The sequence below is a fragment of the Streptomyces sp. NPDC045968 genome (assembly GCF_056430475.1).
On record NZ_JBWKLF010000008.1, the window covers coordinates 54,686 to 110,747 of the forward strand.

Below are 56,062 nucleotides of genomic sequence, written 5' to 3' on the forward strand. Positions count from 1 at the left end.
TCGGTGCCGTCCACCGTCAGCATGGAACGGCCCGGGTTGGCCAGGCCGATCAGCGGCCAGTCCATGGGTATCTCGCCGCGCTGCCAGGCGCCCCAGACGTTGATGTCCTTCACGACGCGGCTGTCGGTCAGCAGCTGCCGCGCCTCCGCGTGGCGGGTGACCGCGTAGCAGTGCACCCCGCCCGGCAGCTCGACCTCGGCCAGCGGACCGGCCGCCCGCAGCGCGGCGCTCTCCGCGTCGAGGTCGGTGACGAAGGGGTCGAGGACGATCCGGGTCATGACTGGCCTCCGAGGGCGGGCGTGGGAGTGAAGCGGACCGGCAGGTCCGTGAGACCGCGCAGCCAGGGGGACGGGCGCCGCGTCAGCCGCTCCTCCGCCACCGCGAGGTCGATGTCCGGCAGCCGGTCGAGCAGGACCTCGATGCCGGTACGCGCGATGACCTCGGCGGTCTCCTGCGCGGGGAACGGACAGCGGTGCTCGCCGTGACCGAACGAGAGGAACGCGTTGTTGCCACCGGTGAGCGCCGAACCGTCGGTGCGCACCTGCGGGTCGCCGTTGGCCGCGGCGATCCCCAGGAGCAGCAGGTCGCCGGCCTTGATGTGCCGGCCGCCGAGGCGGGTCTCGCGGGCGGCCCAGCGCCCCGCGACGTTCTGGGTGGGGGTGTCCTCCCAGAGCACTTCGTTCATCGCCTCGCCGACGCTGTGCCTGCCGCCCGAGAGGGAGGCGGCGAACCGGTCGTCGGTGAGCATGAGCCGCAGCGAGTTGCCCATCCAGTCGGCGGTCGGCTGGTGGCCCGCGGCCATCATGACCATCAGGTCCTGGACGACCTCCTCGTCCGAGAAGCCGTCCGTGTTGGCGAGCATCCGCGTCACCACGTCCTTGCCGGGCTCGGCGTGCTTGTCGGCCAGCAGCTGCACCATGGACGAGGCGAGGTGCTGCTGCCCGGCGAGCGCCCGCTCCCGGCCGTCGATCATGTCGTTGATCGAGCCGACGAGCGCCGCACCGGTCTCGTCGGAGAAGCCGTAGATCTTCGCCAGGACGCGGACGGGGAGCAGCATCGCGTACTCGGCGATGATGTCCGTACGGCCGATGGAGCAGAACCGGTCGATGAGACCGTCGGCGAACTCCTCCGCGTACCGCTTGAGGGCGAAGGGGTCCACGTCCTCCAGCGCCTCGCTGATCATCGCCGCGCGCCTGCTGTGCCGTTCGCCGACGGTGTAGAGGATCGACGGCTGCCTGCGGCCGATCATCGGCAGCAGGGGCCAGTCGTCCGGGATGCGGTCCCACTGGTTCCACAGCTCGGAGTCCCGGCTGAACAGCACGGGGTCGCTGGTGACCTGGTGCAGCTCCCGGTAGCCGAGGATCAGCCAGGCGGGTACGTCGCCGTCGAGCACGACCGGGGCGACGGCGCCGTGGTCGCGGCGCATGTCCCGGTACAGCTGCACGGGGTCATTCTGGAACCGCGGGCCGGACAGCGGTACGGAGCCGTGGGACACGGGGCACTGGTTCACGAGGTGGGCTCCGGGGTCCTGGAGGCCAGGGCCGCTTCCCGGGTACGGGCGGCAGCCAGCTGCTGGAGGTGTTCGACCAGGGTGATCAGCACGTACTTGCTGGAGGACCGGTCCCGGGCGTCGCACTCGACGAGCGGTACGTCCGCCGAGAGGTCGAGCGCCTCCCGTATCTGCTGCTCGCTGTGGAGCGGACCGCCGAAGTCGTTGCACGCGACGATGAACGGCGTCCCGTGGTGCTCCAGCCGGTCGATCGCGTACCAGGAGTCGGCGAGCCGCCGGGTGTCGACCAGGACGACGGCACCGAGGGTGCCGGAGAACAGCCGGTCCCACAGGAACCAGAAGCGCTCCTGTCCCGGCGCGCCGAAGAGATACAGCACCGAGCGCGCGTCGAGCGTGATCCGGCCGAAGTCGAAGGCGACCGTGGTGGACGTCTTGGACTGCACGCCGTCGAGGTGGTCGACGGCCTCGCCCGCGCGGGTCATGGTCTCTTCCGTGTTGAGCGGACGGATCTCGCTCACGGAACGGACCATGGTGGTCTTGCCGACCCCGAAGCCGCCGACGACGACGATCTTCAGTCCGTTGTCGGCCGTCGCCTGCAGGGCGGCACGGTCAGAGGTTGCGGAGTCCAACGAGCACCTGTTCCAGGATGTCGGGGTCGGGGAGCCGGTCCGCGACACGGGCAGTACGGGGGTGCCGGGCGCTGATCCGGCCGGTGTCGAGCAGATCGCACAGCATGATGCGCACGATGCTGACGGGCAGGTCCAGGGTCGCGGCGATCTCGACGACCGCGGCGGGCCGCTCGCACATCCGCAGGATCGCGACGTGCTCCGACTGCATGCCGGGGGAGGGCTCGCATTCGGAGACGACGAGCGTCACCAGGTCGAAGGCGGCCGAGTCGGACCGGCTGCGGCCACCGGTGAGGGTGTACAGCCGGTCCGGGTCGTCGTCGCGGCCCGGGCGGCGACGGGGCGCCGCCGTCATACGTCCGCGGTTTCCGCGGCCGCCGCGTGGGCCGCCTCTTCGGCGGGGGTACGCGGCGGGGCGACGAGGTGCTCGCCCAGCTGCTCGACGAGCTCGCTCATGTTGTGGCCGACGAGGCCGACGTCGGAGTCCTCCGAGGCGACGACGGCGAGATGGGCACCCGCGCCCGCCTCGACGATGAACAGCACTCCGCCGTAGAACTCGGCCATCGCGGACCGTACGCCGCCGGTGCCGTCACCGAACTCGATGGAGGCGCCGTGCGAGAGGCTCTGGATACCGGCGGAGATCGCGGCCAGCTGGTCGGCCTGGTCGACGGAGAGCTCCGGGGTGCGGCACAGCTTGAGGCCGTCCCGGGACAGGACGAGGGCGTGCCGGGCGCCGGGCGTGCGGTCGAGCAGCCCCTCCAGCAGCCAGTTGAGCTTCTCGTCGGTCGTCGCGGTCATCGGGTGTTGCCTTCCGGGAGCGGGGAGTTGGCTCGTACCGCCTTGCTGAAGGTGCTGAAGCGGGCTGCCTGGACCTTCGGGTCGGTGGTACGGGGCCGGGAGGTGTCGGCGTCGTCGGAGGTGACGCCGCCGGTACGGGATTCGGCGGCGGCGAGGGTGCGTCCGCGGCGGCGCCTGGGGAGGCCGCTCTCGCCGAACTGGGGGAGGGAGCCGGTGGTTTCCGACGCCGAGCCGTGCTCTTCCTGCGGCTGCTTCCGCGGTTCTTCCCGCGGCTGGTCCCGCGGCTCTTCCCGTGGCTCGGAACCGGCGGCGGGCTCCTGCGCGGCGTCCGCCCCGGGGGCGGGCGCGGGGAGCTCCGGGGCGGCGGCGGGGGCCACGGCACGGGAGATGAGCTCCTGCGGCAGCATCATCAGCGCGCCCGTGCCGCCGCGCGCGGACGGCCGGAAGGAGACGGTGAGGCCGTGCTTACGGGCCAGCCGGCCGACGACGGCGAGACCGAGCCGGGTGCCGGAGATGGCGGTGAGGTCCTGGCTCTCGGACGACACGGCACGCTCGGCGCGGCGCAACTGCACCGCGCTCATCACCAGGCCGCTGTCCTCGACGGTGATGACGATGCCCGCCGGCACTTCCTCGACGTACACATGCACTTCGGCGGTGGGCGGCGAGAAGTTCGTCGCGTTGTCGAGCAGTTCGGCGAGCGCGTGCATGATGCCCTCGGCGGCGTGCCCGGCGATCGCGACGTCACAGGTGGAGTGCAGACGTACACGCTGGTAGCTGCCGATACGGCCCATCGCGCCGCGCAGGATCGACTCCATGACGATGGGCTTCGCCCAGCGTCGGCCCGAGCGGGCGCCGGTCAGTACGGCGATGGAGTCGGCCAGCCGGCCCGCCTGGGCGGTGCGGTGGTCCAGATGCAGGAGATCACCGAGTACGTCCTCGGCGGTGTGCCGGTGCTCCATCTCGCGGAGGTCGGCCAGCATGCTCGTGGCCAGGGCCTGCATCCGGCCCGCGGCGTTGGCGCACGCGGCCACGGCCGCGGAGCGCTCGGTCTCGCTGCGGGTGGCACGGGCGGTCAGCTGCTCCACCTCGGCGCCGAGGCGGGCGCACTCCGCGGCGGCCTCGGACGTGACCCGGGCCGTCTCCGCGGTGGCCTGGGCGTTGACCCGGGCGGTCTCGGTGGCGGCGGCGGCCCTGATCCGGGCGGTCTCGGCGGTGAACCGCTGCGCCTCGGCCGCGGACGACGAGACGAGCCGTGAGGTCTCGGCGGTGAACCGCTGGGCGTCGGCGGCCCGCATCGCGCGCAGGCCGCGTGCGGTGAGCAGGGAGTGGACGGCGAGGGTGACGGCGGCGCAGAGCAGCACGGCGGCGGAGCCCGCTCCCCAGGTCACCGGGGTCCGTACCGACGCGGGGGCGGCGGCGACCGCCCACAGACACAGGGAACCGGTCACGGCTGCGGAGACCAGCAGGGCGAGTGCGGTCGGCCGAAATATGGGGCGCAATCGGAGTCCTTGGGAGCGGACGGTACGGGTCTGGGCAATCGGGACACTTTGGTGCATGAAGGTCGGAACGTCACAACTGGAGCTGACAATTCCTGATCAAGTCTCGGCAACTATAGGAGAATTGACGACTTGTTTGGGGATTCCCTGTGGTCATTTCTGATTGATCCTTCAGTAAGGCCGCCCATGAGCCGGGAGCATGCGGACCAAGTGCCCCTGGCTGCCGGGAAACCGGATGTGAGGATCTTCTTCCGGCTCCGAATCCCCGGGGAGGCCGGGCCGATAGGCTGAGCGACCCGATCGAGGAAGCAGGGAACCGTGGACGCGCAAGGCCGTGGTCGGGGCGAGGCTGTCGACCCCGCTGACCAGTGGGTGCTCAACCCGGACACCGGCGATTACGAACTGCGACTGACCCCGTCCGCAGAGCAATCGCCGGCCCCCTCGGCCCCCGGCCGCTCGGAGCGCCGCCGGTCCGGCAGCGGCGAGCGGGCCACGGTGCCCGGCCAGCGCGGGCGGTCCGCCCCGCCCTCGTCCCGGCAGGCCCGCGGACGCTCCTCCCGGCAGTCCGCCGAACAGCAGACCGGACGGCGCAGGCCCAAGCAGAAGAAGGCCGCCAAGAAGAAGGCGCTCGTCTGGACCGGCGGGGTCATGGCGTTCCTGCTGGTGGCCGTCGGCACCGGCGGCTACCTCGTCTACCAGCACTTCAACGGCAACCTCACCGCCGTAGCCGACGACGGCGCGGGGACCGGCGGCTTCAGCAAGGACCGGGCCATCAACGTCCTGGTGATCGGCACGGACAAGCGCACCGGCGTGGGCAACGAGGGCTACGGCGACAAGGGCAGTGTCGGTCACGCCGACACCACGATCCTGCTGCACGTCTCCAAGGACCGTACGAACGCCACCGCGCTGAGCATCCCCCGCGACCTGATCACCGACATCCCGGACTGCCCGACCACCCAGAGCGACGGCACGACGAAGGACATCGCGGGAACGCCGGGCAGGCGGTTCAACGAGAGCCTCGGGCAGTACGAACGCACCCCGAGCTGCACCATGCGCACCATCACCGAACTGACGGGCGTCAAGGTCGACCACTTCATGGTGGCGGACTTCAACGCGGTCAAGACGCTGACCACCGCGGTCGACGGGGTCGACGTGTGCCTGGCCAAGGACATCGACGACGAGAAGTCCCACCTCAAGCTCCCCAAGGGCGAGCACACACTCGACGGCGAACAGGCCCTGGCCTTCCTGCGGACCCGCAAGTCCGTCGGCTTCGGCGGCGACCTGAGCCGCATCGAACTCCAGCAGCAGTTCCTCGGCTCGCTCATGCGGAAGCTGAAGTCGAACGAGACGCTCACCAGCCCCACGAAGATGTGGAAGCTCGCCGAGGCCGCGACCAAGGCGCTCACGGTCGACGAGCGGATCGACGACATCAACCAGCTCCGCAAGCTGGGCATGGAGCTGAGCTCCGTCGACATGAAGAACATCACCTTCACGACCGTGCCGGTCATCGACAATCCGGCGGAGACGGTCAAGGCCACGGTCGTCCTGGACAAGACGAAGGCCCCGCAGCTCTTCTCCATGATCCGCGAGGACATCTCCCTCACCGAGGTCAAGAAGCAGAAGAAGGCCCAGGCGGCGGCCAAGCTCAAGGGGCCCCGCGCCGCGTCGGCGGACGTACGGGTCGACGTCTACAACGGCGGCGCCCCGCCCGGGTCCGCGCAGGACGCGATCGACTGGCTCCAGAACGCGCAGGGCGTGCTGAAGTCGAGCAACATGGCCAACGCGCCCGAGGATGTCGCCAAGACCCAGCTCGTCTACGCCCCCAACCAGGCGGACCAGGCCCGCCGGCTCGCGGACCTGATGGGCCTGTCGGTCTCGGCCCTGAAGCCGACGACGACGGACGCGGGCGAGATGGACCCGATGCTGCTGACCCTGGGCCCGGACTTCACGGATGCGGGCACCCCGCTGACGCCGCCGTCCAAGACACCGGAGGGCATCCAGCGAGTGGAGGCCGACAAGTCGGTCTGCGCGAAGTAGCCCTGCCGGGCGGGGCAGCCGGTTCTTGTACCCCGGACCACCCCGAACGGGCGACCCCGGGCCGGGGCGCCACACACAGCCCGTCCGGCGCTTGAGGACAGAACCCCCGCACACGACATGCTGGCCCCATGGACCGCCTCGCCCACGCCCTCGCCACCGCCCTCCGCGGAGAGGTGGACTTCGGTACGTCCGCCCGTGCGCTCACGACCATGGACGCATCCAACTACCGCCGCGTCCCCCTCGGCACCGTCGCCCCGCGCGACGCCGACGACGTCGCCGCCGCACTCGCCGTCTGCCGCGAGCACGCCGTGCCGGTCGTGCCGCGCGGCGGCGGGACCTCCATCGCGGGCCAGGCCACCGGCACCGGCGTCGTGCTCGACTTCACCCGCCACATGCGCTCGATCCTGGACCTCGACCCCGCCGCCCGCACCGCCGTCGTCCAGCCCGGCGTGATCCTCGACGACCTCCGTGACGCCGCCGCCCCGCACGGACTCACCTTCGGCCCCGACCCGTCCACCCACAGCCGCTGCACCCTCGGCGGCATGATCGGCAACAACTCCTGCGGCGCGCACTCCGTGGCCTGGGGCACCACCGCCGACAACGTCCACGACCTGTCCGTCATCCGCTACGGAGGCGAGTCCCTGCGGCTCGGGGCCTCCCGCGCTCCCCAAGGGGTCCGCGAGCTGATCGACGCCCACCTCGCCCCCCTCCGCACCCGCTTCCCCGACCTCCCCCGCCGCATCTCCGGCTACGCCCTGGACGCCCTGCTCCCCGAGAACGACCGGGGTGAAGGCCTCGTCCGCGCCTTCTGCGGCAGCGAAGGCACTCTCGCCGTGGTGACGGAGGCGACCGTACGACTGGTCGAGGCCCCGAAAGCACGCGCGCTCGCCGTCCTCGGGTACGCCGACGAGTCCGCCGCCGCCGAAGCCGCTCCCGGCCTCCTCCCGTACCACCCGCTCACCGTCGAAGGCATGGCGGCCGACCTCGTACGCGAGCCGGCCGGGCTGCCACGCGGCGGAGCCTGGCTCTTCGTCGAGACGGGCGGCGGCACCCCCGCCGAGGCACGCGCGCACGCCGAACGGATCGTGCGGGCCGCCGACGCCGACGGCGCCGTGGAGAGCACCGTCGTCACGGACCCCGCAGCCCAGCGCGCCCTGTGGCGCATCCGCGAGGACGCGGCCGGCACCGCGACCCGGATGCCGGACGGCACGGAGGCGTGGCCCGGCTGGGAGGACTGCGCCGTACCTCCCGCCCGCCTGGGCCCGTATCTGCGCGACTTCCGCGCCCTGCTCTCCGCACACGGACTGCGCGGCACGCCGTACGGGCACTTCGGTGACGGCTGCATCCATGTGCGCATCGACTTCGACCTGCTCAGCCCCCGGGGCGTGGCCGTCTTCCGCCGCTTCTCCGAGGAGCTGGCCTCCCTCGTCGTCGAGCACGGCGGCTCGCTCAGCGGGGAGCACGGGGACGGGCAGGCCCGCGCCGAACTGCTGCCCCGGATGTACGGGGACGAACTCGTCGGCGTGTTCGCCCGGTTCAAGGACCTCTGGGACCCGGACGGAGGCATGAACCCAGGCATCCTCGTCCGCCCCGCCCACCTCGACGAGAACCTCCGCTTCGACGTGCTGCCGAGCCGCCCGGTCGACGTGGCCTTCGGCTATCCGCACGACGGGGGCGACTTCTCGGCGGCGGTCCGCAGATGTGTGGGCGTCGCGAAGTGCCGTACGACGGAGGCGGCGGGGGCGGCCGTCATGTGCCCCTCGTTCCGGGTGACCGGCGAGGAGGCCCACTCGACCCGGGGCCGGGCCCGCCTCCTGCACGAGATGCTGGCGGGGGAACTCGTCACGACCGGCTGGCGGTCGGAGGAGGTCAGGGACGCGCTCGACCTGTGCCTGTCCTGCAAGGGCTGTCGCAGCGACTGCCCGGCGGGGGTCGACATGGCCACGTACAAGGCGGAGTTCCTGCACCACCACTACAAGGGCCGGCTGCGGCCCGCCGCCCACTACGCCCTGGGCCGCCTGCCCCGGTGGCTGCGGCTGGCGGCGCCCTTCGCGGGCGTACTCAACGCGCTGGCCCGGGTCGGGCCGCTCGCCGCACTCGCGAAGCGGCTGGCCGGAATCGCCCCCGAACGCGCCCTTCCGGTCCTGGCGCGGGAACGGTTCGGGCGGTGGGCGCGCGGGCGCGGGCCCCAGGGGGCGGTGATCCTCTCGAACGACCAGGTCGCCACCCTGTGGCCCGACACGTTCACCGAGCACCTCTCGCCGGAGGTGGGCCGGGCGGCGGTCCGGGTCCTGGAAGCGGCGGGCAAGACCGTCGTGTACCCGGCGCGCGGGGTGTGCTGCGGACTCACGTATGTGTCGACGGGCCAGCTGGACAAGGCCCGTAAGGTCATGCGCCGCACCCTGGACCGCATGGGCCTCTCCCTCGGCGACCCGCTCGTGGTGCTCGAACCCAGCTGCGCCGCCACGCTCCGCACCGACCTGCCGGAGCTGCTCCCCGACGACCCGCGCGCCGCCGAACTCGCCGCTTCGGTCCGCACGTTCGCTCAGTACCTGGAGGAGTACGCCCCCGACTGGACCCCACCGCGTCTGGACCGCCCGGTCGTGGGTCAGACGCACTGCCACCAGCACGCGGTGCTCGGCGACGCCGCCGAACGCAGGCTGCGTGAACGGGCGGGACTGACAGGGGAGTTGAGCGGAGGCTGCTGCGGCCTCGCAGGAAACTTCGGTTTCGAGCGGGGCCACTGGGAGGTGTCGGTGGCCTGTGCGGAGGAGCGGCTGCTGCCGTCCGTGCGGGCGGCGGCACCCGGCACGGAGATCCTGGCCGACGGCTTCTCCTGCCGGACGCAGCTGGCACAGCTGGCGGGCCGCCGGGCCCGCCACCTGGCGGAGGTACTGGACAGTCCCTAGCCCCGTCGGCCTTCTGGGCGCGGGGTCGGTTCGCCCCTGCCCTCGGCGGCGAATTCCGGCCAGTACGAGGCGATCGTACGGTCCAGGTCGAGGACGCCGTCCTGGACGAGCAGGCCCCCAGCTGCCACTCGGCCGAGGTTATGTCCGCCTGCCGCCGGCGATCTCCCGCGCCAGGGAGGTGAGGTCGGCCAGTGCGGGGTGGCCGGGGGCGTCCCGCCGGGCGAGGAGGACCGGGACGGCCGGGGCGTCGTCGAGCGGCCGGTAGGCGACCCCGGCGTGCGGGTGCATGGCGGCGGTGGACGCGGCGGAGACCCCGGAGCCGCGGCCCGCGGCGATGGCGGTCAGCCAGTCGTCGGTGTTCGCGACGGTCAGGGTGCCGGCCGGCCGGTCGTGCGGGGGCCAGAGGCCGAGGGTGGTGATGCCGGAGACGGTGTTCAGGACGACCGGGCCGTCCGTGAGGTCGGAGCGGGTCAGCGAGGTGCGGGCGGCGAGCGGTCCGTCCGCGGTCACCGCCGCGACCCGGTCCTCGGTGAACAGCACCTCGGTGACCAGCCCCGGTGTCCCGACCGGCCCCCGCAGCAGCGCCGCGTCGACCTCGCCCCGGGTCAGGCCCGCCGTGCGGTCGTCGATCCGCAGCAGTTCGAGCGGGGTCTCCGGGTGGCGCTCCTGCCAGGCCCTGAGCAGCGGGGTGGTGTACGGGCCGAAGGCGGACCAGGCGTGGCCGATCCGCAGCGGCCAGTGGCGCAGCCGGTCCGGGTCGAGCGCCTCGTCGAAGGCGGCGACCGCGGCCGCGGCCTTGTCGCGGAAGGCGGTGCCCTCGGAGGTGAGGGCGAGGTGGTGGGTGGAGCGGTCGACGAGGCGGACGCCCAGGTGTTTCTCCAGGGCGGCGAGGGTGCGGGAGACCGCGGGCTGGGTGAGGTGGAGGCGGGCGGCGGCGCGGGTGACGTTCCCCTCGTCCGCGACGGCGAGGAAGGCGCGCAGGTGCCGGAGCTCGATGGAGCGGCCGGCGGTGGGTCCCGTGTTCATGCGTGCGGAGCATAACCGGAGCACAGGCGGCATTTCACGCGAACCGCCCGCCTCTCTACGGTGGAGGGAGGAGCCGTGCGCGGCGAGTGCAGTATCTTGGATCGAACAGTGCAGTCAAATGCACTGAACCTCTCTCATGGAAGGCCGGACCCAGGTGGACGTCCCGCGCAGTGCCGCAGAACCGGCCGCAGCAGTCGCCGTACCCGAGGCGGTGTCCGCGCTTCCCGGGGCCGGGAAGCGGGGCGGCCCGGGTGGCCGGGGCGTGGCGCTCGGCCCGGTCGCGCTCGTGATCGCGGGCGGCCTCTCCGTCCAGTTCGGGGCGGCGGTCGCCGCCCTGCTGATGCCGAGGGCGGGCGCCCTCGGCGTCGTCACCCTCCGCCTCGTCGCGGCCGCCGTCGTCCTGCTCCTCGTGTGCCGTCCCAAGCTGCGCGGTCACTCGCGGGCCGACTGGGGCACGGTCCTCGCGTTCGGTGTCGCGATGGGCGGTATGAACATCCTCTTCTACCAGTCACTCGAACGGATTCCGCTCGGTGTCGCGGTCACCCTGGAAGTGCTGGGCCCGCTCGCCCTCTCGGTGATCGTCTCCCGCCGCCTGGTCAACCTCGTCTGGGCGGCACTCGCCGTCGGCGGTGTGTTCCTGCTCGGTGGCGGAGGCGGCGGCTTCGGCAGCCTGGACCCGGCCGGCGCGGCGTACGCACTCGGCGCGGGCGCGCTGTGGGCGGTCTACATCGTCTTCAGCGCCCGCACCGGCCGCCGCTTCCCGCAAGCGGACGGCCTGGCCCTGGCGATGGTCGTGGCCGCGGTCCTCTCCCTGCCCCTGGGCATCCTGGACGCCGGCTCGAAACTCCTCGTCCCGTCCACGATCGCGCTGGGCGCCGCGGTGGCACTGCTGAGCTCGGTCCTCCCGTACACCCTCGAACTCATCGCCCTGCGCCGCCTCCCCGCCCCCACCTTCGCGGTCCTGATGAGCCTGGAACCTGCCATCGCGGCGACGGCGGGCTTCCTGATCCTCGACCAGGCCCTGTCGACCACGGACGCCCTCGCCATCGCCCTGGTCATCGGCGCGAGCATGGGCGCGGTGCGCAGCCAGGCGGGCGGGCGCACCTCCTGACCTCCGCGCGGAACCCGGGGGCCCCGGTGCACCAGGTGGTGCACCGGGGCCCCCGGGTATGTGCGATGCCCGCGAAAAATAATGCAAGCATGCTTGCTTGTTTATCTGCTCGCTGACATGCTCCTGGGCACACCGCCACGCCCCGAGGGAGTGCACCGTGTCCGATGCCGCAGCCGTGTCCGTGCTCGACGACCTGCGCGAGGAGAGCGAGGAACTCGACGCGCTGGTCGCCGGGTTGAGCGGGGAGGGGTGGGCGCTGCCCACGCCCGCCGAGCGGTGGACCGTTGCCCATCAGATCGCGCATCTCGCCTGGACCGACGAGGTCTCGCTGCTCTCCGTCACCGACGCCGACGCCTTCGCGGGTGAGGCCGGGTTGGCGATGGCGGACCCGGACTCCTTCGTCGACCGGGCCGCCGAGGAACTGGTGGGCGCGCTGGCGCCGGACGCGCTGCTCGCGCGGTGGCGGGACGGGCGGGACCGGCTCCAGGAGGCGTTGCGGGCGGCGGCGCCCGGGAGCAGGTTTCCCTGGTACGGGCCGCCGATGGGCGTGGCCTCCATGGCGAGCGCCCGGCTCATGGAGACCTGGGCGCACGGGCAGGACGTCGCCGACGCCCTCGGTGTCACCAGGGCCCCGGCCGGCCGGCTGCGGCATGTGGCGCGGATCGGGGTGCGGGCCCGCGACTACGCCTACTTCGTACGCGGGACGAAGGCGCCCGAGGAGGAGTTCCGGGTGGAACTCACCGCGCCGGACGGTGAGTTGATCACGTACGGCCCGGAGGGCGCGCCACAGCGGGTCACCGGTCCGCTCCACGACTTCTGCCTGCTCGTCACCCGGCGCGCGCACCGCGACGACCTCGCGGTCCGGGCCGTCGGGGCGGACGCCGACCAGTGGCTGGACATCGCCCAGGCGTTCGCCGGACCGGCGGGCCCGGGGCGCCCGGCGAGGGGGAACCGCTGATGAGGCCCCTGCGGATCGGCAACGCCTCCGGGTTCTACGGTGACCGATTCGACGCCGTACGCGACATGCTCACCGACGGCCCCCTCGATGTCCTGACCGGCGACTATCTCGCCGAACTCACCATGCTGATCCTGGCGCGCAGCCGCTTCAAGGACCCGGGGCGGGGGTACGCCACCACCTTCCTGCGGCAGTTGGAGGAGGGGCTCGGGCTCGCACAGGAGCGGGGAGTCAGGATCGTCGCCAATGCCGGAGGGCTGAACCCGGCCGGACTCGCCGATGCCGTCCGGGAGCTGGCGGACAAGGTGGGCGTGCCGGTGCGCGTCGCCCATGTCGAGGGCGACAGCCTCCCCGTGCCGGACGGCTTCCTCGCCGCCAACGCCTACCTCGGCGGCGCCGGCATCGCCGCGTGCCTGCGGGCCGGGGCCGACATCGTCGTCACCGGACGGGTCACCGACGCCGCCCTCGTCACCGGGCCCGCCGCCGCCCACTTCGGCTGGGGCCCCGAGGACCACGACGCGCTCGCCGGGGCCGTCGTCGCCGGGCACGTACTGGAATGCGGGACCCAGGCCACCGGCGGGAACTACGCGTTCTTCGGCGACCACGACGTCCGCAGGCCCGGCTTCCCGGTCGCCGAGATCCACGCCGACGGGTCCTCCGTCATCACCAAGCACGACGGTACGGGGGGTGTCGTCGATGTCGGCACGGTGACCGCGCAGTTGTTGTACGAGACCAACGGAGCCCGGTACGCGGGCCCGGACGTGACCGCCCGGCTCGACACCGTACGGCTGACGCAGGACGGACCGGACCGGGTCAGGATCTCCGGGGTGCGCGGCGAGGCGCCACCGCCCACCCTCAAGGCCGGGCTCGTCCGGATCGGCGGGTGGCGCAACGAGGTCGTCTTCGTCCTCACCGGCCTCGACATCGAGGCCAAGGCGCAGCTCGTACGGGACCAGTTCGAGGACGCGTTCGCCCGGTCCGGCGCCCGGCCCGCCGAGGTGCGGTGGGAGCTGGCCCGCACCGACCACGCCGACGCCCGCAGCGAGGAGACGGCCAGCGCCCTCCTCCGGCTTGTCGTCCGCGACCCGGACGCCGACGCGGTCGGCCGGGCGGTGTCGGGCGCCGCCGTCGAGCTGGCCCTCGGCAGCTATCCCGGCTTCCATGTCACCGCCCCGCCCGGGAAGGGCGCCCCCTACGGGGTGTTCGAGGCCGCATCCGTGCCCGCGGCCGAGGTGGAACACGTGGCCGTCCTGCCCGACGGGGGACGGGTGCGGGTGGCCGGGCCCGTGGAGACGCGGGTGCTCGCTCCGGTCGCGGAGCCCGCGCTGCCTCCCGCGCTCCCCGGGCAGGAGACGCGACGCGTCCCGCTCGGCCGGATCGCCGGGGCCCGCAGCGGCGACAAGGGCGGCGACGCCAACGTGGGCGTGTGGGTGCGCGGCGACGACGCCTGGCGCTGGCTGGCCCACGAGCTGACCGTCGAGCGCTTCAAGGAGCTGCTGCCGGAGACCGGTCCGCTCACCGTCGTACGCCACGTCCTGCCGCAGCTCCGCGCCCTGAACTTCGTCGTCCACGGACTCCTGGGCGAAGGCGTCGCCGCGCAGGCCCGCTTCGACCCCCAGGCCAAGGCGGTGGGGGAGTGGCTGCGGTCCCGGTGCCTGCCCGTCCCCGTATCGCTGCTGGACACCACGGAGGTGACCGCATGACCGTCCTGCCCACCGCACTCGACACCACAGGGCCCGAGTACGCCGCGCACCGCGAGGCCATGCTCGCGAAGCTCGCCGAGCTCGACACCGAGCACACCAAGGCGCTCGCGGGCGGCGGCGAGAAGTACGTGGCCCGGCACAGGAAGCGCGGCAAGCTCCTCGCCCGGGAGCGGATCGAGCTGCTGGTCGACCCGGACACCCCGTTCCTCGAACTGTCACCGCTCGCCGCCTGGGGCAGCGAGTATGCGGTCGGTGCCTCGCTCGTCACCGGGATCGGGGTGGTGGAAGGGGTGGAATGCCTGATCACCGCCAATGATCCGACGGTGCGCGGCGGGGCCTCCAACCCCTGGACGCTGAAGAAGGCCCTGCGGGCGAACGAGATCGCCTTCGCCAACCGGCTGCCCTGCATCAGCCTCGTGGAGTCGGGAGGTGCGGATCTGCCCTCGCAGAAGGAGATCTTCATTCCCGGCGGGGCGCTGTTCCGTGACATCACCCGGCTGTCCGCCGCCGGAATCCCGACCGTCGCCGTCGTCTTCGGGAACTCGACCGCCGGCGGTGCCTACGTCCCCGGCATGTCCGACCACACCGTGATGATCAAGGAGCGGTCGAAGGTCTTCCTCGGCGGGCCGCCCCTGGTGAAGATGGCGACCGGCGAGGAGAGCGACGACGAATCGCTCGGCGGCGCGGAGATGCACGCCCGTACCTCCGGCCTCGCCGACCACTTCGCCGTCGACGAGCAGGACGCGATCCGCCAGGCCCGGCGCATCGTCGCCCGCCTCAACTGGCGCAAGGCGCACGGCGACCCGGGGCCGGCCGAACCGCCGAAGTACGACGAGGACGAGCTGATCGGGATCGTGCCGGGGGATCTGAAGGTCCCCTTCGACCCGCGCGAGGTCATCGCCCGGCTGGTCGACGGCTCCGACTTCGACGCGTTCAAACCGCTGTACGGAAGCAGCCTGGTGACCGGCTGGGCGCGCCTGCACGGCTATCCCGTCGGCATCCTCGCCAACGCCCAGGGCGTGCTCTTCAGCGAGGAGTCGCAGAAGGCCGCCCAGTTCATCCAGCTCGCCAACCAGCGCGACATCCCCCTGCTCTTCCTGCACAACACCACCGGCTACATGGTCGGCAAGGAGTACGAGCAGGGCGGCATCATCAAGCACGGCGCGATGATGATCAACGCCGTGTCGAACTCCAGGGTGCCGCATCTGTCGGTGCTCATGGGCGCCTCGTACGGCGCCGGGCACTACGGCATGTGCGGCCGCGCCTACGACCCCCGCTTCCTCTTCGCCTGGCCGAGCAGCAAGTCGGCCGTGATGGGACCGCAGCAACTGGCCGGGGTGCTGTCGATCGTCGCGCGTGCGTCGTCCGCCGCCAAGGGGCTGCCGTACGACGACGAGGCCGACGCCGGGCTGCGCGCCATGGTGGAGCAGCAGATCGAGTCGGAGTCCCTGCCGATGTTCCTGTCCGGCCGGCTGTACGACGACGGCGTCATCGACCCACGCGACACCAGGACCGTCCTCGGGATGTGCCTGTCCGCGATCCACACCGCACCGGTCGAGGGCGCCCGCGGCGGCTTCGGCATCTTCCGGATGTGAGGACGAACGTGATCACCACCCTCCTTGTCGCCAACCGGGGCGAGATCGCCTGCCGGATCTTCCGCACCTGCCGTGAGCTGGGCATCGGCACGGTCGCCGTGTACTCGGACGCGGACGCCGACGCCCTGCACGTACGGGAGGCCGACACCGCCGTACGCCTGCCGGGGGCCGCGCCGTCCGACACGTATCTGCGCGGCGATCTCGTGGTGGCCGCCGCGCTCGCCGCGGGCGCCGACGCCGTCCACCCCGGGTACGGCTTCCTCTCCGAGAACGCCGGATTCGCCGCCGCCGTGCAGGACGCCGGGCTCGTCTGGGTGGGCCCCCCGGTCAAGGCCATCGAGCTGATGGCGTCCAAGACCCGCGCCAAGGAGCTGATGGCGGCCGCCGACGTGCCGCTCCTCGCACCCGTGGACACGCGGACCGCCACCGATGACGATCTGCCACTGCTGCTCAAGGCGGCGGCGGGCGGCGGCGGGCGCGGGATGCGGATCGTACGGGAACTGGCCGCGCTGCCCGCCGAGTCGACCGCCGCTGCCGCCGAGGCCGCCGCCGCCTTCGGGGACGGCGAGGTCTTCGCCGAGCCGTACGTCGAACGCGGCCGGCACGTCGAGGTCCAGGTCATGGCCGACGGACACGGGACGGTGTGGGCGCTCGGCACCCGGGACTGCTCGCTCCAGCGCCGCCACCAGAAGGTGATCGAGGAGGCGCCCGCGCCCGGCCTCGACGACGCGCTCCGGAACCGGCTGCACGAGGCCGCCGTCGCCGCCGCGCGGGCCGTCGGGTACCTCGGGGCGGGCACCGTCGAGTTCCTCGTATCGGCCGAAGGGCGCCCGTACTTCCTGGAGATGAACACCCGGCTCCAGGTCGAACACCCGGTGACGGAAGCCGTGTTCGGACTCGACCTCGTCGCCCTGCAACTGCGGATCGCCGAAGGCGGACCGCTGCCGGCCGACGGGCCCCCGCAGCCGCGCGGACACGCGGTCGAGGCCCGGCTCTACGCCGAGGACCCCGCCCGTGACTGGCAGCCACAGACCGGAGCACTGCTCACGCTAGACGTCCCCGAAGAACCCGGGCTGCGCCTCGACACCGGATACACCGGCGGCGACACGGTCGGCGTGCACTACGACCCCATGCTCGCCAAGGTCATCGCGCACGCCCCCACCCGCGCCGAAGCCGTACGCCACCTCGCCCGCGCACTGGAACGCGCCCGCATCCACGGGCCCGCCACCAACCGCGACCTGCTCGTACGCTCCCTGCGCCACCCGGACTTCGCCGCCGCCCGCCTCGACACCGGCTTCTACGACCGCCACCTGGACACCCTCGTCCAGCAGCCCGGGGGCCGCGAACTCGCCGCACTCGCCGCCGCGCTCGCGGACGCGGCAGGCAGCACTCACGGGGACGCGAGCCCCGGTCCCGCCCGCTTCGGCGCCTGGCGCAACCTCCCCTCGCAGCCGCAGACCAAGCGCTACCGCGGCGAGCCCGACGGCGCCGAGACGGAAGCCGCCTACCGGACCACCCGCGACGGTCCCGTCCCCGTCGCGGACGTCCGCGTCGTCACCGCGCGACCCGGCCACGTCACCCTCGAAACCGGCGGCGTCACCCGGCACTTCACCGTCACCGCCCACCACGACCGGGTGTACGTCGACACCGCCACCGGCTCGCACGCCTTCACCGTCCTGCCCCGCTTCACCGACCCCACCGAACGCACCGAACCCGGCTCCCTGCTCGCGCCCATGCCCGGCACCGTCGTCCGCCTCGCGGACGGTCTCGCACCCGGCGCGGCCGTCGAGGCCGGGCAGCCGCTGATCTGGCTGGAGGCCATGAAGATGGAGCACCGCATCCTCGCTCCCGCCTCCGGCACCCTCACCGCACTCCACGCCGCGCCCGGCCACCAGGTCGAGGTCGGCGCCCTGCTCGCCGTCGTCACCGAACCCGCAGCACCGGAGGAGAACGTATGAGCACCGCCCTCGACACCGAAGAGCACCAGGCCCTGCGCGCCGCTGTCGCCGCCCTCGGCAAGCGGTACGGCCGCGACTACATGACCTCCCTCGTCCGCGAGGGGGAGCACCCCCGAGAACTGTGGGCCGAGGCCGCCAAGCTCGGCTACCTCGGAGTGAACCTCCCCGAGGAGTACGGCGGCGGGGGCGGCGGCATGGCCGAACTCTCCCTCGTGCTCGAAGAGCTGGGCGCGGCCGGCTCGCCGCTGCTGATGATGATCGTCTCCCCGGCCATCTGCGGCACCGTGATCGCCCGCTTCGGCACCGAAGCCCAGAAGCGGCGATGGCTCCCCGGGCTCGCCGACGGCAGCATCACCATGGCCTTCGGGATCACCGAACCCGACGCCGGGTCCAACTCCCACCGCATCACCACCACCGCCCGCAGGGACGGCTCAGGACCCGACGCCGACTGGCTGCTCACCGGGCGCAAGGTCTTCGTCTCCGGCGTCGACATAGCCGAGGCGACCCTCATCGTCGGCCGCACCGAGGACGCCCGCTCCGGCAAGCTCAAGCCCTGCCTCTTCATCGTGCCGCGCGACGCACCCGGCTTCCAGCGCCGGCAGATCGACATGGAACTCCAGGCGCCGGAGAAGCAGTTCGAGCTGGTCCTCGACGACGTACGGCTGCCCGCCGACGCGCTCGTCGGCGACGAGGACGCGGGGCTGCTCCAGCTCTTCGCCGGGCTGAACCCCGAGCGCATCATGACCGCCGCCTTCGCCCTCGGCATGGGCACGTACGCGATCGCCCGCGCCGTGGACTACGCCCGCACCCGGCAGGTGTGGAAGGACCCCATCGGCGCCCACCAGGCCATCGCCCACCCGCTCGCCCAGTCGCACATCGAGCTGGAACTGGCCCGGCTGATGATGCAGAAGGCCGCGCGGCTCTACGACGAGGGCGACGACATGGGCGCGGGCGAGGCCGCGAACATGGCGAAGTACGCCGCGGCCGAAGCCTGTGTGAAGGCCGTCGACCAGGCCGTCCACACCCTCGGCGGCAACGGCCTGACCCGCGAGTACGGCCTCGCCTCGCTCGTCACGGCGGCCCGCGTCGCCCGGATCGCACCCGTCAGCCGGGAGATGATCCTCAACTACGTCTCCCACCAGTCGCTGGGACTCCCCAAGTCGTACTGACCGCGACAGTCGCGTCCAGGGTCTCCCCAAGCCCGTGCGACAGACGCGATTCTGGCACTCCACACCCGTGGAAGCATCCGTAGAAACACCCGTAGAAACGCCCGCCGAAGCATCGGTCGAAGGGGACTGCCATGGTGTTCAGCAGCGAGTACGCAGACGTTCCGGCCCTCGAAGTGCCCATTCACGAAGCCGTACTCGGACGGGCCGCCGCATACGGCGACACCGTCGCCCTGGTCGACGGGACGAACGGCCTCACGGTCACGTACGCCCAGCTCGACACGTTCCACCGGCGCATCGCGGCGGCCCTGGCCGAGGCGGGGCTGCGCAAGGGCGACGTCCTCGCCCTGCACAGCCCCAACACCATCGCCTACCCGGCCGTCTTCTACGGGGCGACCCGGGCCGGGGCCGCCGTCACCACCGTCCACCCGCTCGCCACCGTCGAGGAGTTCGCCAAGCAGCTCGGCGACTCCGGGGCACGGTGGATCGTCACCGTGTCCCCGCTCCTCGACACCGCGCGCAAGGCGGCGGCGCTCGCCGGCTCCGTCCGGGAGATCTTCGTCTGCGACCAGGCCGAAGGGCACACCTCCGTCCTCGACATGCTCGGCTCCACCGCACCCGAACCGCACGTGACCATCGACCCCGCCGAGGACGTCGCCGCCCTCCCGTACTCCTCCGGCACCACCGGCGCCCCCAAGGGCGTCATGCTCACCCACCGCTCCATCGGCACCAACCTGGAGCAGTTGCACCCCTTCATCCCCATGGGTCCTGGAGACACCATTCTTGCGGTGCTGCCCTTTTTTCATATATATGGGCTCACGGCTCTGATGAACGCCCCGCTGCGCTGCGGCGCCACGGTCGTGGTGCTGCCCCGCTTCGAGCTCGCCCAGTTCCTCGGCGCGATCGAGAAGTACCGCATCAGCGGGCTGTACGTGGCTCCGCCGATCGTCCTGGCCCTCGCCAAGCACCCCGCCGTCGGGCAGTACGACCTGTCCTCGCTGGATTACATCGTCAGCGCCGCCGCCCCTCTGGACGCCGGTCTGGCCACCGCCTGCTCCACCCGGCTCGGACTGCCGCCCGTCCGCCAGGCGTACGGCATGACCGAGCTCTCACCCGGCACCCACGTCGTCCCGCTGTCCGCCGAGAACCCGCCCCCCGGAGCGGTCGGGAAGCTGCTCCCCAACACCGAGATGCGGATCGTGGCCCTGGACGACCCGGGCAAGGACGCGGGGACCGGCACCGACGGCGAAGTGCTCATCCGCGGCCCCCAGGTGATGAAGGGCTACCTCGGACGCCCCGAGGCCACCGCCGACATGATCGACAGCGATGGCTGGGTGCACACCGGGGACATCGGGCGCGTCGACGACGAGGGCTGGCTGTACGTCGTCGACCGGGTCAAGGAACTGATCAAGTACAAGGGCTACCAGGTCGCCCCCGCCGAACTGGAGGCGCTGCTGCTCGGCCACGAACGGATCGCCGACGCCGCGGTCATCGGGGTGTACGACGCCGACGGCAACGAGATCCCGAAGGCGTACCTGGTACGCAGGGCCGGTGAGGAGACGCTGACGGTCGAGGACGTCATGGCGTACGTCTCCGAGCGCGTCGCCCCGTACAAGAAGGTCCGGCAGGCCGAGTTCATCGACGCCGTACCGCGGGCGGCCTCCGGGAAGATCCTCCGGCGCGAACTGCGCGACCGCGAGAAGACCGCCACGGCCGGCCCCGCCGACCCCGACTTCACCGACCCCGCCGCACCCCACCAGGAGAGCCCCGCATGACCCTCGCCGACCCGACGCACGTCCAGGGCGTCACGACCCTCACCCTCGACTCACCGGCGAACCGCAACGCGCTCTCCGCGCGGCTCGTCGGCGCGCTCGGGGAGGCCCTGGACGCCTGCGCGGCCGACGACACCGTACGGGCCATCGTCCTCACCCACACCGGCACCACGTTCTGCGCCGGCGCGGACCTCACGGGGCCACCCGACCCGGCGGCGTTCGTCGCGCTGATGCGCCGGATCGTCGCCCTGCCGAAGCCGGTCGTGGCCCGGGTCACCGGACACGTCAGGGCCGGCGGCCTCGGGCTGCTGAGCGCCTGCGACATCTCGGTGGCCGGGCCCGGCGCCTCGTTCGCCCTCACCGAGTCCCGGCTCGGCCTGGCCCCCGCCGTGATCTCGGTGCCGCTGCTGGCCCGCATGGACCCGGCGTCCGCCGCCCGCTACTTCCTCACCGGCGAACGCTTCGACGCGACGGAAGCCGCCCGCACCGGTCTGGTCACCCTGGCCGCCGAGGACGTGGACAAGGCACTCGAACCGGTACTGGACGGACTGCGCAGGGCCTCGCCGCAAGGTCTGCGGGCATCCAAGGAACTGGTCACGGCTACTGTGCTGAAGAATTTCGATCAGCACGCCGAAGACCTCATCGCCCGCTCGGCAGCCCTCTTCACCTCCGCCGAGGCACGGGAAGGGATGACGGCCTTCCTCGAACGACGGGACCCCGCATGGGTGTTGTGACACCCCCGAAGACACCGAAGCAGGACCGCAGCCGCGCCACGCGCCTGCGCCTCCTCGAAGCCGCGGTCGCCTGCCTCGCCGAACACGGCTGGGCGGGCTCCACGGTCTCCGTCGTCGCCGAACGCGCCGGGGTGTCGCGGGGCGCGGCCCAGCACCACTTCCCGACCCGCGAGGACCTGTTCACCGCGGCCGTCGAATACGTCGCCGAGGAACGCTCGGCCGCCCTGCGCGCCCTGCCCGTCCAGGGCCGCACGGAGGTCGTCGCCGCCCTCGTCGACCTCTACACCGGCCCGCTCTTCCGCGCCGCGCTCCAGCTCTGGGTCGCCGCGTCCAACGAGGAGCAGCTCCGCCCCCGCGTCACCGAACTCGAAGCCCGCGTCGGCCGCGAGACCCACCGCATCGCCGTCGGACTCCTCGGCGCCGACGAGGAGAAGCCGGGCGTACGGGAGACGGTCCAGGGCCTCCTGGACATGGCCCGCGGCCTGGGGCTCGCCAACCTGCTGACGGACGACGCGGCCCGCCGCCGCAGGGTCGTCGCCCAGTGGGCGGCCCTGCTGGACGGCGTACTGGACTGACAACCCGCCGTCAGTTCCCCAGGTTCGCGATCTGGTCGTACCCGCCGATCTCACGGGGGTCGCGCGAGCCCGGACCGATGTACGTGGCGGACGGCCGCACCAGCCGGCCCGTGCGCTTCTGCTCCAGGATGTGCGCCGACCAGCCCGCCGTACGGGCACACGTGAACATCGACGTGAACATGTGCGCCGGAACCTCCGCGAAGTCCAGCACGATCGCCGCCCAGAACTCCACGTTCGTCGCCAGCACCCGGTCGGGGCGCCGCGCGTGCAGCTCCTCGAGCGCGGCCTTCTCCAGCGCCTCGGCGACCTCGAAGCGCGGCGCGGCCAGCTCCCTCGCCGTACGCCGCAGGACGCGCGCCCGCGGGTCCTCGGCCCGGTACACGCGGTGCCCGAAGCCCATCAGCCGCTCACCCTTGTCCAGGGCCTGCTTCACGTACGCCGTCGCGTCACCGGTGCGCTCGATCTCCTCGATCATGCCGAGGACCCGGGACGGGGCGCCGCCGTGCAGCGGACCCGACATCGCGCCCACCGCGCCGGAGAGCGCCGCCGCCACGTCGGCGCCGGTCGAGGCGATGACACGGGCGGTGAAGGTGGAGGCGTTCATTCCGTGCTCGGCGGCCGAGGTCCAGTAGGCGTCGACGGCCTTGACGTGCTTGGGGTCCGGTTCACCGCGCCAGCGGATCATGAAGCGCTCGACGACGGACTCCGCCTTGTCGATCTCGCTCTGCGGGACCATCGCGTGCCCCTGCCCGCGCGCCGACTGGGCGACGTACGACAGGGCCATCACGGCGGCCCGCGCCAGGTCGTCGCGCGCGGTCCGCTCGTCGATGTCCAGCAGCGGTTTGAGGCCCCACACGGGCGCGAGCATCGCCAGGGCGGACTGCACGTCCACCCGGATGTCGCCGGAGTGCACGGGGATCGGGAACGGCTCGGCGGGCGGCAGGCCGGGGTTGAACGCCCCGTCCACCAGCAGGCCCCAGACGTTGCCGAAGGAGACCTGGCCGACGAGGTCCTCGATGTCGACACCGCGGTAGCGGAGCGAGCCACCCTCCTTGTCCGGTTCGGCGATCTCCGTTTCGAACGCGACGACTCCTTCGAGTCCGGGTACGAAGGCGGACATGGGGCGGCTCCCTCAGATCGGCGGCTGGTCCGGCGGCTGTGCGGCGACTGGTTGCTGAACGGCTGTGCGAAGGCCGAAGGCCACAGACGCCTGATCCAAGATATTGGCGGGTTCCCACGACGCGGGGAAGCGTGACATCCGGCACAGGGCCCCATTTCCCCGGTGGACGGTTACGGCCCCTCCCCGCCGGGCAGACTCGACCCCTGCGGCAGGATGGCCCCGTGCCCACCCCAGACTCCTCACCCTCCTCCGCTCGCACCCCTCGTCACGATTGCACCACCGATCCGGCCGTGATGCGCGAGCACTACCGTTCCGAGGACTTCACCGAGAAGGACCTCGCCGCCGATCCCATGGACCAGTTCGCCCACTGGTTCAGCCAGGTCGCAGCGGGCGGTGTGCTCCACGAGCCGAACGCGATGGTGGTCTCCACGGCCACACCCGAGGGCCGTCCGTCCTCCCGCACCGTGCTGCTCAAGCAGTACGACGACGGCGGCTTCGTCTTCTTCACGAACTACGGCTCCCGCAAGGGCCGCGAACTGGCCGCCAACCCGTACGTCTCTCTGCTCTTCCCCTGGCACCCGATGGCCCGCCAGGTCGTCGTCACCGGCAGAGCGGCCCGCGTGAGCCGCGAAGAGACGGTCGCCTACTTCCGCACCCGCCCGCACGGCTCCCAGCTGGGCGCCTGGGCGAGCGAGCAGTCGACGGTGATCGGCTCACGCGCGGAACTCGTCGACCGCTACGAGGAACTGGCCGCCCGCTACCCGGAGGGCGAGAAGGTCCCGGCGCCCCCGCAGTGGGGCGGCTTCCGCGTCGTACCGGACTCGATCGAATTCTGGCAGGGCCACGCGAACCGCCTGCACGACCGGCTGCGTTACGTACGCTCCACGGAGAACCCGGCCGCCTGGCACGTGGAACGCCTCTGCCCGTAGGACAGGCCCGGCTTCCCTGCCCGGACACGCAGAAACCCGCAGGCTCTGGTCCCTCCTTGCGGAGGAGCCGGCCGGACTTACCGGCGAGCCTGCGGGTCGGTGACTGCTTGGTTTTCGGCAGACAGCCTGCCGAGGTGCACAGTGTGCGACGACGGGCTGTCAGCCCGCAGCCACCTCACGAATCCGATAAGACTGCACTTTTCGGATCACCTCCTTTCAACGTGTACGTACACCGTAGGAACGTCTCCGGCTCCGCACAACCGATTTAACGAGCCTCCCGATTTCCGGGAAGTTCCGGGAAGTTCCCGGGAACGGGATGTGCCCTGGGTCACGTTCGAGTTGAATAGTGCGACGTGCGGCACTGGCGAACGCCTCCCGTAGGGGGTACGGAATGAGCGCTTCCAGTAGCAGGGGGACCACGGACGCCCTCGGCTCCGACGGTGAGCCGGAGCCCGGGGCGGAGTTGCTCGCGGCCCTGCTCGACGGCATGGACGCCGCGCTCTGCGCCTTCGACGCGGACGGCACGATCACCCACTGGAACCGCGAGGCCGAACGCATCCTCGGCTGGAGCGCCGGGGAGGCGGTGGGGCGGAGCGGATTCGCCGGGTGGGCGGTGCGCAGTGCGGACGCGGCGGACGTGCAGGGACGGCTCATGGCCGCCATGGGCGCCCCGGGGCGTCAGGTCCACGAGTTCGCGCTGCTGCGCAAGGGCGGCGGGCGGGTGCTCGTACGGACCCAGTCCGCTGGGGTGCGGGGAGCCGACGGGCGGCCCACCGGGGTGTACTGCGCGTTCGGCGAGGTGCACGCGCAGATCGATCTGGAGCGGGCGATCGCGCTCAGCGAGGCGCTGTTCGAGGACGCGTCGTGGGGTGTGGTCCTCGTCGACGTCGATCTGCGCCCGACCGTCGTCAACGCCCATGCGGCCCGCGCGCTCGGCGGAGGACGCGGGGCGCTGCTGGGCCGTCCGCTGGGTGAGCTGATCGTGCAGGGCGTGGAGGACCTGGAGGGCTCGCTGCGCCACGTTCTGGCCGAGGGGCCGCCACCCGCGCCCGCCGAACTGTGGGTGACGCTGCGGGCCCCGGACGGGGACCGGCGGCGCTGCTGGCGCAGCGGCTTCCTGCGGCTGGCCTCACCGCTCGCGGAGGAACCGGTTCCGCTCGGCGTCGGCTGGCTGTTCCAGGACGTGACGGCGGCGAAACTGGCCGAGCGGGAGGCGGACCGGCTGCGTTTCAGGTCGAACCAGCTGCACAGGGCCGCCGTCTCGGCGGCCGAGTGCGAGGACCCCATGGAGGCGGCGACGTCCACGCTGGACTACGCCCTGGCCGGATTCGCCGACCACGTGGTGGTGGATCTGCTGCCGGCCGACGGCGATCCCCGCCCCGTACGCACCCTGTCGACGCCCGCCGACGGTCCCGGCCCGTGCCTGCCGGTCTCCGGCGGCTCGGTCCCCGTGCGGTACGCGGCAGGGCACCCGGCCCTCCAGTCGCTGGACCGCGAGGGCTCGGTACGGGCGAGCGCGGGTGCCGGAGCCGAGGCGTGGGCGCTGGAACGGCGGTGGCCCGGGGACTCGGTCCACGCCCTGTGCGCGGTGCTGCGCAGCCGGGGCCGGACGCTGGGAGTGGTCACGTTCCTGCGTACGCGTCACCGCACGGCCTTCGAACGCCCGGACGCGGCCTACGCGGAGACGGTGGCCGCGAGGGTCGCCGCAGCGGTGGATCTGGCCCGCTCGCCGGGCCCCACCCCGGGCGACGCTCAGTGCCGGTAGAAGATCCGGTCCCGGTACTCCGTCATCACGCGCCCGTTCCACTCGTGCCCGCCATCGACATTCCCCGAGCGAAGCAACGGCGGTTCGATCCCCCGAGCCACCAGCGCCTCCGCCGCGGCCGCCATCATCGCCTGCATCACCGCGCTGGTGACCACCGTCGACGCGGGCGCGAACGGCGCCTCGACGCCCTTCGTCGTCAGTTCCGCGTCGCCGATCGGAATCTTGCTGTCGAGGACGATGTCGCAGTGGTCGCGCAGGAATCCGCCCGACGCGTGCCGGGACCTGGTTCCCTCCGCGTACGTCACCGACGTGACACCGATGACCGTCAGCCCGAGGGCGCGCGCGTTCTGGGCCATCTCCACCGGCAGCGCGTTGCGCCCGGAGAGCGAGATGATCACGAGGAGGTCGCCCGAGCGTGCGGGGCTGGAGTCCAGCACCGCCCCGGCCAGTCCGTCCACCCGCTCCAGCGCGGACCCCAGCGTCGCCGGCATGACGTCGACCCCCACCGTGCCGGGCACGGCGAGCAGGTTCATCAGGGCGAGGCCGCCCGCCCGGTACACGACGTCCTGGGCGGCGAGTGACGAGTGCCCGGCGCCGAACGCGAAGAGCCTGCCGCCCGAGGCGACCGTGTCGGCGATCGCGGCGCCCGCGGCGGCGATGCTCTCGGACTCCTCGTCGCGTACGCGCTCCAGCAGGCCGATCGCTGCGTCGAAGAACTGACCGGCCAACGTGCTGTCGCTCATCGAGGAGGGCCCTTTCAGCGGGATGGAATGTCCGTGCCGCCGATCACGTTGCGGTCTGGACCAGTGGACTGTCAATACCGCGCGGGAGCCCGCACCGCCCACTCTTCGGTCGGCGCGGCACGGTTGCCAGCGGTATGCGTCAGAATTGGTGCAGGGCCATCGCACGACGACTTCATGTCACAGCATCGAGGGGCACGTATGTCCGGACTGATCGACACCACGGAGATGTATCTCCGCACCATCCTCGAGCTCGAAGAGGAAGGCGTGGTCCCCATGCGCGCCCGGATCGCGGAACGGCTGGACCAGAGCGGTCCGACGGTCAGCCAGACGGTGGCGCGCATGGAGCGCGACGGGCTGGTCCAGGTCGCGGGGGACCGCCATCTGGAGCTGACCGGCGAGGGCCGCCGCCTCGCCACCCGCGTGATGCGCAAGCACCGGCTCGCCGAGTGTCTGCTCGTCGACGTGATCGGCCTGGAGTGGGAGCAGGTCCACGCGGAGGCGTGCCGCTGGGAGCACGTCATGAGCGAGGCCGTGGAGCGCCGGGTGCTGGAGCTTCTGAGGCACCCCACCGAGTCGCCGTACGGGAACCCGATCCCGGGCCTTGAGGAGCTGGGCGAGAAGGCCGAGGCCGAATCGTTCCTGGACGAGAGCATGGTGAGCCTCTCCGAGCTGGACCCCGGCGCCGACGGGAAGACCGTGGTCGTGCGCCGGATCGGGGAGCCGATCCAGACCGACGCCCAGCTGATGTACACGCTGCGGCGCGCGGGCGTGCAGCCCGGTTCGGTGGTCAGCGTGACGGCCTCGCCCGGCGGCGTGCTGGTCGGGTCCAGCGGCGAGGCGGCCGAGCTGGACGCCGAGGTGGCTTCGCACGTCTTCGTCGCGAAGCGCTGACCAGGTGAGGAAGGGGCGTTGAGCGCGCCCCGAAGCGGTGGCGTGGCGGTACGGCGACGGTGTGCCGGAGGTTCGGTGACCGGACCGTAACGCCCGCTTTCTGTTTTCCGTCCGGAATCGCAGCGCCCGGACGAATCGCGTGCCAGGCTGTGGCCAGGCATATGACCTGAGGGTGTCGGCCGGATCGGATCGATCCGGGCCGCGCGGTCGGGGAGGGAGCAGGGAATGCGCCCGTCGTACTGGCATGTGCACCAGAAGGTGACTGCCGCGCCCACGGACCTGGTGAGCGCCCCGCCCCGCGCGCACGGCGCCGGAAGGACCCGCTCCGGAACAGGGGCGGGCCCCGGTGCTCACTGGCACCGGGGCCCGTCCTCCCCTTCGCCGACCTGGAGCCCCGAGCTCTCAAGGTCGGCCCCGACGGACCGTTTTCCCCGAGCGGTCCGCCCCCCGGGGAAGATCTCCCCAGGGCGGCGGACGCCAATCCTTGAGGGTCGTCACTCGAACGAGGGGTGTTGTGTGCCGGAACCCGGTTTTCGAATACGAGTTCGATAACCTGGCGTGACGCGACCACGCGGTGATCGGGAACGAGAAGGGGGTGCCAGGGCTATGGTGCGGCGCATCGATGTGACCGGATACGACGGTGTACGTCTCGCGGCGTGGGAATTCGCCGATCCGCCCAAGGAGAGCGCGGAGGCGGCGCGAGCGCCCGGGATCTTAATGCTCCACGGACTGATGGGCCGGGCCGCCCACTGGGCCTCCACGGCCCGCTGGCTCGCCGAGCGCCACCGGGCGTTCGGGCTCGACCAGCGCGGGCACGGCCGCAGCGAGAAGCCGGCCGAAGGCCCGTACACCCGCGACGCCTACGTCGCGGACGCCGAGGCCGCGATCGAACAGCTCGGTCTCGCCCCCGTCACCCTCGTCGGACACTCGATGGGCGCCCTCACCGCCTGGCAGCTCGCCGCGAAGCGCCCCGATCTCGTCCGGGCCCTGGTCATCTGCGACATGAGGGCCTCCGCCCTCGGGGCCGCCTCCCAGCGCGAGTGGGAGGACTGGTTCAACGCCTGGCCCGTCCCCTTCGCGACGCTCTCCGACGTACGCAAGTGGTTCGGCGAGGACGACCCCTGGGTGGAGCGGCCCAACCCCGCCCGCGGCGAGTTCTTCGCCGAGGTGATGGCGGAGCGGGCCGACGGCTGGCGCCCCGTCTTCTCCCGTCGGCAGATGCTGGAGTCCCGGGCGACCTGGGTCTTCGAGGCGCACTGGGACGAGCTGGCCCAGGTCCGCTGCCCGACCCTGGTCCTGCGCGGCCTCGACGGCGAGCTGGGAAGGGCGGAGGCCCAGGAGATGGTCCGCGTCCTGCCGCGTGGCCAGTACGCGGAGGTCGCCGACGCCGGCCATCTCGTCCACTACGACCGGCCGGAGGGCTGGCGGGCCGCGGTGGAACCCTTCCTGGAGCAGCTCGCCGAGGACTTCCGCGAGGACCGCGAACCGGTCTCGCCGTAACCCCCCCCGCGGTCAGCCCTTGCTGACCGCGGTCAGGATCTCCGGGAGCCGGCGCGCCGTGCGGGGCGCGGCCAGCCGTACCCCGGCCCAGCCGATGAGCGCCCCGTACACCGCCCCCACCGGCAGCACCAGCCACAGCCGGCCCTGCTGGTCGCTCACGTGCAGCGCGATCGTGAGGGCGAGGACCGGTGCGCAGAGCAGCGCCGCCGACACCATCCCGCCGAGGACCGAGATCCAGGCGAGCCCTGCCTGCCCCGGCGCCGCGTTCTTGAACGCGCCGTCCTGGGGGATCGAGTACGGGAACATCGCGGAGGCCAGCGCACCGGTCGCCAGCATCGCGCCCAGTACGGCGAGGGACACCCCCAGCGCCCCGGGCAACGCCCCCCAGTCCCCGAGCACCGCGGCCGTCAGCACGTTGACGAGGACCGTGAACGGCAGCGTGATCAGCAGCAACGCCAGCGCCCGCGCCCGGAGTTCCGCATAGGCGTCCCGGGTCGAGGAGATCGTCAGGGTCACCATCCAGAAGGCGGAGGTGTCCTGGCCGAACTGGTTGTACATCTGGATGCCCAGCATCCCGGCCGCGAAGCTGGTGAAGTACACCGAGCCGGTGCCCTGAAGCGCGTTGAGCAGCGGGACGATCAGGCCGATCGCCAGCGCCGTCACCCAGGCCGCCTTCGTCTTCGGGTCCCGTGCCACGTACCGCAGGCTGCGCTCCATCACCGTGCCCGTGCGCCCCTCCGGCAGCAGCGCGAAGAGCCCGGAACGGCCCGGTCCGGACGTCGTGCGGGCCGGCTCGGCCGCCGCGAGCGTGGAGCCGTCCGGTGCCGTCATCAGCTTCGTCAGACTCCGCTGCCACATCCACACCAGGGCGACCAGCGCGAGTACGGAGATCAGCAGCTGAAGGGCGGCCCGCCCGTACGCCCCCTCCGACGCGGAGCCCACCGCGCCGATCGCCGAGGCGGGCGGCAGCCAGCCCACGACGTCGGCGGCCGGTTCCAGGGAGGAGAGCCCACCGGCCCGGCCGAGCCGCTGCATGCCGAAGTTGACGAACTGGAAGCCCACCGCGATCACCAGCCCGCTGAGCACCGCCAGATCACGGCCCTTGCGGGAGGTCAGCAGCCGGACGTTGGCCGTGGCGACGGACCGTGCCAGCGCGACACAGACCAGCAGCGTCAGCGGGACCGCTATCACCCCGGTCACCGCGGCCGCCGCCCCGTGCGCGACGGCGACGGCCGAGCCGAGGCCGAGGCAGAGCGTGAACAGCGGCCCGATGCCGATCAGCGAGGCCACCAGCAGCGCGCCGATCAGCGGGCGGGGCCGCAGCGGCAGCATCACCAGACGGCTCGGGTCGAGCGTCTCGTCACCGCTCGGGAAGAACAGCGGCATCACGGCCCAGCCGACCGCCAGCAGGCCGGTCAGCAGCACCACGAGGGCGTCCGCGTGGGCGGTGCCGCGCAGGGCGACCAGGCCGATCACCTGGGCGACGGCCAGCAGCAGCGCGAACACCATGGACGAGATGTACGCGGCCTTCCGGCCGGACGACTGGCGCAGTCCGTTGCGCAGCAGCGTCAGCTTGAGCCGTACGAAGACGGAGACGATCCCCTCGCTCCGGCCGGCCGGAGCGGCGGTCCCCACAGGGGCGTCGAGCACGGTCATCGGGTGCCGCCCAGCCAGTCCAGGGAGTCCCCGGTGTCACGGCCGCCCGCGCCGACCAGTTCGAGGAAGGCGTTCTGGAGGGAGGGCGCGTCGCCCCGTACCTCGGCGAGCGTGCCCTGGGCGCGAATCCGGCCCGCCACCATGACGGCCACCCAGTCGCACAGCGACTCGACCAGTTCCATCACATGGCTGGAGAAGACGACGGTCGCGCCGGACCGGGTGTACCGCTCCAGGACCCCGCGGATCGTCTGTGCGGACACCGGGTCGACACCCTCGAACGGCTCGTCGAGGAAGAGCACTTCCGGGTTGTGCAGCAGCGCGGCGGCGAGCCCGATCTTCTTCCGCATCCCGGTCGAGTAGTCCACGACGAGCTTGTGCTGCGAGCCCGCCAGGTCCAGCACGTCGAGCAGCTGGGTGGCCCGCTTGTCGACCTCGGCCCCCGGAAGCCCGCGCAACCTGCCCGTGTACGCGAGGAGTTCGCGCCCCGAGAGCCGCTCGAAGAGGCGCAGGCCCTCCGGAAGCACCCCGATCCGGGACTTCACCTCGACCGGGTCCAGCCACACGTCGTGGCCGCCGACCTCGATTTTCCCCATGTCGGGCCGGAGCAGTCCCGTCACCATCGAGAGCGTGGTGGTCTTCCCCGCACCGTTGGGTCCCACGAGTCCGATGAACTTGCCCGCGGGCAGCTCCAGATCGATCCCCGCGACCGCGGTCTGTTCCCCGAACCGCTTCCACAGCCCCTGAACGCGCACGGCGGGCGGCGCTGTCCGCGCACCGCCCGCCTCAAGGACCCCTCCGGCGCCCGCACTTCCGTGCGCCGCGGCCCTGTTCTCTGCTGTGGTGTCTGCCTGGTCAGGCATGGCACTGCCTTTCGATATCCCCGATTGTGGGGACCACCCTACGAAAGGCGCGCCTTGGCGTCGGCAGCCTCCCGCGCACAGGCGTAGGCGAGCGGGCTGATCAGCTCCTCCGCGTCCGGCAGCCACCGGTTGGCGGGAGTGGGGCGCCGGGCCCACTGCACCGCTCCGCGGCCGCCGACACGGGTCGGCGGACCGGCCACGTAATGACCGTCGCCGCGGCTCACGAGATCGATGGCGTCGGCGTTCCACCCGAGGCTCCGTACGAGGTCGGCGGCCTTCGCGGCGGCGCCGGGCAGGACGAAGAACAGCATCCGGCGGTCGGGGGTGCAGGTCACGGGTCCGAGCGTCAGCGCCATCCGCTCCATCCGGGCCAGGGCCAGGAAGCCGGCCGACTCGGGGACGTCGATCGCGTCGAAGGTCCGTCCGGTCGGCAGGAGGATCGAGGACGTCGGCTGTTTCGACCACATCCTGCGGGCCGCGGCCGCGCTGCCTGTCGCCTGTCCCGCCCAGTCCGGACGGGTGGGGTGGGCTCCTGGCGCGACGCAGTCCGTGTCCCCGCACGAGCAGCGCTCCACCCCCTCGACGGCTTCGAGCCAGGTGCCCGGGAACACGTCCCAGTGCCGCTCTTCCGCATACCTCACTGCGGCGTCGAGCAGTTGCTCACCTCGCTGTTGGGGGACCTGTGCGGTTTCCGTGACTCCGATGGGCTCTTCCACGAACAACACAACTCCCGCCGCCACCTGGGGTTACGGGCGCGGCGCGCCCGGTCACGGTGCATCGATCCTGCATATGGGGCGCATCGAGGCATGGACGGGGGCGCGCGTGCGGCAGTGCATCGATGTGCGGGTAGCCACATACAGGAGTGTGTGACGACCCGTGCCGAGAAACCGCGACAGCTCGTACCGAATGCCGATGAATATGCGCATTTCTTGTATATCTGCCGGGCAGTGATGCCTTCACCGATCACTGCGGTCTCAGGGGGAAACATGGCAGCCAGACCTCTCGTCGCCCGCCAGCCGAACGAACGGCTCCAGACGCTCATTCAGGAGGCCGCCTGCTCCAACGCCGGCCTCGCCCGCCGCGTCAACATGGTCGGAGCCGAGCGCGGGCTCGATCTCCGCTACGACAAGACGTCCGTCGCCCGGTGGCTGCGCGGACAGCAACCACGGGGCAGGGCACCGGGAATCATCGCCGAGGCGCTGGGCCGCAAGCTCGGCCGTACGGTCACGATCGACGAGATCGGCATGGCCAACGGCAAGAACCTCGCCTCGGGCGTGGGCCTCCAGTTCGCCCCCACCGTGCTCGGCGCGATCGAGCAGGTCTGCGAGCTGTGGCGCAGCGACGTGGGGCGGCGCGATCTGCTCACCGGATCGGCGGTGGCCGCCTCCGCCCTCGTCGAACCAAGCCGCGACTGGCTGATCACCGGCGCCGACCCCCAGGTGGCCCGGGCCGCGGGCGCCCGCGTCGGTATGCCCGATGTGGAGGCGGTGCGGGCGATGACGGCCGCGCTCGTCGACCTGGACCACCGGTTCGGCAGCGGACACGTGCGGCCGGTCCTGGTGCACTACCTCAACAGCGTGGTGTCCGGGCTGCTTTCGGGGGCGTACCGCGAAGCGGTCGGCCGGGAGCTGTTCGGGGCCGTGGCACGGCTGACCGAACTCGCCGGGTACATGGCGGTGGACACCGGTCAGCCGGGGCTCGCCCAGCGGTACTACATCCAGGCGCTGCGGCTGGCCCAGGCGGCGGGCGACCGCGCCTACGGCGGCTATGTGCTGGCCGCTTCGATGAGCCATCTCGCCGCGCAGCTCGGCAATCCGAGGGAGATCGCGCAGCTCGCGCGGGCCGCGCAGGAGGGTGCGCGGGGGCGGGTGACCCCGCGGGCGGAGGCGATGTTCCACGCCGCGGAGGCGCGCGGGCACGCGCTGATGGGCGATGCCCGCACCTGTCAGGTGGTGGCGGGCCGCGCGCTGAAGGCGCTGGAGCACGCGGAGTCGGACAGCGGGGACGACCCGCCGTGGATCGCGCACTTCGACGCGGGCTACCTCGCGGACGAACTGGCGCACTGCCACCGGGATCTGGGGCAGGGCGAGGCGGCCGCCCGCCGGGCGACGGAGGCCCTGGCCGCGCTGCCGGAGTCCAAGGCCCGGCGCCGGGGCATCGGGCTGGTGCTGCTGGCGAGCGCGCAGGTGCAGATGAGAGAGGTGGAGCAGGCGTGCCATACGGGAAACCGGGCGGTGGACCTGCTGGCGACGGTGCGTTCCAGCCGGGGTGCGGAGTATCTCGATGACCTCCAGCAGCGGCTCCTGCCGTACGGGGACGAGCCCGCGGTGCGTGAGTTCGGCGCCCGGCTGGAGCTCCAGGCCGCGTAGCGACGCCTTCGGGAGGCCGCCCGCCGGGATGAACCGGGACAGCGGGGCGCAGGGTCCCATGTGAAGGGGTGGTGAGCGGTATCACGCGCTTGGCGGAGTGCGGCAACCACCCGATAGCGTGGGCCGACGATTCCGTAGGTTGACACGTAGGAGTCCCGGTGACGCAGAGCGGACAGGGTGACGAACAGCAGTCCCCTGCTGTACGGCCCGCGCACGAAGGTGTCGTGCTGCCCGCGGAGGGCGGTGCGCCCTGGACCGCGGGCCCGCCCGCGGCAGGGCCGGCCGATCAGGCCGTCCCCGCGGGAGGGCAGCCGTGGGGATCGCCCTGGGGCCCCCAGGGCGGCCAGCCGCAGGCCCCGGACGCTCCGGCCCCCGGGCAGCTGCCGCCGGCCCGGCAGGACGGACAGCTGCCGCCCGCACAGCCGTACGCGGGCGGGCAGCCCGGTCCGTACGGGAACGCGCCGTCGCAGCCCCAGCCGGGGGCGTATCCCGCGCAGCCGGGGCCGTACCAGCAGCAGGGCCAGTACCCGCAGCCCGGCCAGTACCAGCAGCAGGGGCCGTACGGGCCGCAGCACGGCCAGTACGCGACCCAGCAGCAGCCCGATGGCGCCTACCAGCCCCAGCCTCACGCGCAGAACCCGTCGCAGCCCCTGCCGTACGCGCAGCCGCTGCCCCCGGAGGCCGTTCCGGGTCTCGCGCCGGCGGCCGGCGGGGACGCGGACGCCACGCAGTTCATCGCGCCCGTGCCCGGCGGTCCCGGTGGGCTGCCGCCCGAGCGCCCCGCCGATTCCACCCGGTTCCTGGGGCAGGCGGCGCCGGGTGAGGCCGAAGCGACCCAGCTCATACCCCCGGTGCCCGGTGGGGCTCCGTACGGGATCAGACCCGGGACGCCCGGTGAGCGGCCGCCGCCCGCCGAGTTCGACAACCTGTTTCGCAGCGAGGCCCCTTCGGGCGCGACGCAGCAGATGCCGCACTTCGATCCCTCGCAGCAGCAGCACGCGCCGCACCAGCCGCCCCACGGCCCCCAGGGCTATCAGTCCGGACTCCAGGGCGTACAGGGCGCCCAGGGCATGCCGGAGCCGCAGCAGGACCACGAGCCGCCGCGCAAGCGGTCCGCGCACATCCCGCTGATCGCTGCGGTCGTCGTCGGCTGCGCCGTCATCGGACTCGGGGCGGGCGCCCTGATGAGCGGCGGCGAGGAGAAGCCGGACGACACGCAGCCGGTGGCCTCGCAGAGTTCGGCGGCCGAGCAGCCCAGCACGCAGCCGGCGGACCCCGCCGAGCCGCAGGCGCAGGCACTCGACAAGCTGCTCGCCGACAGCAACAACAGCCGGGCGGCCGTGATCAGCGCGGTCGAGAAGATCAAGTCGTGCCAGGCCCTGGACCAGGCCGCGAACGATCTGAAGGGTGCGGCCCAGCAGCGCCGCGACCTGGTGACCCGGCTCAAGGACCTCACGATCGACCAGCTGCCGCAGCACACCGAGCTGGCGTCCTCGCTGACGAAGGCCTGGCAGGCGTCCGCTTCCGCCGACGACCACTACGCCGCCTGGGCCGTTCAGGCCAAGAACAACAAGAAGATCTGCAAGGGCGGCCACGCCAGGTCGACCAACGAGACGGCGCAGGCGACCGTGCGCAGCGGCGAGGCCACCACGGCCAAGCGGCAGGCGTCCGGGCTGTGGAACTCCGTCGCGACGAAGTACGGGCTGACGAAGCGCACCCCGCAGGAGCTCTGAGGCAGTGATGCGGAAGGCCCGGTTCCGGAGATCCGGAACCGGGCCTTCCGTGCGAACCGGCAGGCGTCAGCGGTGTCAGCTGACGCTGCGGGCGTCCGACAGGGTCTTCGAGACGTCAACGAAGCCCTTCCTGTCGGCGACGAGGCGACCGTCGCGTACCACCTGGAACGTCACCTGCCCGTTGACGATGCGCGGGTACGTCGAGGTGCCGAGCATGTCGTTGAACCGCCAGCGCAGCACCGGGGTGAGCCCGCCGGTGTCCACCTCGGTGCCCCGGTTGAGGCTGGCCGAGACCTTTCCCGAGGTGATCCGCGGCTCCTCGATCTCCTCGATGACGGCCCTCAGCACGGTGTACGCGATCCAGGTGGTCTGCACACCGGTGTCCTCGGGGTCGACCCGGTTGTCGGCGAACGCGTACTGGCGGATCACCCGGCGCATCTCGGCCCAGCGGGAGTCGTTCGAGTCCGGGTACCAGCCGGTGACGTACGCACCCTCGAACGGGCTGTTCCGCCCGCCCGTGCGGTCGATGAGCGGCTGGCCGACGCTGCCGAGGACGGACGAGACGCGCACCCGGCTGCCCTCCGGTTCGAGCCTGCGGAAGGAGTCGAAGAACGTCTCCGTACGGTCGCCGAGCACCGCCGTCACGCAGCCGTCGCCGGCCTTCTCCAGTGCCTCGGCGGCCTGTTCGTCGTACGACGTGGCCTCCTCCGGAGCCAGGATGTCGACGGACTTGGGCCGACGGGACTCGGCGAGGCTGGTGTTGAGGAGCGGCGGCATTCCGTCGCCACTGATCGAGTCGGGCCGCACGAGGGAGACGCGCTCGCAACCGGCCGCCAGCTGCTTGCCGTTGCCCGCCAGCAGTGCGGGCTGGCCGCCGTTGACCGGGTAGGAGTTGTAGCTCGTGAACTCCTCGCTGGAAGCCCCGTATCCGCCGACGTACGGGATTCCGGCGGCCTCCAGCGGGGCCATGAACGCCTGCCCGTGCCGGCTGTACGAGCCGACCACCGCCGCCGCGTCCTGCTTGACCGCCTCCCGGGCACACCTTCCCGCGCCGAGCAGGGTGTCGCCCTCGTCGCAGGTGACCACCCGCAGCTCGTGCCCGTCGATGCCGCCCTGGTCGTTGACCCAGCGGGCGTATGCCGTCGCCATGGCCGTGACGCCCGCCGTCTTCTGGGGCGAGCCGTCCGCCGCGCGGTCGGGGGCCCAGGTCATCACGGTCACGGTCTCCGCTGAGCTCCCCGAGGCCCCGGGGAGTACACCGCAGCCGGAGGTGAGCAGCGCCCCGGCGGCGGCCGTGGCGGTCAGGAGTCGGAAGGGGCGGAGTGGGGTGAGGCATCGCCGTCCGGTCATGGGAATGAACATTTCCGGTCCCGGGGTAACGCCGCTGTGTGCTGCGCGCAACGCTCGGTGACGTCCAGGTGAATTACGGGGGGCCGTCCGCACACAAGGAAAGGGAACGTACGATCGACAACCGTGCAGCAAGGTTCGGAGAACTCTTCCCGTCGCGGCCGTCGCTCCTCCACCATGGGCGGCATGCCGCTCAATGACATGCCCTGGTGGCGCTGGCGCAGCAACGTGCGCTCGGCGCTGCACATGCTCTCCGACCCCGTCTTCCACCACGAGTGCTGGCTGGCGGGCCGGGAGGGGTACGGCGACGTCACCGACGCCGTGTACCGCCTGGTCGAGGACACCTGGCTGGACAACTGGTCCGCCGAGAAATACGTCGGCACGATCTTCCGCGACTCCGCCGAGGCCGCCCTCGTGGACGTCGCCGCGCTCCGCGTGCTGCGGATCATGCACCAGGTCGGCGCCGACGCCCCCGTGTCCGCCTATCTGGAGCACCACGGCTGGCCGGAGGCCGTACGGGCAGCCCGCGAGGCCCATGTGATGCTCGCCACGAACGACGGCGAGGACCCGGACACTCCGCCGCGCTCGCTGGACGTGCTCCGCATCATGACCAGATCGGCCTGAGAGGGGGCGGGTGTGGCACCCTACGGGCATGACCGCGCCGCAGCCTGCCGATTCCGTCCCCGCCGCTGCCTCGGACGCCGAGTCCGAGCAGTACATCCTCACGCTCTCCTGCCCTGACAAACAGGGCATCGTGCACGCCGTGTCGAGCTATCTCTTCATGACCGGCTGCAACATCGAGGACAGCCAGCAGTTCGGGGACCACGACACCGGTCTGTTCTTCATGCGCGTCCACTTCTCGGCGGACGCCGGGGTGACGGCCGAGAAGCTGCGGGCCAGCTTCGCCGCGATCGGCGACTCGTTCCGGATGGACTGGCAGATCCACCGCTCGTCGGACCGGATGCGGATCGTGCTGATGGTGAGCAGGTTCGGGCACTGCCTCAACGACCTGCTGTTCCGTTCGAGCAGCGGTGCGCTGCCCGTGGAGATCGCGGCCGTCGTCTCCAACCACAAGGACTTCGCGGAGCTCGTCTCCTCGTACGGTGTGCCCTTCCGGCACATCCCGGTGACCAAGGAGACGAAGGCGGACGCGGAGGCGCAGCTGCTGGAGCTGGTCCGCGAGGAGGGCGTCGAGCTGGTCGTGCTCGCCCGCTACATGCAGGTGCTCTCGGACGATCTCTGCAAGCAGCTGAGCGGCCGGATCATCAACATCCACCACTCGTTCCTGCCGAGCTTCAAGGGTGCGAAGCCGTACCACCAGGCGCATGCGCGTGGTGTGAAGCTGATCGGCGCGACCGCGCACTACGTGACGGCCGACCTCGACGAGGGGCCGATCATCGAGCAGGAGGTCGAGCGGGTCGGCCACGGTGTCACGCCGGACCAGCTGGTCGCCGTGGGCCGCGACGTGGAGTGCCAGGCGCTGGCGCGCGCGGTGAAGTGGCACGCGGAACGGCGCATCCTGCTGAACGGCCGCCGCACGGTGGTCTTCGCGTAGAGGGGGCGCGGGGTCGCTACAGGCGGCTCAGCGACGCGGCGGCGAAGAGTACGTCGCGGATCGCCTCGCGGTCGCCCTCCTGGCCCGCCGCCGCTTCCACCGGGGAGATGTGGCCCGCGACGAGCTGGCAGAACTCCACGCCGTCCAGGGCCACTTGCGCGACCACATGGGCGGGGGAACCGACCGCCGCGGGTGAGTCCAGGGCGATGTACCAGTCACCACCGCCGAGGCCCTCGATCTCCAGGTGGAGCGAGCGGCCCGGGGAACCGGCCGTGACGAGGTGGCGGGCCGGTTCCGCCAGGCCCGTGCGCCGGCGCTCGGCGAGAGCGGCCGGCAGCATCCGGGCGGACAGGTCGATCATCCGGTGGAGGTGCGCCGGGGACGGTGCCTCGTACGGATAGTCCACCGCGGCCGCGATGTCACCGCCGTGCACCCAGCACTCGAAGGCCCGGTCGAGCAGGGAGTCCTGGAGCGGCAGGGCGAAGTCCCCGTACGGGACGGAGAGTTCCGCGACGCCGCGGCCCGCGAAGGACACCGTCCGGATGAGTGTGTGGGTCTGGTCGCGCCACGGCTCGCGGACGGTGCGGGTCAACGGCCGATAAGCGGCTGCCCAGTATGTTTCGGTCCGCTCGGCGGGCGACCGGGGCCGTTCACCGCTGCCGAGCGGGTCTTCGAGGCCGAGCGCCGTGGAGACCAGACCGTCGACGGTCATCAGATGCCCTATGACTCCGGCCACCGTCGTCTTGCGGTTCACGGCACGCTCGCCCTCGAACCACCTCAGCCGGACCGGGGCGTGCCACTCCGCGTCCCCGATGTCGCGGAGCAGGGCGTCGAGCCGGGCGGTCTCCGCGTCGTACGGAGTGGCCCAGGCGGGCACCGGGATCCTGGCCGGCCGACGGCCCAGGCAGCCTTCGATGACCCTGGAGCGGAGCAGCGGGTCGAGGTCCAGGCTGCGGTCCGTGTGCAGGAGACCCACGGCGTCGCGCAGCCGCAGGGCCTCGTCCGCACAGGGCGCGCACCCGGTGAGGTGCTCCTCGACGGCCGCTGTCTCCTCGGCGGAGCAGGCGGCCAGGGCCCAGGCGCCCAGCAGGGCCTTGAGGACCCGGTGGGAGAGGGCGGGCGACGACGGTGATGCCACGGAGTGTTCCGGTTCCGGTCTCGGAGCCGGGGTGCGCTCCTCGGGAGGGGAGGCGGGGGCGGCGGGAGGCTGGGGGAGCGAGGGTGCGGAGGCCGGGTCGAGGTCGTCGGCGGCGGCCCGCTGACCGGGGATGCGCCGGGCGTCCCTGACCTCCTCGTCCCGCTCCTCGCCCTCGCGGCCGGCGCCGTCATGACCGCTGTCCTCGTGGCCGCTCACAGCGACCGCCCGTATCCCGGCGGGGAGAACCCCTCCAGCGGGCGGGTGTTCGCGGTGGAGAGCAGCTGGAGGCCGAGCCGCAGCCGTCGCCTGGCCTCGTCCTCGGTGACTCCGAGGTCGGCGGCGGTCTGGCGGTAGTCCCGGCGCTGGATGTAGGCGAGCTCCAAGGCGGCGCGCAGGGGTGCGGGCATGGAGGCCACGATGTAGTCGGCGCGGGCCGCGGCCGTGGCCCTGCGGACCCGCTCCTCCAGATCCTCCGGTCCCGGTGCGCCGGCCTCGTCGTCCTCGGAGGTCCCGTACGGGGAGACCTCCGCTTCGCGCAGGCGCTGCACGGACTGGCGGTGGGTGAGCCGGGTCACCCAGGACCTCATCGAGCCCTGCTTGGGGTCGTAGGCGTCCGGGTTCTCCCAGACGTAGCCGAACACCTCGCGGGTCACCAGGTCGGCGGCGTCCTCGTCGTCCAGCATCCGGTGGGCCTGGCTGTGGACGAGTGAGGCGAAACGGTCGTAGAGCTCGCCGAGGGCCGCCGCCTCGCCCCGCGCCAGCCGCTGCTGCATCCGGCGGTCCCAGCGGGGTGGTGCGTCCTTTGCCATGAATCCCCCAGCCCTGTGCCCCTCGTCACGTCGAATGTAGTCGCGCGCACCGTCCGGGACGGGCCTTTGCACCAAGTAAGCCCAAGTACGCCCCCCGCTGCGGCCCCGGATGATAGGGAAACTGTGCGCATTCGGCGTTTCGTGGTGGTAGAGATGGGCAGCCGCGATAAGGAACTGAAACTTCCGGATCGCCGGGCTCCCTGAAGGAGAGGTCCAGTCGCGTGACGTTGAAGGTGGACGAGACCGAGCAGGGCGCGTGGACCGTGCTGCGCATACATGGTGAACTCGATCTGGTGAGCTCACCCGTCGTACGCCAGTCCGTCCACGGGGCGGTGGCGGAGGGCCAGCACGATGTGGTGCTCGATCTCACCGGGGTGTTCTTCTGCGATTCCAGCGGCGTCGGTGTGCTGATCGCCTCCCGCCGCCTGATGAAGTCCTGCGGGGGCCGGCTGCGGCTGGTCCTCCCGGCCCGCGGCGCGGAGGACGGCTCCCACGTCAACAAGGTGCTCGGGGCCCTGGGAGTGCGCAGGCTCTTCGAGGTCTACCCCGACGCGGCCGCGGCGATCGTGGACGAAGCCCATCCGCTCTCGGCGTGACACTCCGATTCAACACCATGTTGTAACACCGGCAGCCTCCGTTAGTGACACGTGACGCCTGTCGGCGTCGTACGCTCCCCGCATGGACAGCGCAGAGTACGAGCGCAAGATCGCGCACCGTTTCGCCGCCTTCGACCAGGACGGCAACGGCTATATCGATCGCGCCGATTTCAACGCCGCAGCGGCCCGGCTGCTCAACGAGTTCGGTACGACGGCCCGCTGCGACAAGGGCCAGGCGCTCTATACGGGGGCCGAGGCCTTCTGGCAGGGCATGGCGGGCATCGCGGACGTGGACGGGGACCAGCGGGTCAACCGTGAGGAGTTCGTCGGCGGGGCGGTGAAGCGATTGCGTGACAGTCCGGAGCGCTTCGCGGAGATCGCCCGCCCCTTCCTGCGCGCGGCGATCGCCGTCGCCGACAACGAGAACGACGGGGCCGCGTCGGTCGCGGCCGTCGAGCGGGCGCTGCGGGTGCTCGGTGCCGACGCCGAGACCGCGCGCAGCGCCGCCCGGCAGCTGGACACCGACCAGGACGGCCGGGTGGCGGAGGCGGAGGCGGTCGACGCGTTCGCCTCGTACTTCACGGTGATCCTGCCGGACGCGTAGCGGGGGCGCCGGGCGGGGCCGGGCGGCCCCGCCCGCGGGCCGGGAGGGTTCTCAGGCGAATCTTTCGCGCAGTTTGTACTTGAGCACCTTGCGCAGGGCCTCGTTGCGGGGCAGCGCGTCCAGCACTTCCAGCTGTTCGGGCAGTTTGTGCACCGACAGGCCCTGGGCCCGCAGATGGCTGGTGATCTCCGTCAGGGTCAGCGGCGCGGCCCCGGCGGGCTGCTCGACGACCGCGCAGACGCGCTCCCCGCGCTCCGGGTCCGGCAGGCCGATCACCGCCGCGTCGCCCACCCCGGGGTGGGAGTGCAGCAGGTCCTCGATCTCCTTGGCGGAGATGTTCTCGCCCTTGCGGATGATGACGTCCTTGATCCTGCCGGTGAGGGTGAGATGTCCGCTCTCCCGCAGATGGCCGAGGTCGCCGGTGATCAGGAAGCCCTCGGCGTCGAAGACCGGGGCGGCGGCCTCCGGATTCAGATACCCCTGGCAGACGGCCTCGCCCCGCAGCCGTACCTCGCCGTCCGTGCCGTGCGGCAGGGGTGTGCCCTCCCCGTCCGTGATCCGTATCTCCATACCGGCGGGCGGCCGGCCCTCCGTCGTGGCGAGGTGCTCCGCCGTGTCGTCCGGGGTGCCCATGGTGATCATGGGGACCTCGGTCATCCCGTAGCCGTGGGTCAGCCGCACACCCATCTCCCGTACGACCGCGTGGTAGAGCTCGGGCGGCTTCGGCGCCCCGCCGCCCGCGAGCAGGCGCAGGGTCGGGACGAGCGGGCGGCCGGGGTCCTTGCGCTGCTCGGCCAGGAACATCGAGTAGAACGCCGTCGAGCCGCCGGCCACCGTCACCCCGTGGCGCCGGTACTCCGCCAGCGCGCCGGGCAGGGCGAACTGCTCGAAGAGCACGGCGGGGAAGCCGTACAGCAGCAGCATCACGGCGTAGTCGGGTCCGCCGATATGGGCGAACGGGAACGCGACCGAGCCGACGTCGTCCGCCGTCAGGCGCAGCGCGTGGGCCAGGCAGGAGCCGCCCGCGATGAGGCTGCGGTCGGTGTGCAGCACGCCCTTGGGGTCGGAGGTCGTGCCCGAGGTCCAGTAGATCCAGCGCGGCGCAGTGCCCTCGGTGGGCGGGGGCGGCAGGACGGCGGGGTCGCCGTCCGGAAGTGACGCGTACGCCTCGAAGACCAGCGGGGGGCGTTCGAGCTCCGCCGCCAGCCGGTGGGCCATCGCGGTGTGGTCGAAGCCGCGCCAGGTGCCGGGTACGGCGAAGAACGCGGCCTTCGACTCGCGCAGCGCGAACCCCGTCTCGCGGTCCCGGTAGAAGGGGATCACCGGCGTCTGTACGGCTCCGAGGCGGGTGAGGGCGAAGGAGAGCAGCACCGTTTCGAGCCGGGTCGGCAGTTGCCAGGCGACGACGCTGCCGGGCCGCACCCCCAGCCCGTGGAGGCCTGCCGCGACGCGTTCGCACCGGTCCCGGAGCTCGCCGAAGGTCAGGGTGCGGTCGTCCTGGAGGAGCACGGGGCGGTCCGGGGTCAGGGCGGCCCTGCGTTCGATCAGTTCCCAGAAGGTGCGGGAGGCGCCCAGGGCGTGTGCGGTGTCGGTCACGACGGTCCCCTCGTAGCTGACGGTAAGTCAGATAGTGCGGAGAGCGTAGGACTCCGCGCCTTGTCGGTCCAGGGGTGCGGGGCTAGCCTGGGAGCCGTGACTGAATCTGACGACCCATCAGATACGTGCAGTGCGCGCCGGAGGGAACACCATGACGGAACTGCCCCGGATCGTCAGCGTCGACGACCACGTCATCGAGCCACCGCACCTCTTTTCGACCTGGCTGCCCGCCAAGTACCGCGAACGCGGGCCGCGGCCGCTCACCGCCGGCATCGGTGAGCTGGCGTACACGGGAGGCAGGTACGTCATCACGATGGACCCGGAAGGACCGCCCACCGACTGGTGGATCTACGAGGACCTGAAGTTCCCGTACAAGCGCAACATCGCGGCGGTCGGCTTCGACCGCGACGACATGACGCTGGAGGGCATCACCCGGGCGGAGATGCGGCGCGGCTGCTGGGACCCCGCCGAACGGCTCAGGGACATGGACCTCAACCACGTCGAGGCGAGCCTCTGCTTCCCGACCTTCCCCCGCTTCTGCGGCCAGACCTTCGCCGAGGCGCACGACAAGGAGGTCGCCCTCGCCTGCGTCCGCGCCTACAACGACTGGATGGTCGAGGAGTGGTGCGGCGACAGCGGCGGCAGGCTGATCCCGCTCTGCATCATCCCGCTCTGGGACATCGGCCTGGCGGTCGCGGAGATCAGGCGCAACGCCGCGCGCGGGGTGCGGGCGGTGACCTTCTCCGAGATCCCCACGCACCTGGGGCTGCCCTCGATCCACAGCGGCTACTGGGACCCGTTCTTCGCGGTCTGCCAGGAGACCGGCACGGTCGTGAACATGCACATCGGGTCCAGCTCGCAGATGCCCGCCGCGTCCCCCGACGCACCGCCCGCCGTGCAGGCCGCTCTCTCCTTCAACAACGCGATGGCCTCGATGATGGACTTCCTGTTCAGCGGGGTGCTGGTGAGGTTCCCGACGCTGAAGCTCGCCTACAGCGAGGGCCAGATGGGCTGGATCCCGTACGCGCTCGAACGCGCCGACGACGTGTGGGAGGAGCACCGGGCCTGGGGCGGGGTGCGCGACCTGATCCCCGAGCCGCCCTCCACGTACTACTACCGGCAGATGTTCTGCTGCTTCTTCCGCGACAAGCACGGAGTGGCGTCCCTCGACGTCGTCGGGCGCGACAACGCCACCTTCGAGACGGACTACCCGCACGTCGACTCCACGTTCCCGCACACCAAGGAGGTCGCGCTCGACCACGTCAAGGGACTGGACGACGAGACCGTCTACAAACTGATGCGCGGAAACGCCATCCGCATGCTGGGTCTGGACCTCGACCGGTGACCGATCTGTCGTACAGCGAGGAGGAGCAGGACTTCCGGGCGCGGCTGCGGGCGTGGCTCGCCGGGGTGCTCCCCGGGCTGCCCCCGAAGCCCTCGCCCGACGACTGGCCGGGGCGACGGGCGTACGACACGGCCTGGCAGCGGATGCTGTACGACGCCGGGTACGCGGGTCTGCACTGGCCCGTCGACGCGGGCGGGCAGGGGGCGACGCCGACCCGGCAGCTGATCTTCCTGGAGGAGACGGAGAAGGCCGGGGCCCCCTATGTGGGGGCGAACTTCGTCGGGCTGCTGCACGCCGGGCCGACGGTGGCGGCGGAGGGGACCGCCTCGCAGCGGGCCCGCTGGCTGCCGCCGGTCCTGCGGGGCGAGGAGATCTGGTGCCAGGGCTTCTCGGAGCCCGGAGCGGGCTCCGACCTGGCGGCGCTGCGGACCCGCGCCGTGCGCGACGGCGACCACTACGTCGTCAGCGGCCAGAAGATCTGGACCTCGCACGCGGAGGTCGCCGACTGGTGCGAGCTGCTGGTGCGTACGGACCCGGCCGCGCCGAAACACCGGGGCATCAGCTGGCTCGCGATGCCCATGGACGCGCCCGGCGTCACCGTCCGCCCGCTGCGGACGCTCGCCGGGTCCACCGAATTCGCCGAGCTGTTCCTCGACGAGGTGCGGGTGCCGGTCTCCCACCGCGTGGGCGAGGAGAACGACGGGTGGCGGATCACCATGGTCACCCTCTCGTTCGAGCGCGGTACGGCGTTCGTCGGCGAGGTCGTCGCCTGCCGGCGCACGCTGGCGGACCTGGCCGCCGCGGCCCGTGCGTCGGGGCGGTGGGACGACGCGGTACTGCGCCGGAGGCTCGGGCGGCTGAACGCCGAATTCCGGGCCCTGTGGCGGCTCACCCAGTGGAACGTCAGCGAGGCGCAGCGCAGCGGTGGTGTGCCGGGCGCCGGGGGCTCCGTCTTCAAGCTGCGCTACTCGCAGGCGCGCCAGGAGCTGTACGAGGCGGCGGCCGAGGTGCTCGGGGCGGATGCCTGGGACCTGGACCGGGAATGGGTGCTGGACCGGCTCTCCTCCCTCTCGTACACGATCGCCGCCGGCACCTCGCAGATCCAGCGGAACATCGTCGCCGAGCGGATACTCGGCCTGCCGAAGGGGCGCTGAGCGACTGTGGACTTCTCGCTGTCGGAGGACCAGCGGGCCTTGCGCTCGGGGGTGCGGGAGCTGCTCAGCGGCCGGTTCGGCAGGGAGCGGATGCGGGCGGCCGTGGAGTGTGGGGGAGGTGTCGACCGGGGGCTGTGGGCGGAGCTCGGCGAGGCCGGGTTCTTCGCGCTGCGGCTGCCGGAGGCCGAGGGCGGGGTGGGGCTCGGGCTGCCCGAATCCGTACTGCTGTTCGAGGAGGCGGGGCGGATGCTGCTGCCCGGGCCCCTTGTCGCCACGCAGCTGGCCGCCGGGGTGGTGAAGGGTGCGGCGGAGGGCCGGGTCGTGGTGTCGGTCGCGGACGGGAACGGGCCGGTGGCCGCGCTCGGGGACGCGGACGCGCTGCTGGTGCTGGGGGACGGGGTTTCCCTGGTGGCCGGGGAGCCGCTGCGGGACGCCGTGCGGGCGGCGGTTCCCCTGCGTTCACTCGATCCGCTCACGACGCTGCACCGGGTGGCCCGGCCCCTGGCCGGCGCTGAGCCGCAGCCCGCGCTCTCCCTGCCCGCCCTGCGGTACGAAGGCGCCCTGCTCACCGCCGCCGAACAGCTCGGCAGCTCCGCCCGGACCACGGAAACGGCGGTGCAACACGCCCGTGGGCGTGAACAGTTCGGCGCCGCGATCGGTTCCTTCCAGGCGGTCAAACATCTCTGCGCCCAGATGCTGGTCCGTACGGAACTGGCCCGCGCGGCCGTCTACGCGGCGGCCGTGACCGGGGACCCGGTCGAGACGGCGGCCGCCAAGCTGCTGGCCGACGAGGCCGCGGTGGGCAACGCCCGGGACTGCCTCCAGGTGCACGGCGGCATGGGTTTCACCTGGGAGGCAGATGTTCACCTGCATCTCAAGCGGGCCTGGCTCCGCTCCGGAAGCTGGCTGACCGCGGCGGAAGCGGAAGAGGCTCTGGCGGGCGATCTGGGCGCTGCGGACCGGGCGGAACAGGGCTGAGGGGCGTCCGGTGGATCATGACCGGGCTTTGGGGTGGGCTGTCACGCAGTGCAGCCGGTCCGCGTCGATACCGGGTTGTGTCCTTTGCGTGATTCGTCACCGGCCGGAGTCGGCGCCGGGCTCGGGTACGCTCCGTTGGATGCGAGTGGTTGTGGAACCGGACGATCCGGGTGTTGCCTGTGCGGCGACTCCGGTTCGGGTGCGGTGCCCTGCTCGCGGTCCGAGGAGCTGTGCCGGGACTGGCCGGGAAGCGATTCCCAGGATGCCGGTGCTCTCCTGTTCGACTCCCCGCAATGCGCGTCGCACAGTATGCAGCACGCGTACTCCTTCGCGCTGGAATATGCCCGAAGCGCTTGTTGCGGTGACTGTACGTCAACCATGCTGTCTCGCAAGGGAATCACGTTCCGTGACCCTGAGGAGGCGCGAGGCGATGTGTCCGCCGGTTCGGATGGTGTGAGCGGTGCAGGTGCTTCAGGTTCAGCTGGAGGTCGGGCCGGATCCCGCGGAAGTGGGGCGGGCCCGCAGATGGGCGCGGTCGAGGCTGGTCGGGTCCGGAATAGGAGACGACGAGCCACTCGCGGAGACGCTCATTCTGCTGATCTCGGAGCTGGTCACCAACGCGGTCGTCCACACCGGTTGTCCGGCCGTGCTGCGGATGCTCTTCGGCTCGACCGGAGCCGCGGGGACGGTCCGGGTCGAGGTCGCCGACGCGAGCGGCTGCCCGCCACGGCCGCGGCACGCCGAGGGCGATGACACCAACGGCCGCGGCCTGGAGCTGGTGGACGGCCTCGCGGACCGCTGGGGCTGGCAGCCGGAAGGCGCCGGGAAGCAGATCTGGTGCGAGGTCGACAGCTGCGTGCCGCTGACGACACCGGCGGCCGTGGTCCCGGCGGTGCCCGTGGTGGTGCCGGGAACGTCGTTCGGTGTTCAGATGACGGCGACCGGGGCGACCGGAGTGCCGGTGGCGCCGGTGAACGGCTCGGGCATCGCACAGAGCAGGAACGCGTAACGCCTGTCCTGCGCACAGGCTGTGGACAAGGTTTCGAGATTCCAGTTCTGACCCTGGAGCATGCCCATCTCGACGAGGTCGAGGGCGTGCACCGGCAACCAGAGATTCTCGATCTCCGGCGGGAAGATCTCGAACGTCAGGGTGTCGTTGGCGACCGCGGCCACATCCCGCGCGTGGAACCACTCGGGCGTGCGCACCGAGAGACCGGGTGACGGGTAGGCGTACGCGTGCCTGTCGCCCGCCAGGTACACCTGGATCTGTCCCGTCCGTACGAGCACGATGTCACCGGCCCGGACCTGGACGCCCGCGAACTCCTCCGCCGCGTCCAGGTCCTCCGGTGTCACTGCGTGGTCGCCGGGCAGCCGGTCGACGCCGTGGGCGCGGGCGACGTCCAGCAGGACCCCGCGCGAGACGAGCGGCGGCGCGGAGACGATCGAGCTGAACTGCGCTCCGCCGTGCGCGGTGACGGTGCCGGCCGGGCGCCCGTTGTAGATCTTCCCGCCGTGCGAGGCATGGGTGAGCGCGTCCCAGTGGGTGGCCGACTGGAGGCCCATGGTCACGGCGTCGTCGCTGGTGGCGACGGTCCCGGGCCCGAAGAGCTCCTGGTTGATCTGGACCATCGTGTGCAGCGGGTTGACCCGCCCCGGGATCAGTCCGCTCTGCACGCCGTCCTGCTGGAGCGGGAGCGCGAGCGGTATCCGGCGGCCCGTGCGGACGGTGGCCGCGGCCTCCCGTACGACCTCGGCGGTGATCAGGTTGAGCGTCCCGATCTCGTCGTCGGCGCCCCAGCGGCCCCAGTTGTTCACCCGCTTCGCGATGGCGTGGAACTCGGGCGGCAAGGACATGGGGGCCTCCTGGGGCTTGTGCCGGGGCATCGGACTACCCGTAAAATCTAACGGTCCGTCAGAAACCGCGGGAAGGGGCCGGGCATGGGGAACTTCTTGGCAGGCAAGGTGGTCGCCGTCACGGGGGCGGGCCGCGGCATCGGGCGGGCCGTCGCACGCGCGGCCGCCGCCGACGGGGCGAAGGTCGTCGTCAACGACTACGGGGTCTCCGTGGAGGGAGGCGAGCCGACGAGTCAGATCGCCGCATCCGTCGTCGAGGAGATCGAGGCTGCGGGCGGCGAAGCGGTCGCGGTCGCCGACGACATCTCCACGATGGCCGGCGGCCAGCGGATCGTGGACACGGCACTCGCACGGTACGGGCGCATCGACGGGGTCGTCTGCGTGGCCGGGATCCTGCGGGAACGGATGCTGTTCAACATGTCCGAGGAGGAGTGGGACCCGGTGGTCGCCACGCACCTCAAGGGCACGTTCACGGTCTTCCGGGCCGCGGCGGCGGTGATGCGGAAACAGGAGGGCGGCGGCACGCTGATCGGCTTCACCAGTGGCAACCACCAGGGGAGCGTGGCGCAGGCCAACTACAGCGCGGCGAAGGGCGGGATCATCTCGCTGGTACGGAGCGCGGCGCTCGGCCTGCACAAGTACGGGGTCACGGCGAACGCGGTCGCGCCGGTGGCGCGGACCCGGATGTCCGCGAACGTCCCCATGGAGCTCAAGGAGATCGGTGAGCCGGAGGACGTGGCCGCGCTCGTCGTCTACCTGCTGAGCGAGCGGGCCCGCGCGGAAGGGATCACGGGACAGGTGTACACCGTGGCCGGACCGAAGATCGCGGTCTGGGCGCAGCCGCGGGAGTTGCGGGCGGGGTACGCCGAGGGGGCGTGGACGCCGGAGCGGATCGCGGACTTCCTGCCCGGGACGGTGGGGATGGACCCGATGCCGATGCTGGAGCGGGTGGCGGAGATGGCGGCGGCCGCGGCGTCCCGCGCCCGCCCGAACACCTGAGGGGCGACGGGGGACAGATCAAGCCCCCCTCCGGTGATCGAGGAGCGGAGCCCCCGGAGTTCGGACCGGCGCACGACGACGAACAGGAGCCGCACCGTGGACTTCCGCTTCGGTCCCGAGGACGACGCGTTCCGCCGGGAGGCCCGCGCCTGGCTGGAGGCCCATACGGGCGGCGCGGCCACCGGCCGCGCCTGGGAGCGTGAGCTCGGGAGGGACGGGTGGATCGGGCTCGGGTGGGAGGGTGCCGAAAGCCCCGGTTACGGCAACCGCCGGGCCGGCCCGGCCCAGCAGGTCGTGTGGGCCGAGGAGTACGCCCGCGCCGCCGCCCCCGCCCGCGTAGGCCACATCGGCGAGAACCTGCTCGCCCCCACCCTGATCGCGTACGGCACCGAGGAGCAGTGCCACCGCTTCCTGCCCCCGGTGGCCCGCGGCGAGGCGCTCTGGTGCCAGGGGTACAGCGAACCGGGCGCCGGATCGGACCTGGCCGCGGTCCGGACCGCCGCCGTGCGGGACACCCGGCGCGGCGGGTACACCGTCACCGGCCAGAAGATCTGGACCTCGCTCGCCCAGGACGCCGACTGGTGCTTCGTCCTCGCGCGTACGGAGCCCGGTTCGGCCCGCCACCACGGGCTGTCGTTCCTCCTGGTGGAGATGGACCAGCCGGGCCGCGTCGAGGTGCGGCCGATCCGCCAGATGTCGGGGACCAGCGAGTTCAACGAGGTCTTCTTCGACGGCGCGCGAGCCGTGGAGGCCGTGGGCGGCGAGGGCGACGGCTGGACGGTCGCCATGGGCCTGCTGGCCCTGGAGCGCGGTGTCTCCACCCTCGTCCAGCAGATCGGCTTCGCCGCCGAACTCGACCGGGTCCTCCGCGCCGCCGTCGACGGCGGCGCGGTCACCGACCCCGTCCTGCGCGCCCGCCTCGTCACGCAGTGGGCCGAACTGAAGACCATGCGCTGGAACGCCCTGCGCACCCTCGGCGGGACGGGCGGCCCCGGCGCGCCCAGCGTCGCCAAGCTGCTCTGGGGCGGCTGGCACAAGCGGCTCGGCGAACTGGCCGTCGAGGTCAGGGGAGCGGCCGCCGCCGTCGGCCCCCGGGCCTGGACGCCGGAGTCGCCGTACGAACTCGACGACGTACAGCGCCTGTTCCTGTTCACCCGGTCCGACACCATCTACGGCGGCTCGGACGAGATCCAGCGGAACATCATCGCCGAGCGGGTGCTCGGCCTACCGAGGGAGACCGGATGAGGGGCGTCGTTTTCGACGGCACACGGACCGAGGTCGTCGACGATCTGGAGATACGCGACCCGGCCCCCGGAGAGGTACTGGTGGCCGTCGCCGCCGCGGGGCTGTGCCACAGCGACCTCTCGGTGATCGACGGGACGATTCCGTTCCCGGTGCCGGTGGTCCTGGGGCACGAGGGCGCGGGTGTGGTCGAGGCGGTCGGCGCGGGCGTCACCCATGTGAAGCCCGGCGACCATGTGGCGCTGTCGACCCTGGCCAACTGCGGGGCCTGCGCGCAGTGCGACCGGGGCAGGCCCACGATGTGCCGGAAGGCGATCGGGATGCCGGGCCGGCCGTTCTCCCGGGGCGGTGAGCGGCTCTTCCAGTTCGCCTCCAACTCGGCTTTCGCGGAGCGTACGGTGGTCCGCGCCGTCCAGGCGGTGAAGATCCCGGACAGCCTGCCGCTGACCTCCGCGGCCCTGATCGGCTGCGGGGTGCTGACGGGAGTCGGAGCCGTACTGAACCGGGCGAAGGTCGACCGCGGGGAGACGGTCCTCGTGATCGGCACAGGCGGGATCGGCCTCAACGTCATCCAGGGCGCCCGGATCGCGGGCGCCCTGACGATCGTCGCCGTCGACGCCAATCCGGCGAAGGAGGCGGTCGCCCGCCAGTTCGGCGCGACGCACTTCCTGACCTCGACGGACGGCGTACGCGACATCCTGCCGACCGGCGCCGACCACGCCTTCGAGTGCGTGGGCCGTACCGAACTGATCCGCCAGGCGATCGATCTCCTGGACCGGCACGGGCAGGCGGTCCTGCTGGGGGTTCCGGCGGCGACGGCGGAGGCGTCGTTCCTGGTCTCGTCCATGTATCTCGACAAGTCGATCCTGGGCTGCCGGTACGGATCGTCGCGCCCGCAGCGCGACATCGCGCTCTACGCGGACCTGTACCGCGAGGGCCGGCTGCTGCTCGACGAGCTGGTGACGGAGACGTACCCGGTGGAGGACTTCGCCAAGGCGGCGGACGACGCGCACCACGGGCGGGTGGCGCGCGGGGTGCTGGTGTTCTGACCTCAGTGCCGTTGGCCGGCCGATGCCCGGAAGGTTCTGCGGTACACCGTCGGCGGCACTCCCAGCGTCGACTGGAGGTGCTGGCGCAGGGAGGTCGTGGTGCCGAAGCCGGCGTCCCGGGCCACCTGGTCGATGGACAGGTCCGTCGACTCCAGGAGGTGGCGGGCCCGTTCCACCCGTTGCAGGGTCAGCCACTGGCCGGGGCTGAGGCCGACCTCCTCGCGGAAGCGGCGGGTGAACGTCCGCACGCTCATGGACTCCTGCTGCGCCAGGTCGCGCAGCAGGATCGGCCTGTCCAGCCGGTCGAGTGCCCAGGCGCGCGCGGCGGCCGTGGTCGCGAACCGCGCCTCCGGGACCGGGCGTTGGATGTACTGGGCCTGGCCGCCGTCCCGGTGCGGAGGCACGACGGTGCGGCGGGCGATCTCGTTGGCGACGGCGGCGCCGTGGTCGCGGCGCACGATGTGCAGGCAGAGGTCGATTCCGGCGGCGACCCCGGCGGAGGTGAGGACGTCACCGTCGTCGATGAACAGGACGTCGGGATCGACGCGGACCTGCGGGAACAGCTCCTGGAAGTGGTCGGCGGCGGCCCAGTGCGTGGTGGCGGGCCTGCCGTCGAGGTATCCGGCGGCGGCGAGGACGTACGCGCCGTTGCAGATGGAGACCATCCGGGTGCCGGGCCTGATGTACGCGAACGCGGCGGCCAGTTCCTCGGTGAGTCTGCCCTCCGTGTAGACCGGGCCGAGCTCGTAGGAAGCGGGGATGATCACCGTGTCGGCGCCCGCGAGGGCTTCCGGGCCGTGTGCGACGGTGATCGTGAAGTCCGCGTCCGTGCGGACGGCGCCGGGCGGGCGCACGGAACAGGTCACGACGTCGTAGAGCTTCCGCGCGCGGCCGTCGGTTCCGTCGGACTGTGGGCGGCCGAATATCCTTTGGGGGATGCCCAGTTCGAACGGGAGCAGCCCGTCGAGAGCCAGGACGACGATGCGGTGCGGCACGGCGGACTCCCTTCGCTACTAGCTGGTATAGACCAAAAGCTGATACATGTCACCGCTGTGATGGAGAAGCCAGCAGACAGCGCCTGCATTCCCGACGCGGTACGTGACCCCGAACCGCCCCTCCCGCCACCGGCCGGGGCCGCTGGGGGCGCCGGGGCCACCGGGGCCACCGGGGCCGCCGGAACCGCCGGGATGAAGGGGGACGGCCGGACCGGGGAGCTCTGGAACCGTAACTTCCGGCTCTTCTTCGTCGCCCGCACCGTCGCCCTCTTCGGTGACGGCATGATCCCCGTCGCGCTCACCGCCGGTCTGCTGGGCGCGGGCCGCCCGGCGTCCTCCGTCGGGTTCGCGCTGGCGGCCTGGATGGGCCCGCTCGCGTTCTTCGTGCTCTTCGGCGGTGTGCTCGCGGACCGCTTCACCCCGCGCCGGATGATGATCATCGCCGATGTGCTGCGCCTGGTCGGGGCGGCCGTGCTCGCCGTGGCCTTCGCGGCGGGCAGTCCGCCGCTCTGGGCGGTGTACGCGCTCAGCTCCGTGGCCGGGGTCGGCGCAGCCCTCTTCCAGCCGGGCGTCGCCTCGACCGTGCCCCGGGTCGCCTCCGACGTGCAGCGCGCCAACGCCGTGCTGAGGGTCGCCGAGGCGCTGATGACGATGGCGGGCCCGGCGTTCGCGGGGGTGCTCGTCGGGCTGGCGAGCGCGGGGGCGGTCTACGCGGCGAACGCGGCGACCTTCGCCGTATCCGGCGTCTGCCTGTTCCTGCTGCGCCTCGCCCCGGCCCCGTCCGACGAGGCGGAGCGCGGCACGTTCGTCGCGGAACTCGTCGACGGGTGGCGGGAGTTCCGGGCCCGCTCGTGGCTGTGGGGAGTGATCGCGATCTGGACGGTGTACGGATTCACGGTCCTCGGTCCGATGCTCCCGCTCACCGCCGTCCTCGTCACGGAGGGGCACGGCTCGGCGACGTACGGCGTGATGATGGCGGTCAACGGCGCGGGCAGCGTGCTCGGCGGGTTGCTCGCCCTGCGGCTGCGGCCCCGCCGCCCGCTCGCGGCGGGTGCGGTCACCCTGTCGGGAGTGGCGCTGAACCTGCTGGTGCTGGGGTTCGACCTGCCGGTGCTCGCGCTCGGTGCGGGGCAGTTCGTGGCGGGTGCGGTGTTCGCGTTCTGGCTGGTGATGTGGTCGACGACGGTGCAGACCCATGTGCCGCCGGAGGCCCTGAACCGGCTGCACGCCTACGACGTGGCCGGTTCGCTCCTGATGCTCGCGGCGGGCCGCGCGCTGGCCGGACCCGTCGCCGAGGCGGTGGGGGCGCCGGAGGTGCTGCTGGCGGGCGCGGTGATCAACATGCTGGCGGTGGCCGTGTTGCTGGCGGCGCGGCCGATCAGACGGCTGGAGAGGATCGGATGACGGGGCCGGGGCGTGTGCGGTGGGCGGCGGCGGGTGCGGCGGTGCTGACCGTGGCCGCCGGGCTCGGCGTACGGGCGGTGGCGGGCGGGGACGTCGCCAAGTACGCCGGGGACGCGCTGTACACGGTGCTGATCTGCGCACTCGTGGTGCTGATCGCTCCCCGGGCCGGGCCGCCGGTGGCCGCCGGAGCGGCGCTGGCCTTCAGCTGGGCCGTGGAGTTCGCTCAACTCACGGATTTTCCGGCGGAGTTGTCGGCCAGGAGTGTGGTGGCCCGGCTGGTGCTCGGTTCGACCTTCAACGCCCCGGACCTCTTCTGGTACGGGGTGGGGGCGGCCGCTGCCGGGGGCGCGCACGCGTGGGCGGTCCGCCGTCGTACGGCCGGGGCCACCGGGTGGTGAGCCCACCCGTGCTGGCCCGATCCCTGCGAACCGTGTCCGTCCGGCCACTCGTACGCCCCAGGGCCCGGACCCGATGCTGGGTGACGTGACCCAGACAACCGACTCCACGGCCCCCGCGGTCGGCCCGCTGAAGCCCGGCCGCACCTCCCGCCCGCGTATCCACCGCGCCTGGATCGTCGCCGCCGTGACGTTCGTGACGATCATCGGTGGCGCGGCCTTCGGCTCCCTCCCCGGTCTCCTGATCGATCCGCTCCACACGGAGTTCGGCTGGTCGCGCGGGGAGATCGGTCTGGCGGTCTCCATCAACATGGCGCTGTACGGGCTCACCGCACCGTTCGCCGCCGCGCTGATGGACCGGTTCGGTATCCGCCGGGTGATCGTGGTGGCGCTGAGCGCGATCGCCGCCGGGGCGGTGGCCTCCGTCTGGATGACGGCGTCCTGGCAGCTGATGATCTACTGGGGCCTGCTGGTCGGCCTGGGCACGGGGTCCATGGCGATGGCGTTCTCCGCCACGGTCACCAACCGCTGGTTCGTGGCCAGGCGCGGTCTGGTCACCGGCATCCTCACCGCGGCCGGCGCCTCCGGCCAGCTGGTCTTCCTGCCGCTGTGCGCCTGGATCGTCGACGAACACGGCTGGCGGCCCGCCTCGGTGACCGTGGCCCTCGCCGCCCTGGTCGTCGTCCCGTTCGTGTGGTTCCTGATGCGCGACCACCCGGCCGACGTGGGCCTGGCCCCGTACGGCGGCGCGTACGTGGAGAAGCCGGCGCCCGCCCGGGGGGCGGCGGCACGCACCGTACGGGTCCTGTTCGACGCCGCGCGTACCGGACCGTTCTGGCTGCTGGCCGGCACGTTCGCGATCTGCGGGGCGTCGACCAACGGCCTGATCCGTACGCACTTCGTGCCCTCGGCCGCCGACCACCACATGCCGATCACCGCCGCGGCCTCGCTGCTGGCCGTCATCGGGATCTTCGATGTCATCGGCACGATCTTCTCCGGCTGGCTCACCGACCGCTTCGACGCCCGCCGCCTGCTCGCCGTCTACTACGCGCTGCGCGGCGTCTCGCTGCTGTTCCTGCCGATGCTGATGGCTCCGTCGGTGCACCCGCCGATGATCTTCTTCATCGTCTTCTACGGATTGGACTGGGTCGCCACGGTCCCGCCGACGCTGGCCCTGTGCCGCGAGCAGTACGGCGAGGACAGCGCGATCGTCTTCGGCTGGGTCCTGGCCTCGCACCAGGTCGGAGCGGCGGCGGTGGCCTTCCTCGGCGGGGTGGCCCGCGATGTGTTCGGCTCGTACGACGTGGTCTGGTACGCGGCGGGGGCGCTGTGCGCGACAGCGGCCATGATGGCGCTGATGGTCCGGCGGCGCGAGGTGCCGGTCAGCCTCTGAAGCCGCCGAACCTCCCCTGGTGGAACAGCAGGGGACCGGCGCTCCCGTCGGCCGTGCCGAGCGCCTCCACCC

51 protein-coding genes (2 of these 51 cut by a window edge) are annotated in these 56,062 nt (G+C 72.1%); 31 read left to right on the forward strand and 20 right to left on the reverse strand.

What is annotated here, in order from left to right; all coding sequences use genetic code 11:
* The 6 genes in view from AC07FA_RS23020 to AC07FA_RS23045 are tightly spaced (each overlapping or abutting the next) and all read right to left on the reverse strand, a layout consistent with a single transcriptional unit that may run on beyond the window.
* Positions 1-278, reverse strand: the beginning of a protein-coding gene (locus AC07FA_RS23020) for a cytochrome P450 family protein (protein ID WP_479077875.1). The gene continues 931 nt to the left of window position 1, outside the view; the window shows 278 of its 1,209 coding nt (coding positions 1-278); it begins with the start codon at positions 276-278; its stop codon lies off the left edge, out of view.
* The gene (locus tag AC07FA_RS23025) at positions 275-1,510 is read right to left on the reverse strand and encodes a cytochrome P450 (RefSeq protein WP_479077876.1); all 1,236 of its coding nucleotides are present in this window, start codon (positions 1,508-1,510) and stop codon (positions 275-277) included. The genes AC07FA_RS23020 and AC07FA_RS23025 overlap by 4 nt, the downstream gene beginning before the upstream one ends.
* Positions 1,507-2,139 carry a GTP-binding protein gene (locus AC07FA_RS23030; protein ID WP_479077877.1) on the reverse strand — a complete coding sequence of 211 codons (633 nt, stop codon included), beginning with the start codon at positions 2,137-2,139 and terminating at the stop codon, positions 1,507-1,509. Before AC07FA_RS23030 ends, AC07FA_RS23025 begins: the two co-directional genes overlap by 4 nt.
* Positions 2,120-2,491 (reverse strand): DUF742 domain-containing protein, encoded by a 372-nt coding sequence (locus tag AC07FA_RS23035; protein WP_479077878.1) that lies wholly within the window; start codon positions 2,489-2,491, stop codon positions 2,120-2,122. The genes AC07FA_RS23030 and AC07FA_RS23035 overlap by 20 nt, the downstream gene beginning before the upstream one ends.
* A complete protein-coding gene (locus tag AC07FA_RS23040; protein ID WP_479077880.1) occupies positions 2,488-2,934 on the reverse strand; it encodes a roadblock/LC7 domain-containing protein in 447 nt (148 codons plus the stop codon). Before AC07FA_RS23040 ends, AC07FA_RS23035 begins: the two co-directional genes overlap by 4 nt.
* Entirely contained in the window at positions 2,931-4,433 is a 1,503-nt protein-coding gene (locus AC07FA_RS23045; protein ID WP_479077881.1) for an ATP-binding protein, read from the reverse strand. Before AC07FA_RS23045 ends, AC07FA_RS23040 begins: the two co-directional genes overlap by 4 nt.
* 315 nt (positions 4,434-4,748) lie before the next feature.
* On the opposite strand from AC07FA_RS23045, the gene AC07FA_RS23050 reads away from it, so the two are divergent.
* Complete coding sequence (locus tag AC07FA_RS23050; RefSeq protein ID WP_479077883.1) at positions 4,749-6,467, forward strand: LCP family protein; 1,719 nt, start codon at positions 4,749-4,751, stop codon at positions 6,465-6,467.
* A 128-nt stretch (positions 6,468-6,595) separates the two neighbouring features.
* Positions 6,596-9,376, forward strand: a complete 2,781-nt coding sequence (locus tag AC07FA_RS23055; RefSeq protein WP_479077884.1) for an FAD-binding and (Fe-S)-binding domain-containing protein — start codon at positions 6,596-6,598, stop codon at positions 9,374-9,376.
* Here AC07FA_RS23055 and AC07FA_RS23060 read toward each other — a convergent pair.
* Positions 9,373-9,504: a hypothetical protein gene (locus AC07FA_RS23060; RefSeq protein ID WP_479078289.1), complete on the reverse strand. Its 132-nt coding sequence runs from the start codon at positions 9,502-9,504 to the stop codon at positions 9,373-9,375. The two genes, AC07FA_RS23055 and AC07FA_RS23060, sit on opposite strands and share 4 nt — an antisense overlap.
* Positions 9,505-9,514: 10 nt before the next feature.
* Positions 9,515-10,402, reverse strand: coding sequence for a LysR family transcriptional regulator (locus AC07FA_RS23065; RefSeq protein WP_479077885.1), 888 nt, complete (start codon positions 10,400-10,402; stop codon positions 9,515-9,517).
* A gap of 136 nt (positions 10,403-10,538) precedes the next feature.
* On the opposite strand from AC07FA_RS23065, the gene AC07FA_RS23070 reads away from it, so the two are divergent.
* The 9 genes from AC07FA_RS23070 to AC07FA_RS23110 all read left to right on the forward strand — a co-directional run bounded on the left by AC07FA_RS23070 (position 10,539) and on the right by AC07FA_RS23110 (position 21,971).
* Positions 10,539-11,513: an EamA family transporter gene (locus AC07FA_RS23070; RefSeq protein WP_479077886.1), complete on the forward strand. Its 975-nt coding sequence runs from the start codon at positions 10,539-10,541 to the stop codon at positions 11,511-11,513.
* A 157-nt stretch (positions 11,514-11,670) separates the two neighbouring features.
* Positions 11,671-12,471 carry a TIGR03084 family metal-binding protein gene (locus AC07FA_RS23075; RefSeq protein ID WP_479077887.1) on the forward strand — a complete coding sequence of 267 codons (801 nt, stop codon included), beginning with the start codon at positions 11,671-11,673 and terminating at the stop codon, positions 12,469-12,471.
* Positions 12,471-14,171: an acyclic terpene utilization AtuA family protein gene (locus tag AC07FA_RS23080; protein WP_479077888.1), complete on the forward strand. Its 1,701-nt coding sequence runs from the start codon at positions 12,471-12,473 to the stop codon at positions 14,169-14,171. The genes AC07FA_RS23075 and AC07FA_RS23080 overlap by 1 nt, the downstream gene beginning before the upstream one ends.
* Positions 14,168-15,766, forward strand: a complete 1,599-nt coding sequence (locus AC07FA_RS23085; RefSeq protein WP_479077890.1) for an acyl-CoA carboxylase subunit beta — start codon at positions 14,168-14,170, stop codon at positions 15,764-15,766. The genes AC07FA_RS23080 and AC07FA_RS23085 overlap by 4 nt, the downstream gene beginning before the upstream one ends.
* 8 nt (positions 15,767-15,774) lie before the next feature.
* Positions 15,775-17,724: an acetyl/propionyl/methylcrotonyl-CoA carboxylase subunit alpha gene (locus AC07FA_RS23090; protein WP_479078262.1), complete on the forward strand. Its 1,950-nt coding sequence runs from the start codon at positions 15,775-15,777 to the stop codon at positions 17,722-17,724.
* Positions 17,721-18,893 (forward strand): acyl-CoA dehydrogenase family protein, encoded by a 1,173-nt coding sequence (locus AC07FA_RS23095; RefSeq protein ID WP_479077892.1) that lies wholly within the window; start codon positions 17,721-17,723, stop codon positions 18,891-18,893. Before AC07FA_RS23090 ends, AC07FA_RS23095 begins: the two co-directional genes overlap by 4 nt.
* Positions 18,894-19,024: 131 nt before the next feature.
* Complete coding sequence (locus AC07FA_RS23100) at positions 19,025-20,665, forward strand: 4-coumarate--CoA ligase family protein (RefSeq protein WP_479077893.1); 1,641 nt, start codon at positions 19,025-19,027, stop codon at positions 20,663-20,665.
* On the forward strand, positions 20,662-21,396 hold the full coding sequence (locus AC07FA_RS23105; RefSeq protein ID WP_479077894.1) for an enoyl-CoA hydratase family protein: 735 nt from the start codon (positions 20,662-20,664) through the stop codon (positions 21,394-21,396). Before AC07FA_RS23100 ends, AC07FA_RS23105 begins: the two co-directional genes overlap by 4 nt.
* A complete protein-coding gene (locus AC07FA_RS23110; protein ID WP_479077896.1) occupies positions 21,384-21,971 on the forward strand; it encodes a TetR/AcrR family transcriptional regulator in 588 nt (195 codons plus the stop codon). Before AC07FA_RS23105 ends, AC07FA_RS23110 begins: the two co-directional genes overlap by 13 nt.
* Positions 21,972-21,981: 10 nt before the next feature.
* Here the strand turns inward: AC07FA_RS23110 and AC07FA_RS23115 are convergent, their stop codons facing one another.
* Entirely contained in the window at positions 21,982-23,091 is a 1,110-nt protein-coding gene (locus AC07FA_RS23115) for a citrate synthase 2 (RefSeq protein WP_479077897.1), read from the reverse strand.
* Between the two features lie 293 nt (positions 23,092-23,384).
* Here AC07FA_RS23115 and pdxH point away from each other — a divergent pair, with 293 nt between their 5' ends.
* Both pdxH and AC07FA_RS23125 read left to right on the forward strand, forming a co-directional pair.
* Complete coding sequence (gene pdxH, locus AC07FA_RS23120) at positions 23,385-24,020, forward strand: pyridoxamine 5'-phosphate oxidase (RefSeq protein ID WP_479077898.1); 636 nt, start codon at positions 23,385-23,387, stop codon at positions 24,018-24,020.
* Positions 24,021-24,411: 391 nt separating this feature from the next.
* Positions 24,412-25,785, forward strand: coding sequence for a PAS domain-containing protein (locus AC07FA_RS23125; RefSeq protein WP_479077900.1), 1,374 nt, complete (start codon positions 24,412-24,414; stop codon positions 25,783-25,785).
* Here AC07FA_RS23125 and AC07FA_RS23130 read toward each other — a convergent pair.
* Complete coding sequence (locus AC07FA_RS23130; protein WP_479077901.1) at positions 25,773-26,528, reverse strand: SIS domain-containing protein; 756 nt, start codon at positions 26,526-26,528, stop codon at positions 25,773-25,775. The two genes, AC07FA_RS23125 and AC07FA_RS23130, sit on opposite strands and share 13 nt — an antisense overlap.
* Positions 26,529-26,726: 198 nt before the next feature.
* On the opposite strand from AC07FA_RS23130, the gene AC07FA_RS23135 reads away from it, so the two are divergent.
* A complete protein-coding gene (locus AC07FA_RS23135; RefSeq protein ID WP_479077902.1) occupies positions 26,727-27,419 on the forward strand; it encodes an iron-dependent transcriptional repressor DtxR in 693 nt (230 codons plus the stop codon).
* Between the two features lie 606 nt (positions 27,420-28,025).
* On the forward strand, positions 28,026-28,919 hold the full coding sequence (locus tag AC07FA_RS23140; protein ID WP_479077903.1) for an alpha/beta fold hydrolase: 894 nt from the start codon (positions 28,026-28,028) through the stop codon (positions 28,917-28,919).
* 12 nt (positions 28,920-28,931) lie between these two features.
* On the opposite strand, the gene AC07FA_RS23145 is transcribed toward AC07FA_RS23140, so the two are convergent.
* The 3 genes from AC07FA_RS23145 to AC07FA_RS23155 are packed head-to-tail and all read right to left on the reverse strand — an operon-like array spanning position 28,932 to position 32,160.
* Positions 28,932-30,575: a transporter gene (locus AC07FA_RS23145; RefSeq protein ID WP_479077904.1), complete on the reverse strand. Its 1,644-nt coding sequence runs from the start codon at positions 30,573-30,575 to the stop codon at positions 28,932-28,934.
* A complete protein-coding gene (locus AC07FA_RS23150; protein ID WP_479077905.1) occupies positions 30,572-31,435 on the reverse strand; it encodes an ABC transporter ATP-binding protein in 864 nt (287 codons plus the stop codon). The genes AC07FA_RS23145 and AC07FA_RS23150 overlap by 4 nt, the downstream gene beginning before the upstream one ends.
* Positions 31,436-31,473: 38 nt before the next feature.
* Positions 31,474-32,160 carry a bifunctional DNA primase/polymerase gene (locus AC07FA_RS23155; protein ID WP_479077906.1) on the reverse strand — a complete coding sequence of 229 codons (687 nt, stop codon included), beginning with the start codon at positions 32,158-32,160 and terminating at the stop codon, positions 31,474-31,476.
* A gap of 261 nt (positions 32,161-32,421) precedes the next feature.
* Between AC07FA_RS23155 and AC07FA_RS23160 the strand changes: the two genes are divergently transcribed.
* Both AC07FA_RS23160 and AC07FA_RS23165 read left to right on the forward strand, forming a co-directional pair.
* Positions 32,422-33,804 (forward strand): transcriptional regulator, encoded by a 1,383-nt coding sequence (locus AC07FA_RS23160; RefSeq protein ID WP_479077908.1) that lies wholly within the window; start codon positions 32,422-32,424, stop codon positions 33,802-33,804.
* Positions 33,805-33,962: 158 nt separating this feature from the next.
* Complete coding sequence (locus AC07FA_RS23165; RefSeq protein WP_479077910.1) at positions 33,963-35,537, forward strand: hypothetical protein; 1,575 nt, start codon at positions 33,963-33,965, stop codon at positions 35,535-35,537.
* Positions 35,538-35,612: 75 nt separating this feature from the next.
* Here the strand turns inward: AC07FA_RS23165 and AC07FA_RS23170 are convergent, their stop codons facing one another.
* Positions 35,613-36,887: an ABC transporter substrate-binding protein gene (locus tag AC07FA_RS23170; RefSeq protein WP_479077911.1), complete on the reverse strand. Its 1,275-nt coding sequence runs from the start codon at positions 36,885-36,887 to the stop codon at positions 35,613-35,615.
* Between the two features lie 174 nt (positions 36,888-37,061).
* On the opposite strand from AC07FA_RS23170, the gene AC07FA_RS23175 reads away from it, so the two are divergent.
* Positions 37,062-37,508 carry an SCO4402 family protein gene (locus tag AC07FA_RS23175; RefSeq protein WP_479078263.1) on the forward strand — a complete coding sequence of 149 codons (447 nt, stop codon included), beginning with the start codon at positions 37,062-37,064 and terminating at the stop codon, positions 37,506-37,508.
* Between the two features lie 28 nt (positions 37,509-37,536).
* Positions 37,537-38,439: a formyltetrahydrofolate deformylase gene (gene purU, locus AC07FA_RS23180; RefSeq protein ID WP_479077912.1), complete on the forward strand. Its 903-nt coding sequence runs from the start codon at positions 37,537-37,539 to the stop codon at positions 38,437-38,439.
* A 16-nt stretch (positions 38,440-38,455) separates the two neighbouring features.
* Here purU and AC07FA_RS23185 read toward each other — a convergent pair whose 3' ends face one another.
* Together AC07FA_RS23185 and AC07FA_RS23190 are read right to left on the reverse strand one after the other, a co-directional pair.
* Complete coding sequence (locus AC07FA_RS23185; RefSeq protein ID WP_479077913.1) at positions 38,456-39,793, reverse strand: zf-HC2 domain-containing protein; 1,338 nt, start codon at positions 39,791-39,793, stop codon at positions 38,456-38,458.
* Positions 39,790-40,386, reverse strand: coding sequence for an RNA polymerase sigma factor (locus AC07FA_RS23190; RefSeq protein ID WP_479077914.1), 597 nt, complete (start codon positions 40,384-40,386; stop codon positions 39,790-39,792). Before AC07FA_RS23190 ends, AC07FA_RS23185 begins: the two co-directional genes overlap by 4 nt.
* 221 nt (positions 40,387-40,607) lie before the next feature.
* Between AC07FA_RS23190 and AC07FA_RS23195 the strand changes: the two genes are divergently transcribed.
* Together AC07FA_RS23195 and AC07FA_RS23200 are read left to right on the forward strand one after the other, a co-directional pair.
* Positions 40,608-40,982: an STAS domain-containing protein gene (locus AC07FA_RS23195; protein WP_479077916.1), complete on the forward strand. Its 375-nt coding sequence runs from the start codon at positions 40,608-40,610 to the stop codon at positions 40,980-40,982.
* Positions 40,983-41,064: 82 nt separating this feature from the next.
* Complete coding sequence (locus tag AC07FA_RS23200; protein ID WP_479077917.1) at positions 41,065-41,586, forward strand: EF-hand domain-containing protein; 522 nt, start codon at positions 41,065-41,067, stop codon at positions 41,584-41,586.
* 51 nt (positions 41,587-41,637) lie between these two features.
* Here the strand turns inward: AC07FA_RS23200 and AC07FA_RS23205 are convergent, their stop codons facing one another.
* The gene (locus AC07FA_RS23205; RefSeq protein ID WP_479077919.1) at positions 41,638-43,182 is read right to left on the reverse strand and encodes a class I adenylate-forming enzyme family protein; all 1,545 of its coding nucleotides are present in this window, start codon (positions 43,180-43,182) and stop codon (positions 41,638-41,640) included.
* A gap of 151 nt (positions 43,183-43,333) precedes the next feature.
* On the opposite strand from AC07FA_RS23205, the gene AC07FA_RS23210 reads away from it, so the two are divergent.
* The 4 genes from AC07FA_RS23210 to AC07FA_RS23225 all read left to right on the forward strand — a co-directional run bounded on the left by AC07FA_RS23210 (position 43,334) and on the right by AC07FA_RS23225 (position 47,668).
* Positions 43,334-44,527, forward strand: a complete 1,194-nt coding sequence (locus tag AC07FA_RS23210) for an amidohydrolase family protein (protein ID WP_479077920.1) — start codon at positions 43,334-43,336, stop codon at positions 44,525-44,527.
* Positions 44,524-45,681, forward strand: coding sequence for an acyl-CoA dehydrogenase (locus AC07FA_RS23215; protein ID WP_479077921.1), 1,158 nt, complete (start codon positions 44,524-44,526; stop codon positions 45,679-45,681). The genes AC07FA_RS23210 and AC07FA_RS23215 overlap by 4 nt, the downstream gene beginning before the upstream one ends.
* A 6-nt stretch (positions 45,682-45,687) precedes the next feature.
* Positions 45,688-46,659: an acyl-CoA dehydrogenase family protein gene (locus AC07FA_RS23220; protein WP_479077922.1), complete on the forward strand. Its 972-nt coding sequence runs from the start codon at positions 45,688-45,690 to the stop codon at positions 46,657-46,659.
* A gap of 460 nt (positions 46,660-47,119) precedes the next feature.
* Positions 47,120-47,668, forward strand: coding sequence for an ATP-binding protein (locus AC07FA_RS23225; RefSeq protein WP_479077923.1), 549 nt, complete (start codon positions 47,120-47,122; stop codon positions 47,666-47,668).
* Here AC07FA_RS23225 and AC07FA_RS23230 read toward each other — a convergent pair.
* A complete protein-coding gene (locus AC07FA_RS23230; protein ID WP_479077924.1) occupies positions 47,587-48,513 on the reverse strand; it encodes a cyclase family protein in 927 nt (308 codons plus the stop codon). The two genes, AC07FA_RS23225 and AC07FA_RS23230, sit on opposite strands and share 82 nt — an antisense overlap.
* Positions 48,514-48,597: 84 nt before the next feature.
* Here AC07FA_RS23230 and AC07FA_RS23235 point away from each other — a divergent pair, with 84 nt between their 5' ends.
* The 3 genes from AC07FA_RS23235 (at position 48,598) to AC07FA_RS23245 (ending at position 51,803) form a co-directional block, all read left to right on the forward strand.
* Positions 48,598-49,512 carry an SDR family oxidoreductase gene (locus tag AC07FA_RS23235; protein ID WP_479077925.1) on the forward strand — a complete coding sequence of 305 codons (915 nt, stop codon included), beginning with the start codon at positions 48,598-48,600 and terminating at the stop codon, positions 49,510-49,512.
* A 96-nt stretch (positions 49,513-49,608) separates the two neighbouring features.
* The gene (locus AC07FA_RS23240) at positions 49,609-50,757 is read left to right on the forward strand and encodes an acyl-CoA dehydrogenase family protein (RefSeq protein WP_479077926.1); all 1,149 of its coding nucleotides are present in this window, start codon (positions 49,609-49,611) and stop codon (positions 50,755-50,757) included.
* A complete protein-coding gene (locus AC07FA_RS23245; protein ID WP_479077927.1) occupies positions 50,754-51,803 on the forward strand; it encodes a Zn-dependent alcohol dehydrogenase in 1,050 nt (349 codons plus the stop codon). Before AC07FA_RS23240 ends, AC07FA_RS23245 begins: the two co-directional genes overlap by 4 nt.
* 2 nt (positions 51,804-51,805) lie before the next feature.
* On the opposite strand, the gene AC07FA_RS23250 is transcribed toward AC07FA_RS23245, so the two are convergent.
* The gene (locus AC07FA_RS23250; protein ID WP_479077929.1) at positions 51,806-52,798 is read right to left on the reverse strand and encodes a GlxA family transcriptional regulator; all 993 of its coding nucleotides are present in this window, start codon (positions 52,796-52,798) and stop codon (positions 51,806-51,808) included.
* Between the two features lie 192 nt (positions 52,799-52,990).
* On the opposite strand from AC07FA_RS23250, the gene AC07FA_RS23255 reads away from it, so the two are divergent.
* From AC07FA_RS23255 to AC07FA_RS23265, 3 genes are all read left to right on the forward strand, one after another.
* Positions 52,991-54,202 (forward strand): MFS transporter, encoded by a 1,212-nt coding sequence (locus AC07FA_RS23255; protein WP_479078264.1) that lies wholly within the window; start codon positions 52,991-52,993, stop codon positions 54,200-54,202.
* Complete coding sequence (locus AC07FA_RS23260; protein ID WP_479077930.1) at positions 54,199-54,600, forward strand: ribosomal maturation YjgA family protein; 402 nt, start codon at positions 54,199-54,201, stop codon at positions 54,598-54,600. Before AC07FA_RS23255 ends, AC07FA_RS23260 begins: the two co-directional genes overlap by 4 nt.
* Before the next feature lie 73 nt (positions 54,601-54,673).
* Complete coding sequence (locus AC07FA_RS23265) at positions 54,674-55,990, forward strand: MFS transporter (protein WP_479077931.1); 1,317 nt, start codon at positions 54,674-54,676, stop codon at positions 55,988-55,990.
* On the opposite strand, the gene AC07FA_RS23270 is transcribed toward AC07FA_RS23265, so the two are convergent.
* Positions 55,980-56,062, reverse strand: partial view of a flavin reductase family protein gene (locus AC07FA_RS23270; protein WP_479077932.1) — the 3' portion only. It continues 529 nt past the right edge of the window; only the last 83 of its 612 coding nucleotides appear in the window; the start codon falls outside the window, past its right edge; it ends in the stop codon at positions 55,980-55,982. The two genes, AC07FA_RS23265 and AC07FA_RS23270, sit on opposite strands and share 11 nt — an antisense overlap.

What these genes read in the sequence shown, in the direction of transcription:
- AC07FA_RS23035 (WP_479077878.1), bottom strand. Translation starts at nt 2,491, where the DNA reads ATGACGGCGGCGCCCCGTCGCCGCCCGGGCCGCGACGACGACCCGGAC.
- AC07FA_RS23040 (WP_479077880.1), bottom strand. Translation starts at nt 2,934, where the DNA reads ATGACCGCGACGACCGACGAGAAGCTCAACTGGCTGCTGGAGGGGCTG.
- AC07FA_RS23055 (WP_479077884.1), top strand. Translation starts at nt 6,596, where the DNA reads ATGGACCGCCTCGCCCACGCCCTCGCCACCGCCCTCCGCGGAGAGGTG.
- AC07FA_RS23065 (WP_479077885.1), bottom strand. Translation starts at nt 10,402, where the DNA reads ATGAACACGGGACCCACCGCCGGCCGCTCCATCGAGCTCCGGCACCTG.
- AC07FA_RS23070 (WP_479077886.1), top strand. Translation starts at nt 10,539, where the DNA reads ATGGAAGGCCGGACCCAGGTGGACGTCCCGCGCAGTGCCGCAGAACCG.
- AC07FA_RS23080 (WP_479077888.1), top strand. Translation starts at nt 12,471, where the DNA reads ATGAGGCCCCTGCGGATCGGCAACGCCTCCGGGTTCTACGGTGACCGA.
- AC07FA_RS23085 (WP_479077890.1), top strand. Translation starts at nt 14,168, where the DNA reads ATGACCGTCCTGCCCACCGCACTCGACACCACAGGGCCCGAGTACGCC.
- AC07FA_RS23095 (WP_479077892.1), top strand. Translation starts at nt 17,721, where the DNA reads ATGAGCACCGCCCTCGACACCGAAGAGCACCAGGCCCTGCGCGCCGCT.
- AC07FA_RS23100 (WP_479077893.1), top strand. Translation starts at nt 19,025, where the DNA reads ATGGTGTTCAGCAGCGAGTACGCAGACGTTCCGGCCCTCGAAGTGCCC.
- AC07FA_RS23105 (WP_479077894.1), top strand. Translation starts at nt 20,662, where the DNA reads ATGACCCTCGCCGACCCGACGCACGTCCAGGGCGTCACGACCCTCACC.
- AC07FA_RS23110 (WP_479077896.1), top strand. Translation starts at nt 21,384, where the DNA reads ATGGGTGTTGTGACACCCCCGAAGACACCGAAGCAGGACCGCAGCCGC.
- AC07FA_RS23115 (WP_479077897.1), bottom strand. Translation starts at nt 23,091, where the DNA reads ATGTCCGCCTTCGTACCCGGACTCGAAGGAGTCGTCGCGTTCGAAACG.
- pdxH (WP_479077898.1), top strand. Translation starts at nt 23,385, where the DNA reads ATGCGCGAGCACTACCGTTCCGAGGACTTCACCGAGAAGGACCTCGCC.
- AC07FA_RS23125 (WP_479077900.1), top strand. Translation starts at nt 24,412, where the DNA reads ATGAGCGCTTCCAGTAGCAGGGGGACCACGGACGCCCTCGGCTCCGAC.
- AC07FA_RS23130 (WP_479077901.1), bottom strand. Translation starts at nt 26,528, where the DNA reads ATGAGCGACAGCACGTTGGCCGGTCAGTTCTTCGACGCAGCGATCGGC.
- AC07FA_RS23135 (WP_479077902.1), top strand. Translation starts at nt 26,727, where the DNA reads ATGTCCGGACTGATCGACACCACGGAGATGTATCTCCGCACCATCCTC.
- AC07FA_RS23140 (WP_479077903.1), top strand. Translation starts at nt 28,026, where the DNA reads ATGGTGCGGCGCATCGATGTGACCGGATACGACGGTGTACGTCTCGCG.
- AC07FA_RS23145 (WP_479077904.1), bottom strand. Translation starts at nt 30,575, where the DNA reads ATGACCGTGCTCGACGCCCCTGTGGGGACCGCCGCTCCGGCCGGCCGG.
- AC07FA_RS23150 (WP_479077905.1), bottom strand. Translation starts at nt 31,435, where the DNA reads ATGCCTGACCAGGCAGACACCACAGCAGAGAACAGGGCCGCGGCGCAC.
- AC07FA_RS23160 (WP_479077908.1), top strand. Translation starts at nt 32,422, where the DNA reads ATGGCAGCCAGACCTCTCGTCGCCCGCCAGCCGAACGAACGGCTCCAG.
- AC07FA_RS23170 (WP_479077911.1), bottom strand. Translation starts at nt 36,887, where the DNA reads ATGACCGGACGGCGATGCCTCACCCCACTCCGCCCCTTCCGACTCCTG.
- AC07FA_RS23175 (WP_479078263.1), top strand. Translation starts at nt 37,062, where the DNA reads ATGGGCGGCATGCCGCTCAATGACATGCCCTGGTGGCGCTGGCGCAGC.
- purU (WP_479077912.1), top strand. Translation starts at nt 37,537, where the DNA reads ATGACCGCGCCGCAGCCTGCCGATTCCGTCCCCGCCGCTGCCTCGGAC.
- AC07FA_RS23190 (WP_479077914.1), bottom strand. Translation starts at nt 40,386, where the DNA reads ATGGCAAAGGACGCACCACCCCGCTGGGACCGCCGGATGCAGCAGCGG.
- AC07FA_RS23200 (WP_479077917.1), top strand. Translation starts at nt 41,065, where the DNA reads ATGGACAGCGCAGAGTACGAGCGCAAGATCGCGCACCGTTTCGCCGCC.
- AC07FA_RS23210 (WP_479077920.1), top strand. Translation starts at nt 43,334, where the DNA reads ATGACGGAACTGCCCCGGATCGTCAGCGTCGACGACCACGTCATCGAG.
- AC07FA_RS23230 (WP_479077924.1), bottom strand. Translation starts at nt 48,513, where the DNA reads ATGTCCTTGCCGCCCGAGTTCCACGCCATCGCGAAGCGGGTGAACAAC.
- AC07FA_RS23235 (WP_479077925.1), top strand. Translation starts at nt 48,598, where the DNA reads ATGGGGAACTTCTTGGCAGGCAAGGTGGTCGCCGTCACGGGGGCGGGC.
- AC07FA_RS23245 (WP_479077927.1), top strand. Translation starts at nt 50,754, where the DNA reads ATGAGGGGCGTCGTTTTCGACGGCACACGGACCGAGGTCGTCGACGAT.
- AC07FA_RS23255 (WP_479078264.1), top strand. Translation starts at nt 52,991, where the DNA reads ATGAAGGGGGACGGCCGGACCGGGGAGCTCTGGAACCGTAACTTCCGG.
- AC07FA_RS23260 (WP_479077930.1), top strand. Translation starts at nt 54,199, where the DNA reads ATGACGGGGCCGGGGCGTGTGCGGTGGGCGGCGGCGGGTGCGGCGGTG.
- AC07FA_RS23265 (WP_479077931.1), top strand. Translation starts at nt 54,674, where the DNA reads ATGCTGGGTGACGTGACCCAGACAACCGACTCCACGGCCCCCGCGGTC.